Source organism: Glaciibacter sp. 2TAF33, assembly GCF_052114945.1.
Classification (GTDB): Bacteria; Actinomycetota; Actinomycetes; order Actinomycetales; family Microbacteriaceae; genus Cryobacterium.
On the sequence record NZ_JBFRFS010000007.1, the window covers coordinates 173,015 to 226,095 of the forward strand.

Genomic DNA, 53,081 nt, shown 5'->3' on the forward strand with positions numbered 1-53,081 from the left:
GGAGGCCCACCGTGACCGGCCGGTCCCAGCCCGGCGCTCCGCGTTCGCCGAACTGGCCAGGCTGCACGATCCCGCGTTGCAGCGGATGCTGCGCCGGCTGGGGTGGCTGCGGGCCCGTCGGCTGGCCCGTCGACGGGCTCGTCGGCTGTAGCCCGTTGTGGCGCGGGTCGGCCGGCGGCTTCCAATTCCAGCCCTCCGGGGCCAGCTCGCCGTATTTCGGGCGCGGGCGCCGGTCCTCCGGCGGGGTGCCCGCCGGAGGGGATCCGGTGCCATCAGTCATTGCGGTGCTCCGATTGGTGCGTGCGGGACAGCGGCACGCCTCAGCTTCCCGAGTGGCCGGCCGAGCCGAGCTGGCGGGTCGCTTCGACAACGCGGGCGGCCATCGCCGACTCGGCGATCTTGCCCCAGGCGCGCGGGTCGTAGAGCTTCTTGTTGCCGACCTCGCCGTCGACCTTGAGCACGCCGTCGTAGTTCTTCAGCATGTAGTCGGCGATCGAGCGGGTGAAGGCGTACTGGGTGTCGGTGTCGACGTTCATCTTCACGACGCCATTGGCGACGGCCTCGGCGATCTCGGCATCCGTTGAACCGGATCCGCCGTGGAAGACCAGGTCCAGCGGCTTCGCGCCGGTGCCGTACTTGGCCTGCAGGCCGTCCTGGATGTCCTTCAGCAGCTCGGGGCGAAGCTTCACGTTGCCCGGCTTGTAGACGCCGTGCACGTTGCCGAAGGTCAGCGCGGCCATGTAGCGGCCGTTCTCGCCGAGGCCCAGCGCGTCGACCAGGGCGATCGCGTCGTCGAGCGTGGTGTAGAGGTGCTCGTTGATGTCGTGGCTGACGCCGTCTTCCTCTCCGCCGACGACGCCGATCTCGACCTCGAGGATGGCGTTGATGGCCTGGGTGCGCTTGAGCATGTCGCGGGCGATCTCGATGTTCTCGGCCAGCGGCACCGACGAGCCGTCCCACATGTGGGACTGGAAGATCGGGTTGCGTCCAGCCTTGACCTCTTCTTCTGAGGCGATGATCAGGGGCATCACGAAGTCGTCGAGGGCGCCCTTGGGGCAGTGGTCGGTGTGCAGGGCGACGGTGACCGGGTAGTTGTCCGCGACGGAGTGCACGAAACGGGCGAACGCGAGGGCTCCCGAAGCGCGGTTCTTCACGGTGTGTCCGGCGAAGTAGTCGGCGCCGCCGGTGGTGACCTGGATGATGCCGTCAGAGCCGGCTTCGGTCAGTCCCTGCAGCACGGCGTTGATGGTCTGCGACGAGGACACGTTGAATGCCGGGTAGGCGAATCCCTTGTCCTTTGCCTTGTTCAGCATTTCCGCGTACTGGTCTGGGGTGGCGATGGGCATTGCGTCTCCTTGGAATCCGAACTAGCAGCTCTGACAGGCCGATTACTACCGACGGTTCGAGTCTATTGACTGTGCGAGCCTCGTGCCTGCCGTGCTCTGGCGTCATCCCGCTTGGCGCCGGCTGCCGCAGCCCCGCTAGGGTGGGAACGGCGGCCCTGGTTTCCAGCGCTGGTCCATTGTCGGGCCTCGCCACTGACACGTTTTCACGACACGTTTCGTCCGGGAAGGACCATCCTGTGAACAGCACAGAATCAGACAACGCCACGCTTTATTCGCACCCAGACCGCAACCTCGCGATGGAATTGGTGCGGGCCACCGAGGCCGCCGCGATCCGCGCCGTGCCGTTCATCGGCCGCGGTGACAAGAATGCAGCGGATGGCGCAGCGGTCGACGCCATGCGTGTGTTCCTCGGCACCGTCAACTTCGACGGCGTGATCGTCATCGGCGAGGGGGAGAAGGACAAGGCCCCGATGCTCTTCAACGGGGAGCACGTCGGGAACGGCCGGGGGCCCGCGTGCGACATCGCGGTCGACCCGATCGACGGCACCAGCCTCACCGCGGCCGGTCGTCAGAACGCACTGTCGGTGATTGCCGTCTCCGACCGCGGCACCATGCTCGACGCGTCATCCGTTTTCTACATGGACAAGATCGTGACCGGCGCGGCCGGCCGTGGTGTGGTGAGCCTCGACCAGTCGATCGGCGACAACATCCGCGAGTATTCCAAGGCGACGGGCAAGCCGGTCGGTGAGATCGTGGTCGCCGTGCTGGACCGCCCCCGCCACATCGGATTGATCGACGCGATCCGCACCGCCGGCGCCGGCACCCGGCTGATGCTCGATGGTGACGTGGCCGGCGGCATCAACGCCGCCCGGCACGAGACCAGGATCGACATGTGCGTCGGTATCGGCGGCAGTCCGGAGGGAATCACCACGGCGTGCGCCCTCAAGGCGATCGGCGGCTTCATGCAGGGCCGGCTCGCCCCGGGCACCGACGAGGAACGAGCCAATGCCAGTGCGGCCGGCCTCGATGTCGACAAGCTGCTCGAGATCGAGGACATGGTCCGTGGGGACAACACGTTCTTCGTGGCGACCGGTGTGACGGATGGCGGGCTGGTCGACGGTGTGCGCCGGGTGGGGCCGATGATCCGCACGGAGAGCATCGTGCTGCGGTCACGTTCAGGTACACAACGTCGGGTGATCGCGGAACACCTCGCCGAGAAGTGGTTGTGACCCGCGTCCTGCCGGCGGGGACCTGACTGACCCCTCAGCAGCGTGGGGCCGACAGGCCATCCATGCCACCGCAGCTTTGTCGGTGGCCGCTGTCACACTGAAGGCATGGATCCACTCGCACTCGTCATCGGCCTCGTCATCGGTGCGACGCTGGGCGCGCTCGCCGCCGCGGTCCTCGGCCAGCGCCGGCGCGCTACCGTGGCCACCGGGGCCGACCCGGTGGTCGAGGCCAGGCACCAGCTCGACCTGGCCGCCGCCCGCGCCCGGGACGTTGAAGTGCATGCCCTGCTCCGCGAAGAACTCGCCGCCGTGCAGGCGACCGCCGACGGACTGCGATCCCAGGTCGTCGACGCCGGACGGCAGTACCGGGAACTGGTCGACCGGCAGCGGGCTGACGAGGAGCTGCGGTTCGAGCGGGAGAAGCAGGAGAGCAAGCTGCTCCAGGCGCTTGCCCCGGTGAAGGAGAGCCTGCAGGAGATGCAGCAGAAAGTCACCGAGCTCGAATCCCAGCGCAGCCTCCAGCACGGTGAACTCAGCCAGCAGTTGCGAAGCGCAACCGAGTCGGAAGAGCGCCTGCGCAGCACAGCGGAGTCGCTGGCTTCGGCCCTTCGGGCGAACAGCACCCGCGGGGTGTGGGGCGAGACCCAGCTGCGCAGCGTGGTGGAGGCGGCCGGGCTGATCGAACGGGTGGACTTCGAGGTGCAGTCCAGCATCTCCTCGGACGCGGGCGCCGGCCGTCCCGATATGGTGGTGCACCTGCCGGGCGGCAAGAACATCGCCGTCGACGCGAAGGTCCCGTTCACCGCCTACCTCGAGGCGAGCCGGATCCCGGTGACCGCGACCGGCGCCGAGGGTGCACAGCGCGAGGCGTTCATGAAGGCGCACGTCAAAGCGGTGCGCGACCACATCTCCGCCCTCGGCAGCAAGGCCTACTGGCAGGGACTCGATGCGTCCCCGGAGATGGTGATCGCATTCATCCCGAGCGAATCGCTGGTGTCATCGGCGATGGAGGCCGACCCGTCGATCATGGAGTTCGCCTTCTCGCGCCGGGTCGCGCTGTCCTCTCCGGTGACCCTGTGGTCGGTGTTGAAGACCGTGGCGTTCAGCTGGCAGCAAGACGTTCTCACCGAGGATGCGAAGGTGCTGTTCGACCTGAGCAAGGAACTCTATTCGCGCCTGGCCACCACGGCGACGCACATTGAGAAGCTGGGCCGGTCGATCGAACGGACCGTGAAGGACTACAACGGATTCGTCGGGTCGATGGAGCGCCAGGTGCTGCCAACCGCGCGGAAGCTGAACGCCCTTGACGAATCCAAGGTGCTTGCCCCGCTGTTGGGCGTCGAGGAGACACCCCGGGAACTGGTGGCGTTCGAATTCGTCGCCGAACTCGAGCCGGGCCCGCGCGCCGTCAACGGCTGAGTCGTCAACGGCCGAGTCGTCCCGTCAACGGCGGAGTCGTCAACGACCGAGCCGCCCGGCAGGCACCGTCAGGCGCATGGCAGTCCGCCCGGCAGGCACATGGCAGGGCCGGGCGGGTCAGCTCAGCGCCATCGGACCGTGCGTCGACGCCAGCGCCTGCGTGGCCACCGGCCCGATCGCACCGACCTTCACCCGGGTGACATGGGCGAGCTGCTCGAGTGTCTCGACCTCGTGCCGGGCCGCCGCGTGGATCATGATGGCCGCGCACGCCTCCGAGTCGGCGAGTGCATCGTGGTGGGCGAAGTCCTCGAACCCCGCCGCCATGGCCGCCACCGGCAGCCGGTAGGAATCCAGGTGGTAGGTGCGCCGGGCCACCTGCAGGCTGCACACGTAGTTGAAGTCGGGCACCGTGAGGCCGGTCGCAATCGACGCGGCCTTGATCACGCCGAGGTCGAACCCGGCATTGTGGGCAACCAGGTGGTCGCCGCCGGCGAACGCGACCAGGTCGGGGAGTTGCCGGTCCCAGGTGGCGGCGCCGGCGACATCCGTCGGCCTGATGCCGTGGATGCGGATGTTCCACTCCATGAACTCGTCGTGGCCGGCCGGCGGCCGGATGAACCAGGCCGCCCTGTCCACGACGCGGCCGTCCCGCACCTTGACCATCCCGACGGAGCAGGCCGAGGCGCTGGAGGAATTGGCGGTCTCGAAGTCGATGGCGGTGAAATTCAGTGGCACATTTTCATGCTCTCACGGCCCTCGGACACTGCCGCTCAGGATCGCCGGGCGCGAGCCGGTACGCTTGAATATCGTGGCTCTCACTATTGCAATCGTCGGACTGCCCAATGTCGGCAAGTCCACCCTCTTCAACGCTCTCACCAAGAACCAGGTTCTCGCGGCGAACTACCCGTTCGCCACGATCGAGCCGAACGTCGGCGTGGTGAACCTGCCGGACCCGCGTCTGCAGGTGCTGGCCGGCATCTTCGGCAGCGAACGGGTCCTGCCCGCCCCGGTCTCGTTCGTCGACATCGCCGGCATTGTGCGCGGCGCCAGCGAGGGGGAGGGGCTCGGCAACAAGTTCCTCGCCAACATCCGTGAAGCGGATGCGATCGCGCAGGTCATCCGCGGATTCGACGACCCCGACGTTGTGCACGTCGAGGGCGCGGTGAACCCGGCCGGCGACATGGAGACCATCAACACCGAGCTCATCCTCGCCGACCTTCAGACGCTGGAGAAGGCCGAGGCGCGCTACGAGAAGGAGATCAAGGCACGCAAACTCGACCCCGCCGTGCTCGTCACCGCGAAGGCGGCGCAGGCATTCCTCGACTCCGGAAAGCCGCTCTCGGCCTCGAACATCGACCTGGAACCGATCCACGAACTCGGCTTGCTCACCGCGAAGCCATTCATCTACGTGTTCAACGTCGACGAGGCCGTCTTGCAGGACGCCGCGAAATTGAAGACCCTCGCCGACCTCGTTGCCCCGGCGAACGCGGTGTTCCTCGATGCGAAGCTCGAGTCGGAGCTGATCGAGCTCGACGCCGAGGACGCCGCTGAGATGCTCGCGTCGACCGGCCAGGAGGAGAGCGGCCTGGACCAGCTTGCCCACATCGGCTTCTCCACCCTCGGGCTCCAGACCTACCTGACCGCCGGCCCGAAAGAGACCCGCGCCTGGACCATCCACAAGGGCTGGACCGCGCCACAGGCTGCCGGCGTGATTCACACGGACTTCCAGAAGGGCTTCATCAAAGCCGAGGTGATCTCCTTCGACGACCTGGTCGCGACCGGTTCGATCGCGGAGGCCCGCGCCCACGGCAAGGCTCGCATCGAGGGCAAGGACTACGTGATGCAGGACGGCGACGTCGTTGAATTTAGATTCAATGTCTAGTTCCTGACCCTTGGGACTTATAATGGGCCGCTAAGAACACGTGTTCTCAGCGGCCCATCGCATTTTGCCACCCGTTCGGCTGCTAAGAAGCCAAGGAGATCCGTGCTGTATCAGTTGTTTGAGGATGCCGATGCAAGTATGTGAGCGAGGTCGGATGGGCGACTCCACATGGGCCAGTGGCCCGTGGGAAGGTCGACGTAGTCAACGCTCTTAAGATTGGCAACCTCGGCGAACATGGGATGACCGGCCCTGACCAGTTCCATTACCTGCGAACTCGGGATTGAGCAACAAACGAAGGTGGTGGGTACGTCGAAGCGTGCATCATTTGTGAGTTGCACAATCTGACGAAGGACAGTTCCGGGCTCGGACACTGCGCGTTCCCGGAACCGCTCAAGTACGTTGGCGCTCAGGCCCTCGATGCTGGCCTGCTCCCCGAGTATCTCGAAGGGTGGCAGCGAAAGTTCCTCCATATCCTCTGGGAAGTCGGGGGCAAAGGCGACCCCGGACGTTGCTGGGCCGCTGTCAACCCAGATCACACGGCTGACCAGCTCGGGGTGCCGATCGAGCACAAGACTCGCCGGAGCGTTGGCTCCGCTATGTGCCACGATCACCACTGGCCCTGAGCTGCCGGTGGCGGCCTGTTCGATTGCCGCCACCTGGTCGTCCAGCGTCCTGGTCACCCGGTCGGTATCTGTTTCGTCGAGGCCGGGCAGGGTCAGCGGGATCGCCCTGTGGCCCAAGGACGTTAGGTGCTCCAGGACTTCGTCCCATGCCCATGCTCCCAGCCAGTGGCCGGGAATCAGAACCATCGTCAGGTTGCTCGTGTCTGTTGTCATGCCACAATCCTCGCGCGCCTCTCGAACAGCGGTATGGCACTATTTATGGCATGGTTCCGTGATCGGTGGGAGAGATGAAACGAGTGGAGCGGCTCCACGCATTGTCGGAGATGCTGCGACGCAGCGGGTCTCGTGGATGCACGGCGGACCGTTTGGCCAACGAGTTTGGCGTGTCTGTGCGCACGATAAAGAGAGATATTGATGCGCTTGAAAACAGTGGGGCTCCGATCTGGTCCCGTCCGGGACCTCGCGGTGGATATGGTCTGACTTCCCAAGCTAACCTCCCACCTGTGAGCCTGACCCCCGCTCAGGCGGTGGCTCTTCTCGCAGCGGTTTCAGCTGCCCCTGATGCGCCCTACGCTGATCTTGCCTCGGTCGCCATCAGGAAGATCGTGGACGTACTTGATCCTCGGACCCGAGTAAAGGTCGATGAACTAGCACGCCGCATCTGGGTCAACACGGATCAGCCTGGAACACGGGCGGTCAGATCGGCCCTTGAGGAAGCGCTGTCTGAGCAACAAGTGGTTCGCATGCGCTACACCGCACAGGATGGCAAGAAGACCACCAGGGACGTCGAACCAGTAATCTTCGCCTCAACGAACGGCCACTGGCATCTTGTTGGTTGGTGCCAGCTGCGCGACGAAATGCGCTGGTTTCGCGTGAGCCGCATCGAGCACGCCACCGCAACAAAGACGCGCTGCGGCACCCATGACGTGGAGGAAATCGGTATCCCACCAGCAACATCCAGATCAGTACACGTTGAAGATTGATGCATGACTCAGGCGGTAGCCTCGGCGAAGGGCGCACAACCCTTTGACCACCTCCGCTGCGGAGCCGTTCCGACAAGAGCTTGGTCGGCTACGGAACGTGGTCCAGTTCCGCTTCAACAACTAAGGATCAACGATGACATCTCCTGCCACCATCTCCGCTCTCCGCAGTGTCGGGGGGCTCACCATCGTCGCTGGCACGCTGTTCATCGCTGCGGGTGCAGGTGCCTGGTACACCGTGACGAAGCAGTTACGCGACGAGAAGATCACGGTGCCCGGCAATGCACCGATTCTCGCGGGCAAGCCGGTTCAAGGCCCGGTGACTGCCTACGTCGAGGCGCTCGTCATCAAGAGCAACGCCGAGCGCGGCGCGGGCGGACGTACCTTCGCGGATATCAGTGATGCGCTGCGTGGTGTCGACGGAAGCAGCGACGAGGCGCGCGAACTGCGCAACCAGAGCTCGGCACTGTCGACCGCGGCATCGCTGCGCACCTCCCTGATGACCTCGGTACTTGCGTACGGAGTCAGCGCCTTCGCTGCCGGGCTTGGCGCCTTCTTCGTGGTCGTCGGGTCGCGACTGCGTCGAGCCGACGGGGGGTAGCGCCCGAGGCCCGTGACGCGGCGGCAGACTTCGAAGAGGCCTTGGCCTCCAAGGCCACGGACGTCACGAGCACGTGTTTCACCGGGCCACCGCTACTACCGCTACCGCCGTTCGGCCGGCGGAATACAGAGGCCGTTCCGGCAACAGGTCTTCACCGAGGTTGGGGCCACGTGGTCTCAGCTGCTCGATTGCGATGAGGTCGCTCGTATTGGTTCCGGATTCACCAGGGTTGACGGCTTCGTATCCATTCAGCCGGCCCGGCCGCTAAGGAGGTCCGCGAAGCGTGCCGCCGGATGCGTGCTCGCGGATCCGCTGCGGTACTCCCGTCGATCCGCGAAACGGTAGGCAGCGTACAGCGAGGCAGCCCCAATCCAGCGGATCGGCTCGAGCTCCCAGTTCTGTGACCGATGACCGACCCAGGGCAGCCGCGTGAGCGTGGTCTGCTCGCCGAGCAGGAGGTCACGGACGGTGCGTGCAGCGAGGTTCGTTCCGGTCAATCCGTGCCCCACGTATCCGCCCGCAACCGCGATCCCGCTCGCAGCATCGAAGGTAACCGCCGCCGACCAGTCGCGTGGCACCCCGAGCACACCAGACCAGCTGTGCTGCAGCCGGGTCTGCGACAGTCCGGGGAAGAGCTCGCGCAACCTTTCGCCCAGTTGCTTGAGCGCCTTCTCAGCCGTGCGACCGTCAGGGTCGAAGCTCGAACTGAAATTGTATGGCACGCCTCGACCGCCGAGCGCAATGCGGCCGTCGGCCGTGCGCTGCAGGTAGGCGAAGCTGTGCGCGACGTCCCCAAGCAGTTCTGCGCCCTCCCATCCGATGCTCGCCTGTTCGTCGGTCGTGAGCGGTTCGGTGATCACCATGCTGCTGTTCATGGGCAGCAGGCGTCGGCGCTGGCCCTGCAGACTGCCGGTGTATCCCTCGAGAGCCTGAACGATGTGCTTTGCACGCACCGTGCCTCGGTTCGTCCGCACGGTGTGGGGAGCAATGGAGATGGCTGCGGTGTTCTCGTAGATGGTGACACCGCGGCGTTCGACCGCGGCAGCCAGTCCAAACACATACTTGGCCGGATGCACGCGGGCACAGTGGCGGGTCCAGTACCCTCCCAGCGCGCCCTCCACCCGAATTCGATCCGCGAACTCAGCCGGGGTGAGCTCGAGAAGGTGGTCGCCATCCCAGCCCGTGTCGCGTAGCGCCGCCAGCGAAGTGCGCATTCGACTGAGTTGCGCCCTGTTGGTGGCAACATGGAGCAGACCATCCTGCACAACGTCTTGGCCGAAGCCTTCCGCACGGGCGACTCGCACAGACTCGTCGACCGCAGCGAACATTTCGTGCTGCAACGCGATCACCCCCTCCGTCCCTTCGCGCTTAGCGTATTGTCGGGACATCCCTGCCGGTTTTGCGCTCATCCAGCCACCATTTCGGCCGGATGCGCCGAACCCGGCGAACTCCTTCTCGATGATCGCGATCTCGAGTTCCGGCTCCGCCTCGGCGAGATAGTAAGCGGTCCACAATCCGGTGAGACCGCCGCCGACGATCGCGACGTCCGCCTCGATGTCACCGGGCAGGGGCGAACGGGCCGGCGGCCGACCTTCACTGGCCACCCAGTATGAGACGCTCCCGTTGCTGAAGCTGGTGGCGAGGGTGTTCCCCGTCATCGACTCACGTCCTCACCGCTCCGCCGTCGGAGCCACTCTCGGTCTGAATCGAGGTTATGAAGCGGAGCCACCCGCAGCATTAGTGCTGTTGTATGAACTGTCGTTGTCGATCATCCAGGCATAGGACTCAGCTGCGTGAGCACCCGAACCCACCACGGCCATCCGCTTTTGTCCCGAAGTCTGAAACCGGTCGTCGCGAGCACTACACTGCGCTCATGAGCGGAGCGAACACGGTCTTAACGGTCAACGACGTCGTCTCGACTGAAAGCCTTGACTTGCGGATGCTGGCCGGGTCGGACGGCCTCCATCGCGAGGTCTTGTGGGCGCACAGTTGCGAGATGGCCGACCCAGCCCGATGGCTCGGACCAGACGAGCTGCTCATGACAGTGGGCCTGTGCGTGCCCAGGAAGGCGAGCGAGCAGACCGCGTTCCTTGGGCGCCTCGACGACGCAGGTCTGGCCGGCATTGTGATCGGCGATCACGAGACAGCGCCTGAGTTGAGTGACGCGATGCTCGCAGAGGCCGACCGCCGCGGGTTCCCCGTCATTCTCGCCGGCGCCCAGACGCCCTACGCGATCGTCGCCCGCCACGTCGCCGCAGCGAACACCTCGTCGCAGACCCTTCAGGTGCTCAAACTCAGCAAGCTGTACCACTTGGCCGCCGAGTCTGGGCACGACCCGGAAACACTTCTGCGTGACCTCGCCGAATTCCTCCGTGTGGGCATCAAGGTGGAGGATCGGCACACCGGCCTGCCGGTACTCGAGGCGCGACTCCCACAACCTTCCACCGCGGCAAAGGAGTCTCGACGCTACCCGTTGCGAGGCGATCGGCTGGCCGACCTCACCATCACAGAACATCCGGGCGAAGAACTCGACGGTTTCATTCTGGTGCACCTCAGGAAGGTGCTCGAGGTTGCCGTCGACGGCGTTCTGAGGTCGGCCGAGCGCCGAGTCGAGCTCGGCGAAAACATCATGCTCGGCTTGCTCAACGGCACCGTTTCGCCAGAGCTTGATGCGGTGGTTTACCCGCACCTGCCATCGAACGGTTTTCAGGTGCTCGCCTTCGCCGAGCCGGATGCGCGAGTCGCCCGCGCGGTCGCGATACGCACGCTTCCCGTGATCGTCGGCGCCGACCGCACCAACCACCTGGCGATGGTGCCCGTCGCCGTCCTTCCCGCGATACGAGAACTGGTTACGTTCCTCGGGATACATGTCGGCGCATCCTCCATCTTCACCAACTACGCGGACGTTCACATGGCGAGCCAGGAGGCGACCAAGGTCTTCGAGGCCAGCAGGCGCAGCGACCGTGCGTGGAGCGACTTCGAAGGGACGACGATTTCGGTGTTGGCTCGATCGCTGCGCGAAGCCTCGGAGATCGTCGCGGGCGTGCTCGGGCCCCTCGCTCGGGATGAGGCACCCACCGTCAAGCTGCGCGAAACCCTCTTCGCGTACCTGCGCAACGACAGGCGCTGGCAGGAGACGGCCGACGAACTCGGCATCCACAGGCAAACGCTCTCCTACCGGTTGCGTCGCATCGAGGAAGAGACGGGGCTCCAACTCTCGCGGTCATCTGACCTTTCCGCGCTCTGGATCGCGTATCAGGCCTGGGAGGCCACCCGCGCGAGCTGAGGCAAGTGCGAGTGGCCACCAACGATCAGTCGGTTTCGGCCGACCAGGCCTCGTGGTCAGGGTATGGGAACCACCAGAAGTCCTGCACCGACACCGCGGGATCGATCATCACCAGCTTGGCGTGCCGGAAGGTGTCCAGGCCTTCCGCGCCGAGCTGCCTGCCGATCCCCGACAATTTGCGGCCGCCGAATGGCCCCGCGTCGTTGTCGAGGAGCGGGGCATTCACCCACACCATGCCGGTGACGATTTCGCGCTGGGCGCGATCGATCTCGAGGATGTCGGTCGAATACAGGGTGGCGCCCAGACCGAATGGCGAATTGTTGGTCAGCCGCACCGCCTCATCGAAACTTGCCACCTTGTACACCGGGGCGATCGGGCCGAACACCTCCTGCGTGTACAGCTCCATGCCGTCAGTGCAGTTATCGATGATGGTCGGCTGAAAGAAGAAGCCATCTGCGAGGTGCTCGGGCAGGTCGGGGCGGGAGCCCCCCGTCACCAGCCGGGCACCCTGCTCCAGGGCACGCGCCAGGAGGCCCTCGACCCGCTCACGTTCGCGCCCGTTCTCCATCGGCCCGATGTCGACCTTGTCGAGACCGTGCCCGATCCGCAGCCGTTCGACTTCGCGAACGAGAGCCGCCATGAACTCGTCGTAGACGTCTTCATGAACCAGAATCTTCTCGGCCGAGGTACACACCTGGCCGCAGTTGAGGAATGCGGCGAAGGCCGCACCACGGGCGGCCACCTGGACGGGCGCCGAGGGCATGACGATGAAGGAATCGCTTCCGGATGCCTCGATCAGATGCGGCTTGAAGGAATCTGCGCAGGTGCGGGCAACGGCCCGCCCGGTGGGCACACTTCCGGTGAAGGCGACCATGTGCGTGTCCGGATGCCCGACTAGCTGCTTGGCGACGTCGGCGCCGCCGGGGAGGCATTGCACGAGTCCTGAGCCGAGAGAGCCGAACAGTTCGACGAAGGCGAGAGTGGTGAGTGTCGCGTTTTCGGACGGCTTGACGATCACCGAGTTGCCTGCAGCGAGGGCTGCGGCCGCCGACCACACCAGAAGGAGGGCGGGAAAGTTGGCTGGGAGCACGATGACGACGGTGCCCATGGGCTCCTTCATCGTGTAATGCGTTTGTCCCGCGACAGAGGTGCCGTGGATGCTTCCGATCGAGTGGCGACCGAGCTCGGCGTAGTAGTCGACGGCCGACGCAGACCAACCGAGCTCGTCGGCACATTCCTTGAACGGCTTGCCGGTTTCCAGGGTCATCATCTCGGCGATCCTCGCCCTCTGCAGGCGCATCTCGTGGGCGAGCTCGTGCAGAAGTTCGGCGCGTCCCAAGGCGCTCACCGCATACCAAGTCTTCTGTGAGGCGTTCGCTCCCGCCACGGCCCCCTCCACCTGCTCAGTGGTCGGCTCCGTGAAGCTGCCGAGCAGTTCAGCGGTGGCGGGATCCGCGACATCCTGCCGCCTCGCACCCGAAGCCGGGCCCAAACCATCCGGTCCAACAAAGCAATCAGAAACCCTAGCGAAGTTTTCGATCACACCCCTCGAGGTGCGTGAACTCGGTGCTCCGACTGGTGACATCATCGTCTTGACTCCCTCACTCTCCACTGGCGCCAGCGGACTCCCATGCCACGGTAGGGAGCCGCTCGCGGTTCCAGAATTGTGGACTGGTACTAAGCCACCCCCTTTGACGTACTTCTGAATAAGCCGAGCGCAGGATTCGCGGCAGTCAAGGGCCTCATACTCCTGGACAAGGTGCACCCGGTGATTCGGATGAGAGAACAGTTCCCCTTCTCCACCCCCGATGCCACCGTGAGCGTCAGGACCGCGCACGCGGCCTGTTCGCAGACGCGGCAATGGAGACGCGAGAGACAACGATGTCAGCACAGGCACTGTGCGATCGCCGGCGACGCGCCCGCACCAGCCCGATCCATCCTCCCAACTGGCCTACCCACGGAGATCTGCAATGACGACCACCACGCGAGAAGAAACCGGCCTCCTTGGTCGGGTCGAGACCCGATCCATCGACTACGTTCCACTTCGAGAACGAAAAGGCCGGATGTTTGACCAGTCGACGGTCTGGTTCGCCGGGAGCGCCCAGTTGCTCACCATCGCAACTGGTGCAATCGGTATCGCACTCGGACTCAACCTGGCCTGGACGCTCATCGGCCTGGCGCTGGGCACGATTCTTGGCACCATCCCGGTGTCGGCGCACGCCACCCAGGGACCCCACCTGGGCCTCCCGCAGATGGTGCAGTCCCGTCCGCAGTTCGGACGTTTCGGTGCGCTATTCATCTGGGCCATGGCCATCGCCGTGTACTGGGGCTACGTCGTGCTCGGCGGCAACTTGATCGGCGTGACCGCTGAAGGGATGGGCTGGGGCGGAGCAGCGCCATGGGCGATCATCGTCTGCCTGGTCGCTCTCGTGCTCGCGATCTTCGGCTACCACTGGTTGCACGCTGCGCAGCGTTACATCAGCTACGGCCTCATCGTCGTGATTCTTGTCTACGTGATCGGCCTCGGCGCATTGGGTCAGGTCCCGGGCGAGTTCTTCAACCTGGCAGGAACCTTCCAGGTTGGCCCATTCCTGGCCGTGGTCACTGCGGCCGCCGCCTACCAGCTCACCTGGGCGTTCTTCGTCTCGGACTACTCGCGCTACATGCCGGCCAACACGAAGCGAAGCACGATTGTCGCAACAACGTCCGGTGGGCTGTTCTTAGGGCTCTTCTCGTTCATGGCGATCGGAGCGGTTGCAGCGTCGCTGATGCCCTTGCTGCTTGAGCGCACACCCGGGCTGAGCGAGCGTCTCGAAGGCGACGCGACGGGCTTCGCCGTGAGCCTCGTGGAGACGGGCAAGCTGGTCTTCCCCGGGCTCGGTGAGCTCGTGCTCATCTTCGGCGGACTCGGCCTCATCGGCCTCATGGCGATGTGCGTCTACGGTGGCTCGCTCACGCTCATCACCGCGCTCGACAGCATCCGTCCTGTTCGCCCCACGCGTCGCATCCGGGTCATCACGATCTTGATAGTCGGTCTGACCGGTGCGGTGGCTGCCGCGCTCGTGCCGACCGACTTCCTCTACAACAACCTGTACACCGTGCTGATCGTGCTCGCGTACCTCATGGGGCCGTGGACCGCGGTCAACCTCACGGACTTCTTCTTCGTGCGTCGCGGCCACTACTCGGTGACCGAGATGTTCCGGCGAGATGGCATGTACGGCTTGTGGAGCTGGCGGGGCATCGTCTCCTACGTTGCAGCCGTCATCGCGATGTTGCCATTCATGTCCATTCCTGGAGTGTTCGAGGGGTCCATCTTCACCGCGCTCGGCGGAGTGGACCTCGCCTTCTTCATCGGGATCCCGGTCGGCGGCGTGATCTACTGGCTGCTCTGCCGCAACCTTGATCTCGTAAAGGAGCGCGCGACGATCGCTGAAGCAGATCAGGACATCGACGCAATCGGAAAGCCGATCGACTAGGGATGAGGAACTGAACCTCTCGAGATGTAGCGGGGGATGGTGCAGTCGCCTCAGCTGCACAAGACGACAGAAGTAGGCGGGGACCTCCGCGACGACGTGGCTGCTCAGGCTCGTTTGAGCTCCACGGAGGTCCTCGCATTTCACCCAGACCACTTCGTCAGATGGAACGGCGGCGTGTTGGAATTCCGTTTCAACGTATAGGGCTCCCGACGGCCTGCGTTGAATGCTCGCAGTTGTCTAGTCCGCTCGCAGACGTTCCAGGCGAGTCGGGATCTCCGTGACGGTGACGATGATCGACAGGATGATTGCCGCGCCGATCACCGTTGCCGTTGCGTCCCAGACCACGCCCACCCCAGCCAGAACAACGCCGAGCCCGACGGCAGGGCCGGCCCACGCGTACGCGCGCCGGGATGCCCGGCCGAACCGAAGGGCAATGAGTGCGTTGGTCAGGTAGAACAGCGAAATGCCGCCACCGAGGGACAGCGACGAGGCAACGGGCAGTGGTTCATCGGGGTGAGCGATCGCCACCGCGAGAGCGCCCGAGATCACAGTCACCCCCGCCACCAGGAGGAAGGGCAGGAATCCGACGGTGTCTCGGATCCCACCGGAGTCCCCGGCTCGCTGAAGCTTCTCCAGCCCCTGTTGCATGGCATTCGCGCTATACATGAAGAACGTCCAGGCGAGGAGCGAGGCGATGACCAGCCCGAACACGGCGGTCAGGCCCGATTCCCACGTCCAATCCTCGTTGAGCGCAGAGACCGTCGACAGCACCGACTCGCCCAGCACGATGATGACGAGCAGCCCGAACCGCTCCGTGAGGTGTTCCACGTTGATGCGTTGGACAACGTCTCCTGCCCAACTTGCCATGCTCGAGATCAGCATTGTGACCTCGAGCACGATGGCGATCGCCCAGATGACGAAGTTGGTTGGTGCCGGGACGAAAACCGACGCAAACCACAGTACGGCTGTCGCGCCGTTGTAGACGAGGATGCGCCAGCGACTTGCGGTCCGGTTCCACCGTTGCCAGATCCAGAGCACGAGCAAGACGAGTCGCAGCAGGACGTTGCCGGCAGCAAAGAGCCAGGCCCGATTGTCTGTAGCTTCGGGTGCCGCGACAGCGATGGCCCCGACGGCGAACATGGCGGACAGCATAATGACGGTGAGTTGCCGGCGAGTCAGCTCGGGCATGATATTCACCGCGAACGTGAGGTTCACCCACGACCACCAGATGGACGCGAACAGGGCGAAGAAGATGCCGAGCGCTGCGATGCTGGGATGTGTGTGGAGTCCGTGGGCGATCTGTCCCACGAGCGCAACAAAGATCAGGTCGAAGAACAGCTCCATCCAGAACACACGTGAGGGATCTCGGTCGTGCACACTGGGCAACCCCGCTGGCACTGGGCTTCGCTTGTGTGCCATCTGAAACCTCCTGTGGGGCCCCGGCTGGCTGCGGAACGTCGTGGCATTCCGTTTCAATGTCCAACTGCCGTCAGCGATCGATGCGCACCACCGAGTACATGGTGTCGGGCGTCGGGGGAGTGTCGAAGCGCGCGTTCGGCAGGTAGAGCCCGTTGCCGAACCGCGCGATCGTCGTCGGCACCTGGAAGTCGGGGTCGGTCAGCCGGTCGACGAGTTGACCGCCGGTGCCTGCTGCGTTGAGGTGGATGACGGCGACCGTGTTCGACAGATTCTGTGCGACGTACAGCGTGCGTCCGACGACGAGCAGTCCGTCGCCGTTCGTGAGCACGGCACCGCCCAGGTCGACGGCCGTCGCAACGCCGGTTTCGGGATCGACACGGAACAGGATGCCGGTGGACGACTGGATCACGAGGAGCGCCTGGTGGTTCGGAGTCTCGGCGATGCCGTTGGCGTTGAAGCCCGGCTGCTGCACCCAGTCGCCAGACAGCGGGACGACCTTCACCGCGTCCGGCTCCGGAAGCGCGCCGCCCGGTCCGAGGGGGAGCTTGTAGAGCTGCGCCTGCGAGCTGTCGGTGAACCACGCGGCGTCGTGAGTCAGGACGACGTCGTTCACGAACGACGGCGCGGTGGTGAGGGTGTAGTTCCGAAGGACGTCGCCGGTGGCCGCATCCACGGCCCGCGCCTCACCGGCACTCCCGCCCGCGATGAACAGCCGACCCCGGTTGTCGATCTTCAGGCCGACTGACTGCGTGCCGGGACCCTGAAGGGTCGTGATTCCCTGGCCGGTGCGCACATCGAAGACGTAGACGTCGCCGTCGACGAGTGAGCCGACATATCCCCTGGCGCGAGGGCCGATCGCGATCCCCTCGGGCTGGAACCCGTCGGGCAGCGTGATCACATCCTCGACGTGACCGGGCGGTGCCTGGGGTGCGGCGAGGGCTGAGGGTGTCCCGAAGGCGATGAGGAGCGCACCCAATGCGGCGACGGACAGTGTACGTGCGACGAAGCGACCGGACATGGGGTCATCGTACTCCGGCCCCGGCGCCCATCGAAAGGCCATCGACGGGCTCGAGCGCGGTCGGCCCACAGCCACGCGTGCACGCCCACGGTCACGGGCATGCCGGGCCGTTGCGCTAGCGTTGTTGCACCGTCACAGATCAAGGGGACCGCATGTCGCACATCGTCGATTTCGAGAACGTCTCGTCGGCCGGTCTCGAATCGTCTCCAGTGGCTCCGGCACTCGCCGGGTTGCGTGCGAACGAGGCCCGCTACTTCAGGAACAAGTACGACCACGTCTTCACGGTGAGCCCTGCGGACGAGGCTCCTGAGGTGGTCGAGTGGGTGAGTCGCATCCTCAGGGACGAGCGCGACATCGTCATCGACTCCCGCCCGCTCGAGGCGACCGCCTTCGAAGTCGACGGTATTCGCATGGCGTACGTGTTCTATGAGTCCGGGCTCTCGATCAACGTGATGTACACGATCGAGGACGGGCAGAAACGAGCGGTCGGGTTCAAACTCGCCGAAGGCATGGAGGTTCCCGAGGAGCTGGCGACGCGCTTCAAATTCGCGCGCCAGAAATCGAAGCTGGCCGGCGTCATCCGCGGTTCCTACTTCGTGATCAAGGGCGAGCACTAGGCCCGTCGGTACCGACCTGCCCTATTGTCAGTGGTTGCCGGGGGCACGCTTCCAGGGGTCGTAGTCGACTTCGAGCTCTGCCTGATCCGGCCGCTCGTCCTCGGGCACGTGCTGGAGGTTCACCCGGATCCGGTACCAGAGCGAACTGGATCCGCGCATCCCATCGACCATCACATCTGCGGGCCCCAGCAGCTTCACGACCTGCGGATGCTTCGACTTCCACCGTTCGAGACCCTCGAGTGCCTCTGGCTTGGTCTTCGCGCGCGCGATCTCGATCAGCGGCATCGTCGGCGCGCGTCTTCCTGACCCGTCGCGGGACGTGGGCGCCTTCTCGGCCGGGCCGAGCTCGTCGGCGAGGGCGAGCAGTCCGTCCAGGCCGCCGACGGCATCGTCGATTCCGGATGCCGCGTCGCCGCGGTCCGCGAACCGGGCCAGAACCGCGTGCACGGTGAATTCCTCGGGCCGGCAGGTCGGCACCTCGTCCCAGTCGAGCGGAGTCGATACGCGGGCATCCGGCAGCGGACGCACCGAGTACGCCGAGGCGACCGTGCGGTCCTTGGCGTTCTGGTTGAAATCGACGAACACGCTCTCGCCGCGTTCTTCCTTCCACCACCGCGCGGTGGCCAGGCCCGGCGCCCGCCGCTCGACCTCCCGGGCGAGCGCCTCGGCGGCAAGCCGCAACTGGCGGTAGTCCCAGCGTTGTTCGATCCGGGCGTAGATGTGGATGCCGCGGGAGCCGGACGTCTTCGGCCAGCCGACGAGGCCGTGGTCAGCGAGGACATCCCGGGCGATCATCGCGACGTCCACGATCTGCCGCCAGTCGACCCCGGGCATCGGATCGAGGTCGACCCGCAGCTCGTCCGGGTGGTCAAGGTCTTCGGCGCGCACCGGGTGCGGGTTGAGATCGAGGCACCCGAGGTTGACCACCCATGCCAGCGCCGCCGCATCCCGCACGACGACCTCCTCGGCCGAGTTGCCAGACGCATAGTGCAGCGTCGCCGTCTCGATCCACTCCGGCCGCTTCTCCGGCGCCCGCTTTTGGAAGAACGCTTCCTGCTCGATGCCCTTCACAAAACGCTTCAACACCATGGGTCGACCCGCGACACCGCGCAGCGCACCGTCGGCAACAGCGAGGTAATACCTGACCAGGTCGAGCTTCGTGATGCCCGGCGCGGGGAAGACCACTTTGTCCGGGTTCGAGATGTGTACCTCGCGGCCGGTGATGTCCAGCACCTCGGCCTTGCTCGTCGGGCTCACGAGGCCACCATAGCCCCGTGCGGCCGCCGGCGGCAGTCCCCGGCGACGGCGCCCTACCTGGAAGATTGACATACCTAGAAGATCGATGTACCTAGAGCATCTAGGTATACGATGGGTGCACAAGGAGGCCACATGAACATCGACAAGGACCTGGTCGCCGCGATGTCGACCCCGCTCGTACTCGCAATCCTCATCGAGGACACGAGCTACGGTTATGCGATCCTCAAGCGCGTGCGCGAACTCTCCGCCGGCGAGATGGAATGGACCGACGGGATGCTGTATCCGCTCTTGCACCGCCTGGAGCGACTCGGGTATATCAGCGCCGAGTGGGGTGTCTCGCCGGAGGGCAGGCGGCGCAAGTACTACCAGGCCACCGAATCCGGTCGCGCCCAACTGGCCGAACAGCGCAGGCAGTGGGTCGCAGCCACCCGTACCCTGGGCGGATTGTGGGACCTGGCTGTGCCGGCGGCGCTCGCATGAGCACCCGCGACGTGAACGGCGCCCGTCAGGACGCGGGCGGCGTGAGCGACGACGCTCTGGAGAGCCAGATCGGGCGGTGGCGTGCCGCCATCCTGCACGATCGCGCGGTCGACGACTCCGACGCCGACGAACTGGAGGGCCACCTCCGTGAGCAGGTCACCGAGCTGGAAGCGGCCGGCCTGACCACCGACGAGGCATTCCTGGTCGCGGTCAGGCGACTCGGCCAGGTGAACCTGATCACGGCCGAGTTCGCCCGCGAACACAGCGATCGGCTGTGGAAGCAGCTCACCCTCTCGCGCCCCGACGGCGAGCGGCGCCACCCCGTGTCGCTCATGCTTGGCTTCGCCGTGATCACGGCCGTGCTGGTCCAGGTCGCCCGGATCCTCGGTGGCGTGCCCGGCACCAGCGGGTCGTGGTTCCTGCGGGACGTCAGCCTGTTCGTGCTGCCCGTTCTCGGGGCCTACTTCGCGGTGCTGAGACGGATGCCGTGGCCCCGGGTGGTCACGCTCGGCGCGGTCGGGGCGGTTGTCGCGCTCGCCGTGAACCTGTTCCCCTTCGGCCCCGGCGCGACTACCGAGCTGCTCGTGGCGATCCACCTCCCGGTCGTGCTCTGGTTCGGTGTCGGAATCGCCTACGTCGGCGGCGACGTCGGCTCGTCTTCGAAGCGGATGGACTTTATCCGCTTCACCGGCGAATGGGCGATCTACTGCGCCATCATCGCGCTGGGCGGTGCTGTGCTCATCGGCCTCACCGTCCTGGTGCTCACCCCGATCGCTCCCGGCGTCGTCGATGACGTGTTCCTCTGGGTGCTGCCGTCGGGGGCCGCCGGTGCCGTCGTCGTCGCGGCGTGGCTCGTCGAGGCGAAGAAGAGCGTGATCGAGAACATCGCCCCTGTGCTCACCGCCATCTTCACGCCGCTGTTCGCGGTGATGCTGCTGGTCTCGGCGATTGCTTACACGCTCGCCGGAGTGGGGCGCGACTTCGACCGTGACCTGCTGATCGTGTTCGACGTGCTCCTGCTGGTGGTGCTCAGCCTCGTCGTGTACGGGATCTCGGTGCGAGACACGACCAGGGGAGCGCGAGCGATGGCCGCAATCAGGCTGGTGGCCGTCGGTGCGGCGTTGATCCTCGACGCTCTCGTGCTGGTCTCGATGTTCGCGCGGGTAGGCGAATTCGGGTTCACCGCCAATCGGCTGGCGGCGCTCGGCCTCAATATCATCCTGCTCGTGAACCTGGCCGTCACGGCCTGGCTCACCGTGCGCGTGCTCGCGGGGCGAACACGGGCGATCCGCCTCGAACGGTGGCAGACCGGATACCTGCCGGTGTTCGCGGCGTGGGTGGTGCTGGTGGTGCTCGTCGTGCCCCCGCTGTTCGGCTTCGCCTGACCTGTCGGCCGAGGGGACGGCGCCCGGTCATGTCGGCGGTGGGCTCTCGTCCTGCGGCGGATAGTCACCGTGCCGGTGGACGATCTTCCACTCGCCGTCTTCGCGGCGGTACACGTGGGTGACCCTCACCTCGACGGGCTCGACGCTGCCGTCGGCTTCGACCGAGTCGAACCGTTCGAAGCCGACGCTGTAGGCCATATCACCGATGGCCTCGGCCACCTCGATGTCGTACCGGTAGTTGCGATACGTCCCGGTGCCCAGCCGTTCGGCGACCCAGAGGAAGGTGCGACTCACATCCTCCCAGCCGAACCTGTTGGGACCCCACGCCCCCAGGAGGGAAACCGGATCCCTCCTCGAATAGATCGCCAGGCGCGGGGCAGCGTCCCCGGCGACGATTGCCATCTCAGCTTCCGTCTGGCGAGCGAGGAACTCACGGAAATCACTGTCGTCACTCATGACTGGCCTCCTGGCGTGTCGTGTCGACACCAATCCTGCGCCCGCCGGCCGGGGCGAAGCAACGGTTGGAGTCCGATCCGCTCGCTGATCGGGTGAAACATGCGCGGTCGATCGCCTAGCGAAAGCGGGGCTCGACCTCCGTCGGAACGCGTGCCCCGCTCAATAGACTGTGCCGCATGTACGTGCTGCTCTCCGTCGCGCTCCTCGTCCTCGTCGTCGGCGCCCTGGTCGACATCATCACCAGGCCGGACGGCCAGGTGAAGCACCTGCCGAAGATGGTCTGGATTCTGCTGGTCATCTTTCTCCCGGTCATCGGCAGCATCGTGTGGTTCGGGATCGGACGCGAGTACAGCGCTGCAGCGGGCTACCTCAGGCCCGGCGGCCGGCGGCGAAGCGGAGGCCAGACGGCCCGCCGCGCCGAGCCTCCCGCTCCGCGCGCGTCGACCACGGAGGAAGAGCTGGCCGCACTCGAGCGGGAGATCGAATTCCACGAGCAACACGCTCGCCTGAGGCGACTCGAAGCGGAACTGGACAAGCGGCGCGTGGAGCAGAACGACCCATCGTCCGATCCGGCCTGAACCGGCGCCACCCATCACAACACGGAAAGAATGAACCCGAGCACGGACTCGGTGACCAAGGACGACACCCCGTGCGGCCCGAGCGGCGACGACTTCAGCACCGCCATGCCGTGGTCGGCTCCCGGCACGGCCACCACACGGATGCCGGCTCGCCCGCCGGCCTCCGAGGCCACCAGCGCGGCGCTCCCGAACGTGTCGCGGTCGCCCTGCACGACCAGCACCGGCACTGCGGGGAGCAGCAGCTCATCCAGCCGCGAGTTCTCGGGCTTACCGGGCGGGTGGAGCGGGAAGGCGAGGCAGACGACGGCGGCCGCCCGCACGGCATCCGCTGTTCTGCACGCCACGCGGGCGCCCGCGCTGCGGCCGCCGACGAACAGGGGGAGTCCCCGGGCGAGCCCAGCCACCAGTGGCGCGGTTTCACGCCACGCGATGTCGAGCGCGGCCGGGCGCGACGCCACCTTCTTGCCGGCCACCCGCCAGGGTTGCTCGTGCCGCACCACGGTGATGCCGTGGGCGGGCAGCGACGCCGAGAGGGCGGCCAGGTCCCGCGCCCCGATTCCGCCCCCGGCGCCATGCCCGAGCCAGAGCACGGCCGTGGCGGCGGATGCCTGGTCCACGGTCAGGCGCCCTGGTCCGAGTGACGTGGGAGCAATGATTTCCATGAGGAGACGCTACCAACGCCGGGCGCTGGTCGCGCGCGAACTGGTTGCCCTCGAGCGCGCCTGCCGTGAAACTGGGCACTGTGGAGCAGATCAGGCGATTCCGCGCGGCGGCGATCGAATGGGCGGCCGGCGGCGCCGGCGCTCATCAGGCCGGGCTCGTCGCGCACGGGGTCGCCGGTGGTGTCGACCTGAAATCCGTGGTGCTGGTGGAGGGCGCCAGCGACCAGGCCGCGCTCGAAACGCTCGCGGCTCGCCGGGGCCGGCACCTGGCGGAGGAGGGCGTCGCCGTGGTTCCCCTGGGCGGCGCCACCAGCATCGGACGGTTCCTCGAATTGCTCGGCCCGCTCGGGCTTGACCTTCCACTCTCCGGCCTCTGCGACGTCGCGGAGCAGGGCTTCTTCCGACGCAGTCTCGAGCGCACCGGCGTGCTGTCCAACGCTGCATCCGCTGACCTGGAGGCGGCTGGCTTCTTTGTGTGCGTCGACGATCTCGAGGACGAGTTGATCCGCACCCTCGGTACGGATGCCGTGCAACGGGTGATCCAGGCCCAGGGCGAGATGCGGGCTTTCCGCACCTTCCAGAACCAGCCCGCGCAACGCCTGCGGCCCGTCGAGCGCCAGCTGCGACGATTCATGGGCAGCCAGGGCGGGCGTAAGTTCCAGTACGCGCGGGCGCTCGTGGGCGAGCTGGACCTGGACGCCGCGCCCCGCCCCCTCGACCGGCTCCTGGCGCATATCTAGAGCACTCACAGGAAGCGGGCAGCGGATGCCTTACGGACACGAAATGCAGTTCGGAACCTTCATCACGCCGGCCGGCGCCTCGCCGGAGGCAACGGTCTCACTCGCACTGCTCAGCGAGGAGCTCGGCTTCGACCTGGTCACCTTCCAGGACCACCCCTACCAGCCGCGGTTCCTCGACACCTGGACGCTGCTGGCCTGGGTGGCCGCGCGCACCCAGCGGGTGCAGCTCGCCCCGAACGTGTTGAACCTGCCGCTTCGGCCACCCGCGGTCGTCGCTCGCGCCGCCGCCAGCCTCGACCTGCTCTCGCACGGCCGCGTCAACCTGGCGCTCGGGGCCGGTGCCTTCTGGGATGCGATCGCGGCGATGGGCGGACGACGGCTCAGCCCGGGCCAGGCGGTCGACGCTCTCGGTGAGGCGATCGAGGTCATCCGCTCGGTGTGGAACGTCGAGGACACCGCGGTCCTGCGAGCCGGCGGCGAGTACTACCGTGTGGACGGCGCCAAGCGCGGCCCGGCGCCGGCGCACCCCATCCCGATCTGGATCGGTGCGCTGAAGCCACGGATGCTCCGACTGACCGGCCGGGCCGCCGACGGCTGGCTCCCCTCGATCGGCCGCATGCAGCCCGGGGAGTTCCAGGCCTCGAACCGGGTCATCGATGCCGCGGCACGGGACGCCGGTCGCGACCCGGCGGAGATCCGGCGGCTGGTGAACGTCGGCGGCCGGTTCCAGGCGACGACCGGTGGGTTCCTTGTCGGCCCGCCCGGCCATTGGCTCGACGGGCTGCTGCCGCTGGTCCTGGACGACGGTGTGGGCACGATCATCCTCGCCAGCGACGACCCCGACACTCTGCGCCGATTCGCGGACGAGGTCGCACCGGCACTGCGGGACGCCGTCGCGGGCCGTTGATCCGTTGACCCGCCAGAGACTCTGGGAGTACCCTGAGCGCCAAGCCCGGATCGGGGGCGATCCGGGTTCCGGCTTGATCGGAAGGAGTCCGGCCATGCGTCGGGTTTACCAGGTTATCTGCCACATCATCGCCGCCTGCGTGGTCATTCAAGCGGCCGCCATCGCGTGGGCCACATTCACGATCGCCCAGTCCGTCAACCAGGGTTCCGGCGTCCCGGAGGATGCGGACATCGTCGGATTCGTGGTGCACAGCATCGTCGGGCAGCTCGTCGTTCCACTGTTGGCCATCGCCCTGCTGGTGATCGCCTTGATCGGCAGGGCCGGCATCAAATGGTCGGCCTGGCTGCTCCTGGCCGTTTTCGTCCAACTGGTGCTCGGATACGCGTCGTTCGAACTGCCCGGCCTCGGTCTGCTCCACGGCATCAACGCGTTCGTGGTGCTCGGCCTGGCAGAAACCGCAGCGCGGTTGATCGGAACGCGCGCGGCCCGAGACGTCTCTCCGGAGCGCGCCTCGGCCACGTAGGGTGTGCCGCAGACCGCTGCGCTCACTCCGCCCGATTGGAGTGCTGGCCCCCCTGCTCGAATGGGCTTGTGACGCCACGGTAGGCCAGAGCCATCATCATTCCTCCTGCCGCGTGCTCGAGGTTGTGGCAGTGGTCCATCCAGATGCCGGGGTTGTCGGCCACGAACTCGACGATCCACACCTCGCCCGGCTGCACGTCGAACGTGTCCAGCCAGAGCGGTGAGCCGGTCGAACGGATGCCGTCCCTCGAGACCACGCGCACGTGGTGCCCGTGGATGTGCATCGGGTGCGTCTCCCCTCCACGGTTTGCCACCGTGAGCCGCACCAGGTTCCCCTCGCTCACCTCGATGCTCGGGATGTGCGGGAATACCGCGCCGTTCACGGTGTAGCCGTAGGCGGGCACCCCGCGGAGGAACCGGGGGTCGCGGTCGAGGACCATGGTCGCGTCGACCCGGCCGACGCCGCGGGGAATCGCCGTGCCGCCGGCTGTGCCGTAGCTCTGCAGGTCGAGGTCGAGGTCGGGCGCAGCCGTCGTCGACGCCGGAATCATCGCGCCGCCGGGGGCGAGCGACAACGATGCGCGTGTCGAGGCGTTCGTGCTCAGCCTGACACCGGAGCCTGGCAGCTCGAACGACACGTCGAGCCGCCCGCCCGCCGGGATCCGGAGCGCTTTTCCGATCACCGGCGTCGGACCGGTCAGGTCGCGTCCGTCCGCCGCGACGACCAGGAACGCCACCCCGTCGAGGCGGAAGCGGTGTGGGACCTGGTCGGTGTTCACCAGCCGCAGGCGCACCCGCTGCCCGGCTGCCACGTCCCGCGCCGCCGCGGTGTCGGAATCGCCCAGGATCACGCTGCCGCCCACGGTGTGCAACGGAACGGTCAGGTCGACCGACGCCCGCACCCCGCCCGGCGGCAGCACCACAAGTGTGCCGAACAGCCCGCGCCGCACGCCATCGGCCGAGACCTGGTGGGTGTGGTACCAGTACGTGCCCGGATCCGTCGCCGCAAAACGGTAGGTGAAGGATTCGCCGGGCATCACCGCGTCCTGAGTCACCCCGGCTACCCCGTCCTCGCCCGACGGGACGTCGTAGCCGTGCCAGTGGATGGTCACGCCCGCCACGATATCGGTGTTGCGCAGCGTCACCTCGACCAGGTCGCCCTGGTTGACCCGCAACTCGGGGCCGGGCAGCGAACCGTAGGTCCAGGCCGAGATGCTCTTTCCCGACGCCAGCGTCACCTGCTGCCGCCGTGCGGTGAGCTCGAACGCCCGCACGGTCCCCGCCGTTTCGGCGGGGGTGCGCAGGCTGGTCACCGAGACGCTCCCCGACAGTGGTGCCGGGGAAGCAGCGGCACCGTGCACGTGCGCTGCCGCCAGCGCCCCCGGCAGCGCAGCGCTTGCCAGCCACGACACTCCGACGGACGCCACCAGCACCAGGACGCTCGCCGCCGCCAGTGCGGTGACCACCCGTTTCGGCCGCCCCGAGAATACCGAGTAGGCAAGCGCCGTCACCAGCAGCACCACGGCGAGGAGTACCAGCGCGGGGAGGAGCTCCAACGGGTAGCCGATCACCTCCCTGGCCACCACCCCGGCCACACCCGCCGCAGCAGCAGCGACCAGGGCCGCCGTGCCGCGCGCGCCGAGGGCGGTGCTGTTTCCCCTGGCCACGGAGAGCAGGCCCGGCCCGGCTAGAGCGACCCCCGCCACCCCGGCGACAACAGCCAGCGGCACGGCGAAGACGACCTTCTCCTCCACGAACCACCAGCCGTGCGCGAAGAGCAGCGCCGTGAACAGGACCTGGGCCGCCGCGCCGAGGACGCCGACCCCGTACGCGGCGACAGTGAACCAGGCGCCACGCCGGGGGATCCTCGGCGGGTGGGACATGGCGGGCGCGCTCGCCGCAGGCGCCACCCGCGCCCGCAGTCCCGCCGCCAGCACCGCCGCGGCGATCCATGACCCCGCGGTGACGATCGCGGCGACCAGGTCGAGCGCAAGCAGTTGCGACCAGGTCATGACGAATACCGGGGCATGAGCTATTCCTTCGGCGGCGTGTCGGGCACGCCCATCCCGTCCGAATGGGCCAATTGCCCACACGCTACTCCCCGCGCAATTCGAACGCGAGCTTTTCTCAGCGCAGCAACGCCAGCAGGGCGCCGAACCGACCGTAGCCGGCGGGACCTGGTTTCGTCTGCCGCGCCTCGATGCCGAGGGCGTCGGCCAGGCGCTGCCGGCTGAACTCTGAGAGGCTCCAGCCGAGCGGTGCGTCCACCGCCGGGCGGGTGTACGGGGCGGCAACGACCACCGCGCCGGTCGTGCTGCGAAGCGACCGCACTGCGTCGTCGCACGCCGATCCGGCCGCCCGTGGGCAGACGTCGCTGAAGTTGTCATCGAGGCGCTGGAGCCAGGTGCTGGCATCCGTTTGCAGCGGCGTGCCGGCGATCCCGGCCAAGGGCACGAACACCTCAGCCGACAACCCCGAGACGTTGGTCGCGATGTCGGAGCCGAACTTGTTCTGCAGGTACAGTACTATCGGCACCACGAAGGCGCCACCGCCGCCCCCGGCGCTGGCAACGGATGCATTGTGTTCGGCCACGAGGTCCGCGATCGTGGGTGAGAGGTCGGCCAGGGTGCCGAGCCCTGAACCCTCGGCATAGCCCCCGTCGACCAGCTGCACGGCCGGCGCCCGGGCGCAGGCTGAGGCTGAGCCGGGCCCGGAGCCGTTTACCGAGACCGGCGCGGGATGCGGCATCCGCCCACCGGGGGTGATGAAGGGGAAGCGGGCCGAGAGCATGGCGGCCGTCGCCCAGCTGAGCTGTTGCGGGCAGGTCTGCTGGTAGATCGACAGCAGGTCGAGCGTGGCGGGGAGGCCGCGTGAGAGCAATCGGCAGTTCTGGCTGGAACCCGGTTGCTTCTCGGCGGTGTCGGTGGGGAGGGTGACCTGGCTGGCGACGGCGCGGCATCCGGTCGCCGCCACAGTCGAGTTGAGCACCAGCGCGCCAGTGGGGCCTTCGACCGCGCCGTCGAACCGGGTGCGGAGGCTGGGGGCCGCAGCCTCCCATTGGGTTTCCATCAGGCCGGCCCGGTCACGCCAGCGCCCCGTTCCTTCGCCGAGGGCCGGGACCCGGACGCCGGTACTGCCGGCGATCATATCGCCGACGAACAAGCCGGCCAGTGCGGCGGACAGCGCGTCGGGCCCCGACACGGCATCTGCCGCCCGCGGTGCTCCGCTCCCGGTGAGGCGGGCGAGCGCCAGGCCCACCGAGCCCCCGCTCACCCCGCTGGAAACGAACGCGGCGGCGTCACCGCAGCGTCCGGTCTTGCCGAGTTCGGCGAGGGCGCCGGCGGTCCACGCTGCGGCCCGGATTCCACCGCCCTCGGCCGCGATCAACAGCAGCGGCCGGACCGTGGCGCTGCCCGCGGCCGTCGGCACTTTCGTGTCGCACACGGCGCTGCGGTCGAGCCAGTTCCCGAATGCGCCGGTGAGGTCGCCGCGAAGGGCGGGCACGGCCTGGCTGCCCGGGAGCCGCAGCGCGTGCAGGTCGGGGTCGCCGCCGCCCTGGGCGGCGACGAGCGGTACCAGCAACAGCAGGGTGAGCACGGGCGATGCGCGAAGGTGCAGCAGGCGGAACACCTCCAGCGGTCGCCTGCGCTGCAGTTCGACGATGATGGTGCCGATGATCAGCGTCCAGCTGCCGATGCTGAGGATCACCGTGGCCACCACCCCCAGCAGCTGGGAGGTCCGCAGCGGAAACAGCAGCAGGGCCAGGATGGCGGCCGCGCCGATTCCCACCAGCACCCACGCCACCCAGCGCAACCCGGGTTCGGCCAGCGGCGATGTTCGCCGCGGATCGAGCAGCCGGCTCCCGGCCGATGCGGCCCTGGAGGCGGTAGACCTGGACGCGGTGGGCCGGGGCGCTGTGGACCTGGACGCGGTGGACCCAGACGCTGTGGACCCGGACGCGGTGGACCGGGGCGCGGACGGGGCCGCCGAAGCGCGGGCGGCCTGGTCGTCAAGCGCGCGGTCGAGCCGCACCAGGACCCGCTCGCCGCCCCAGATCGCCAGGGCGGCGAAGACCGCACCAGCGATGGCCAGCACCAGGGACTGGGCGCCGGCCGCCGGCGTCACACCGGGATCGGAGACCAGCCAGAGCATCGCCGGGGCGGTGAATGACCGCACCAGGCCGAGCCCTGCGACGGCCAGGAGGAGCAGCGCAAGCGCGTCACCCATCCGCCACACGTATACCGCCAGGCGGACGTTGCGCCGGGCCGGCGGATGTCGCACCCAGAGCGGCACACGCAGTGCGCGCAGCAGCAGCGAACCGGCGACCAGTGCCACCGGCACGGCGACGAAGATCACCAGCACCTGCCCGTCGACGAAGCCGGCACCCCATCCCAGCAGGGTCGCGCCGACGATCGCGGCGGCGGGCCCGATCAGCCACCAGGTGACCGCCGCGGGTGCGCTGGGCACCGTGCGCTGCACCTGCAGTTGCCAGGCGAGTTCGGTCCGGGCCCGGCCCAGGATCAACAATCCCGCCGCGACCAGGAACGATGAGCCGACGGCGGTCCAGAAATGCCCGTCGGCGATCACCAACCGGTCGGTCCACGAGCGTTCGACGTCGGGCAGCTGGTCCCAGATGTTGGCCAGCGGAACCAGCGAGAGCACGCCGAGGAACAGCACGATCACCGCTGACAGCCGCTGGGTGTACAGGGCTCGCGCCATGAGCACCGTGGCGCGCCAGATTCGCTGCCGCACGGTGGGGCTGGCGACAGTGAGAACCACCACCAGCAGCACGAGCACCCACTTGACGGACGCCACACCTCCCTCGACTCCGGCTACCCACGGTGGCCCAGCGTCGCCCGGTGCGTCGCCGAGGGCTCCGCCGACGAGCCAGGCAGCCCCAATGGACAAGGCAATGGCCTCCGCGACTTCCGCCGTCACCAGGAGCAGCACCGCGAACCGGACCCGGTTCACTCCCGCGAACAGCCGCCACAGCAGGAGGGCGTAGCAGGCCACGAACCCCGCGTCCAGCACAACCTGGCCGAGGATCCACCAGCCCACCTTCGCCCCGCCCAGCCCGGGCACGCTCGCCCACACCTGCCAGGCATCGGTGTAGCGCAGGGCCAGCGGCCCGATCGTCTGGGCCAGGGTGCGGCTGCGGCCGCCGTCCCCGAGGGAACCGGCGACCAGCCGGTCGGTCTCGGCCATCGCGATGACCGCCGCGAGCAGGAGCACGCAGAGCGCGCCGATCCGGCCGCGATCTGACAGCATCCGTGCCACGACAGCCCCTTCACTGGGTTCGACTGCTCAGCTCGAGTTTCCCGCGCGGGCGCGACATTGTCGACTGAAATCGCTGATCTCGGCAGAATCGGACCCATCAGCGCTGAATGGAGCCAGCGCTGAATGGAGCCAGCGCTGAATGGAGCCGGCGCGAATTGGGGCCGGCGCGAGTTGAGGCCGGCGTGAATCGAGGTCAGCGCGAATCGAGGTCAGCGGGACGTGTCGTCTGTTCGCCTGCCCTCAACCGGAGCCTGTACGTCCGGGTCCAGCTCGTCCGCCCGCCGGAACTGCTCAGCAGACTCACTTCGAATGCCGTCGGCGTCGGCCCGGTGCGTGGCGCTCTCCCGGCTCAACCGCTCAGCGTCAACCTGCGCCTGTTTGGCCGCAGCCTCGGCGCGCAAGGCCTCTGCCTCCCGCTCCCGCGCCGCGAGATCCGCCTCTTGGGCCTTGGTGCGCAGTTCGCCGGCCTCGTGCCGTTGTGCCGCCACGCGCGCTTCCTGGCGTCGTCGTGAGGCGAAGACCACGACGGCAATGATCGCGATGACAACGATGATGCCGACAATGATCCAGATGAGTACGCTCATGTCCATGGTGCGACCGCCTTCTGCTGAGGCACCCTGGCTGGATCTCAACTCGGGTCCACAGCTGCTACTCCTTACTAAACCCTTGATCCGCCGAACTTCCTAGGATTCCGGCTGGGATGCCCCGCTCGCGAGGCAGTAAGCTGTTACCGCACAGCAGGCACAAGTGAATATCGGGCCACAAAGGTCGATGCGGGAGAGCCGGACGTCACGACGAACCGGCACCGAAGGAGCAATCCTCCCCGACAATCTCTCAGGTACGCGTACCGCATCGAACTGGCCGCTCTGAAAAGTGGACCTCGCCAAGCGAGATCCGGATCGAGCCTGTCGAGAACTTTCGGCTTGCAGATCCGGATGAACGAGGTCCCGCCCATGGTGAAAGTCGCCCCACACCGCGACGAAGCTCTCAGGCCTGACGACAGAGGGGGAGTTCCCAGGGGCTCGAACGAGCCCCGACGACTCTCGTCCGGCATCCGCTCGGCGACGAACCGGAGAACTCATGACCTCGGCTACCGACAGTTCCGCCAGCACCACCGAACGCTTCTCGCCGTTGCACCAGGCACACGTTGACGCCGGCGCCAGCTTCACCGACTTCGCCGGGTGGCAGATGCCGGTGCGCTACTCGAGCGACCTGGCCGAGCATCACGCGGTGCGTACCACCGCCGGCTTGTTCGACCTCTCGCACATGGCCGAGATCAAGGTGTCGGGCCCCGACTCCGCGACCTACCTCGACTTCGCGCTGGCGGGCAAGATCTCGGTGATCGACCTGTGGCAGGCCAAGTACAGCCTGCTCCTGAACGAGGCCGGCGGGATCATCGACGACGTCGTGGTGTACCGCCTGGGCGATGAGAGCTTCCTCGTGGTCGCCAATGCCGGCAACCGTCACCCCGCCTACGAGGCGTTCGCCGCCCGTGCCGCCCGGTTCGACGTCACTGTCGAAGACCGGAGCGACGACTACGCGCTGATTGCCGTGCAAGGTCCGGTGGCGCGCTCGATCGTCGAGGCCACCGCCGGCATCACCGACCTCCGCACCCCGCTTGAGCACCTGAAGTACTACCGCGCCACGGACGCCTCCTTCGAGGGCCTGCCGCTGCTCATCGCGCGCACCGGGTACACCGGGGAAGACGGCTTCGAGCTCTACCTGCACACGGATGCCGCGGTGCGGCTGTGGAACGCGCTCGCGACAGCGGGCGCCGCGTTCGGCCTGGTTCCGGCCGGCCTCGCCAGTCGCGACACCCTGCGCCTGGAGGCGGGCATGCCGCTGTACGGGCACGAGCTCACGACCGGCACATTCCCGGCCCAGGCCGGCCTCGGCCGGGTGGTCAACCTCGCCAAGGACACCGATTTCATCGGCCGCGCCGCCAGCGAGGAAGGCCCGAGCGCCGAGGCGCGCGTGCTGGTCGGCCTTGTCGGCGCCGGAAAGCGCGCCGGCCGGGCGGGTTACGCGATCTTCGACAGCGCCGACGCCACGGAGGCAGCGGGGGAGATCACCAGCGGCGCCCTGTCCCCGACGCTCGGCTACCCGATCGCGATGGCCTACGTCGCACCCCGCCTGGCCCGTCCGGACACGGAGGTTTACATCGACGTCCGCGGCACCCGGATCCCGGCGACCGTCACGCCGCTTCCGTTCTACAAACGACCCAAGTAAGGCCCGGCCGGTCCCACCAGGCAGACACACCGCATCCGTTCTCGCACTCACCCGATTCGCCGATTTCCTGAGAGGAAACCCCATGGCAGACAAGACCGAACTCCAGTACACCGCAGAGCACGAATGGCTGCTCATCGACCCTTCGACAGGCCCAGGACACGGGGGCACGGCGACCGTCGGCATCACCGCGTATGCCGCGGAGAAGCTCGGCGACGTGGTCTTCGTCGAGCTTCCGGCGGTCGGCTCCACTGTCGCGGGCGGAACCGTCGTCGGTGAGATCGAGTCCACCAAGTCGGTCGGCGAACTGTTCGCGCCCGTTGACGGCACCGTGACGGCGACCAACGACGCCGTGGTCGCGAGCCCGGAACTGGTCAACAGTGATCCCTTCGGCGAGGGCTGGCTGATCCAGGTTTCCTTCACCGAACTGCCCACCCTCCTCAGCTACGCCGAGTACTCCGCCCTCGTCGGCGAGTAACCGCACTACAGAAACCGGTTCACCCGCACATGTCAGTACCCTTCACCCAGCGCCACATCGGAACGGATGCGAGCGCGCAATCCCGCATGCTCGGCACCGTCGGCTACGACTCACTCGACGAGCTCGTGAACGCCGCCATTCCGCCATCGATCCACGTCGACCGGTTCCGGGCCCCTGACGACAGCGTGTTGCCGCCGGCCGCCACCGAACCTGAGGCGATCAGCGAGCTGCGCGCCCTGGCCTCGCGGAACACGGTGAAACGGTCGATGATCGGGCTCGGCTACTACGACACCGTCACGCCGGCCGTGATCAAGCGGAACGTGCTCGAGAACCCGAGCTGGTACACCGCGTACACGCCGTACCAGCCCGAAATCTCGCAGGGCCGGCTCGAAGCCCTGATCAACTTCCAGACCATGGTCGCCGACCTCACCGGGCTCACCACGGCGAACGCGTCGATGCTGGACGAGTCCACCGCGGTGGTCGAAGGAATGCTGCTGGCCCGGCGCGCCTCGAAGGTGGCGTCACGCCGGTTCATCGTCGACGCCGACACGATGCCGCAGACGAAGGCGTTGCTGGCCAGCCGTGCCGCCGCAGTCGGGATCGAACTCGTCGAGGTCGCGTTGGTCGAGCTCGTCGAGACCACCGGACTCGGCGAGCACTTCGGCGTCTTCATCCAGTACCCCGGCGCCTCCGGGCGGGTCTGGAACCCGGCGCCCGTCATCGCGGCCTCCAAGGCGCAGGGCGCGCTCGCCGTCGTCGCCGCGGACCTCCTTGCCCTCACCCTGATCACCTCGCCGGGCGAACTCGGTGCCGACGTCGCCGTCGGCACCAGCCAGCGGTTCGGCGTGCCGATGGGGTTCGGCGGCCCGCACGCCGGCTACATGGCCGTGCGCGCCGGCCTCGAACGCCAGCTTCCCGGCCGCCTGGTCGGGGTCAGCGTGGATGCCGCCGGCCACCCCGCCTACCGGTTGTCGCTGCAAGTGCGTGAGCAGCACATCCGCCGCGACAAGGCCACGTCGAACATCTGCACGGCGCAGGTGCTGCTCGCGGTGATGGCCGGCATGTACGCCGTCTACCACGGGCCGGACGGGCTGGCGGCGATCGCCAGGCAGGTGCACGAACGGGCCGGCCAGCTCGTTGCCGCCCTCCGCGTCGCGGGCGTCGACGTCGATGCCCAGACCTACTTCGACACCGTCCGGGTGTCAGTGCCCGGTCGCGCGGCCGCGGTCACCGCTGCGGCCGCCGACGCCGGAGTCAACCTGTACCAGGTGGACGCCGACACGATCGGCCTCTCCGTGGACGAGACCACTACCGTCGCGGACCTCACCCGGGTGCTCGGCGCCTTCGGCGCGCGCGACTCGTTCGGCCACGTCGACCTCCCGACCATCCCGTCCGGACTCCCCGACGAGCTGGCCCGCACCACCGAGTACCTCACCCACGCGGTGTTCAACACCCACCGGTCGGAGACCAGCATGATGCGCTACCTCAAGCGCCTCGCCGACTACGACTACGCGCTCGACCGCGGCATGATCCCGCTCGGCTCCTGCACCATGAAGCTGAACGCCGCCACCGAGATGGAATCCATCACCTGGCCGGAGTTCGCCGGAATCCACCCGTTCGCGCCGCGCGCCGACGTGGAGGGATACCTCGACCTGATCGGCCAGCTGGAGACCTGGCTGACGGATGTCACCGGCTACGACTCCGTGTCCCTGCAGCCGAACGCCGGGAGCCAGGGCGAGCTCGCCGGGCTGCTCGCCATCCGCGGCTACCACCTGTCGCGTGGCGACGTCGACCGCACCATTTGCCTGATCCCATCGAGTGCGCACGGGACCAATGCGGCATCCGCTGTGCTGGCCGGCATGAAGGTGGTGGTGGTTGCCTGCGACGAACTCGGCAACGTCGACCTCGACGACCTCCGCGCGAAGATCACCCAGCACGCCGCCGCCATCGCGGCGCTGATGATCACCTACCCGTCGACGCACGGCGTCTACGAGCACGAGGTCAGCGCGATCTGTGCCGCAGTGCACGACGCCGGGGGACAGGTCTACGTCGACGGCGCCAACCTCAACGCACTGCTCGGGTTCGCGCGCTTCGGCGACTTCGGCGGCGATGTCTCGCACCTCAACCTGCACAAGACGTTCTGCATCCCGCACGGCGGCGGGGGACCGGGCGTCGGCCCGGTCGCGGCCAAGGCGCACCTCGCGCCGTTCCTGCCGGGGCATCCGCTCGCACAGGGCGCCGAGCACTACCTGCGCTCCTCCGACCGGGCCGGGGTCGATTCCGATGACGTGGCCGGCACGATCGTGCACGCCGGCGGCCCTGTCTCCGCCGCCCCGTACGGCAGCCCGAGCATCCTCCCGATCTCCTGGGCGTATGTGCGGATGATGGGCGCCGACGGCCTCAAGCAGGCCACCGGTGCGGCGGTGCTCGCCGCGAACTACGTGGCCGCCCGGCTGCGGGACTCGTTCCCGGTGCTGTACGCCGGCGACAACGGCCTGGTCGCACACGAGTGCATCCTCGACCTCCGCCCGCTCACCGAGGCCACCGGTGTGACCGTCGACGACGTCGCGAAGCGCCTGATCGACTACGGCTTCCACGCCCCGACGATGAGCTTCCCGGTGGCAGGCACCCTGATGGTGGAGCCCACCGAGAGCGAGGACCTCGCCGAGATCGACCGTTTCGTCGACGCCATGATCGCGATCAAGGGCGAAGCGGATGCCGTGGCCGGCGGAACCTGGCCGGCGGACGACAACCCGCTGCGGAACGCCCCGCACACGGCGCAGTCCGTGATCGAAGGCGAGTGGGAGCATCCGTACGACCGTCCGACCGCGGTCTACCCGGTGCACACCCTGGTGCGGAACAAGTACTGGCCGCCGGTGCGCCGGATCGACCAGGCCTACGGCGACCGCAACCTGGTCTGCGCCTGCCCGCCGCCCGAGGCCTTCGAGTGAACCCGGCCCCCGACCCATCTCCCTCGCGCGCCTGAACTCAGGATGCGGGCGCGACGAGGTCCGGCCACCAGGCCAGCGCCAGCGGGTACCCGACGAACGAGACGATGTCGAGCACCCAGTGCGCGACGACGAGGGGCGCGGTGCGTCCCCAGCGGGCGTAGCACCAGCCGAACAGCACCCCCATCAGCACATTCCCGACGAACGGCCCGACGCCCTGGTACAGGTGGTAGCTGCCGCGGAGCACGGCCGAGGCGAGGATGATCCGCCACTTCGACCAGCCCAGCTCGGCCAGCCGGGTGAACAGGTAACCGACCACGATGATCTCCTCGCTGAGCGCCGACCGGAGCGCCGAGAGGATCAGGATCGGGATGGTCCACCAGTAGGCGGAGTCGGGCTGGGTCGTCACGGCCACCGTGATGCCCAGTGCCCGCCCGGCGAGGTAGAGGCCGATGCCCGGAATGCCGATCACGAGGAGCAGGGCCACGCCGCCGAGGAGGTCCCGCCGGGGCCGGGTGAAATCGAACCCGATCCGCCGGAATGCGCTTCGCCCGGGCTGCCAGAGCAGGTAGAGCACCAGCGCCACGGCGAACAGTTCGAAGAAGATGCCGAGGAACTGGTAGGTGAAGTCCAGCCACTCCCGCTGCGACTGCGAGCGGTTCAGCGCCGTCGACTGCTCGGCCAGGGGCTTGCCCGCCGTCAGCATGGCGATGATGGCGACGATCGAATAGACAGCGGATGCCCCGAGCGACAACCCGAGGACGATCACGACCTCCCAGCGGCGGCGCATCCGCTCGCTCCGGGACACTCCGGCCTCGGTGAGCGCCGTCGGCGTCACCGATTGCCCGGAACACGGCAGGCGGGCGTCCCACCCGGAAGGCGATAACGGTACCGGGCGACCAGCCGGTAGGCGGCGTCGGCCCCCAACGACCACGGTGGAACGGTGGCCAGCCAGCCCAGGAAACGTAGCGCGGCCGACGGCTGGTGCCGGAGCAAGGCGGCAACGGCTGTCGCGCCCCCGTACTGCCGTCCCTCGGTGACCAGCCAGACCATCGATGCGCCGTCAGCCTCGGTGAGGCCGTGCGGTTCAAGGTCGATCCACTGGTACGGAGCTGCGGCCGGCATCGCCGGAAGACTGCGGGCCAGCCGGTCGACAGCGGTGGTGCAGAAACCGCAGTCTCCATCGAATATCAGGAGGGGAGGGGTGCCGTGCAGTCCAGCGATCGCCATACGTCAATACTGGCACCGCCGGGTCGGCGCCGCGGTCGACTCGGGACCGCATCTGCTTACATGGAATTCGGAGAAAAGTGAAGAATTTCTGCAGAGTTGTGAGAATGACGCAATAATCATCCGTGAATTGTTACTCATGGGTAACGTTTCCGGCCTCGCTTTGGTGGGAACGTCCCGATGGATTTAGGGTCGACTTCAACTGGCGTTTCAGCGGTATCCAAACCATGCGGCCACAAACCGTGCTGCACGCCCACTTTGCACAGGAGGAAAATTGAAAATCAAGAGAATTGGCATTGCTGCCATTGCTCTGGCAGCGGCGGGGGCCCTGACGCTCTCCGGGTGCGCCAGCGGCGGCTCAACAGCCCCCGCGTCGAGCAGCGGTGACGCCAGCGCCATCGTCACGACGAACGGCTCTGAACCGCAGAACCCGTTGATCCCGACCAACACCAACGAAACCGGTGGCGGCAAGATCCTCGACGCGATGTTCGCCGGCCTGGTCTACTACGACGAGAAGGGCGCGCCGCACAACGACGTTGCCGACTCGATCAAGACCGACGACAACACCACATTCACGATCAAGATCAAGTCCGGCCTGAAGTTCACCAACGGTGAGCCGATCACGTCGAACAGCTTCGTTGACGCGTGGAACTACGGTGCCCTGCTTAGCAACGCGCAGCTCTCCAGCTACTTCTTCGAGGACATCGAAGGCTTCAGCTACGACGCCGACAGCCCCCTCACCGGTCTGAAGGTCGTCGATGACAACACGTTCACCGTGACGCTGACCAGTGCGCTGGCCGACTTCCCGCTGCGCCTCGGCTACTCGGCGTTCTACCCGCTGCCCGCGTCCGCGTTCAAGGACATGGCCGCATTCGGGGCGAACCCGGTCGGCAACGGCCCGTACAAGCTGGCCAGCGCCAGCGCGTGGAAGCACAACGAGCAGATCGACCTGGTCAAGAACGACGACTACACCGGTGGTCGCAAGGCACAGAACGGCGGTCTCACGATCAAGTTCTACGCTGACCAGGGCGCAGCGTACGCTGACCTGCTCGCGAACAACCTGGACGTTCTGGACGCTCTTCCGGACAGCGCGTACGGCACCTACAAGACCGACCTCGGCGACCGTGCCATCAACCAGCCGGCAGCGATCTTCCAGTCGTTCACCATCCCGGACCGCCTCGCGCACTTCGGTGGCGAAGAGGGAAAGCTCCGCCGTCAGGCGCTCTCGATGGCCATCAACCGCCCCGAGATCACCAAGGTGATCTTCCAGGGCACCCGCACCCCGGCCTCCGACTTCACGTCGCCGGTCATCAACGGGTGGTCTGACAAGCTCAATGGCGCCGACGTGCTGAAGTTCAACGAGAAGAAGGCGAAGGACCTCTGGGCCCAGGCCGACAAGATCTCCCCGTGGTCGGGATCCTTCCAGATCGCGTACAACGCGGATGGTGGACACCAGGGCTGGGTCGACGCTGTGACCAACAGCATCAAGAACGTGCTCGGTATTGACGCCTCCGGCGCACCGTACCCGACGTTCAAGGAAGCTCGCACCCTGATCACGAACCGCACCATCGAGACTGCCTTCCGCACCGGATGGCAGGCCGACTACCCGGGTCTGTTCAACTTCCTCGGCCCGCTGTACGCGACCAACGCCGGCTCCAACGACGGTGACTACTCGAACCCCAAGTTCGACGCGCTGCTGAAGAAGGGGTCGACCGAAAGCGACCTGGATGCCGCTAACAAGGACTTCCAGGCAGCACAGGAGATCCTCCTGCAGGACCTCCCGGCCATCCCGCTGTGGTACTCGAACGTGACCGGTGGCTACGGCGAGAGTGTGCAGAACGTGCACTTCGGCTGGAACTCCGTGCCGCTGTACTACGAAATCACCAAGAGCAAGTAACCGCTCTAAACACAATGGGGGTGATGACTGAGTCATCGCCCCCATTGCATGTGCGGGCTACCACGGAAAAACGCATCCACCGATGCTCCAACTCCACGCGACAAGAACTAACATGGTTTGCGCGCAGGTAGCCTGAACGGATGCTGGTCGCCCGATAACAGTTAGGTTCCGATTCCCGTATGACTACTTACCCCGCTCCGGAGGCATAGGCGCCTCATGACCGGCTACATTCTCAGACGCGTTCTCCAGGCGATCCCGGTTTTCCTCGGGACCACCTTCCTCATCTACTTCATGGTCTTCGCCATGCCGGGTGACCCGATCCTCGCCCTCTTCGGCGACAAGACGCCCAACCCGGCCGTGGTCGCCCAGCTGCGTGCGCAGTACCACCTCGACCAGCCGTTCATCGTGCAGTACTTCATCTACCTCGGCGGCATCTTCCGCGGAGACTTCGGGCTCTCCTTCTCCGGTGAGCCGATCAACCAGGTGTTGGCCCGCACATTCCCCGTCACCGGGCGACTGGCAATAATGTCGATCATCTTCCTGGCGATCTCAGGCATCTTCGTCGGCCTGGTCTCCGGTCTTCGCAAGGGCAAACTGTTCGACGGAAGCTCACTCGCGGTCAGCCTGATCCTGATCTCCCTGCCGATCTTCGTGATCGCCTTCGTCGCACAGTACGTCTTCGGCGTCTGGCTCGGCTGGGCGCGAACAACGGTGGGCAGCGGTGCTCCGCTCCAGGACCTGATACTGCCGGCGCTGGTGCTGGCCAGTGCCAGCTTCGCCCAGGTGATGCGCCTGACCCGGTCGTCCGTGATCGAGACCTCCGGCCTCGATTTCGTGCGCACCGCCTACAGCAAGGGACTCAGCCGGGGGCGCGTCATCCCGGTGCACATCCTGCGTAACTCACTCATCCCGGTGGTGACCTACCTGGCAACGGACTTCGGTGTGCTCCTCGTCGGTGCGACGATCACGGAGGGCATCTTCAACGTCCCCGGCGTCGGAAACACCCTCTTCCAGGCCATCAGACGTGGCGAAGGCCCCACAGTCGTGTCCTTCGTGACCGTCATGGTGTTGCTGTACCTCGTCGTCAACCTCGTCGTTGACCTGCTCTACGGTCTGCTCGACCCAAGGATCCGCTATGTCAAATAACACGCATTACGTCGCGCCGCTGGAGGAGACCCCTCTACTCAGCATCGACGCCGTCAAAGTCGCCGAGAAGCGCAGCAACCTGTGGCTCGACGCATGGCAGGACCTCCGCGGGCGGCCGATGTTCTGGATCTCGTTCGCACTGATCGTGCTCGTCGTCCTGGTCGCATTGCTGCCCGGCCTGTTCACGCAGACGCCGCCCAACAACCAGTGCTTCCTGGCCAACAGCAACGCCGGCCCCACCGCGGGCCACCCGCTCGGGTTCACCAAACAGGGCTGTGACATCTACTCGCGGATCATCCACGGCACGTCGACCTCACTGACCGTCGGCATCATTGTGATCATCCTGACCACATTCCTCGGCCTGGTCTTCGGCGCCTTCGCCGGCTTCTACGGCGGCTGGGTCGACTCGGTGCTCTCCCGTGTGGGCGACATCTTCTTCTCGATCCCGTACATCCTGGCCGCAGTGGTCATCATGTCGGTGCTGTCGCAGTATCGGAGCGTGTGGAGCATCTCGCTCGCCATCGGTATCTTCGCGTGGCCGGCAACGGCGCGCGTACTCCGAAGTGAGATCCTCAGGGTGAAGAACGCGGACTTCGTGATGGCGTCGACGGCCCTGGGGCTCTCGCGCTTCAAGATCCTCCTCAAGCACGTGCTGCCGAACTCCATCGCCCCGGTCATCGTCATCACGACGATCTCGCTGGCCGGCGCGATCGTCGCCGAAGCCAGCCTCTCCTTCCTCGGCGTCGGCCTGGGAAGCGACATCATGTCCTGGGGCAATGACATCAACCAGGCGCAGAACGATCTCCGGGTCGCACCGCAAACCCTGATCTACCCGTCCATTGCGCTGTCCATCACCGTGTTCGCGTTCATCTCGCTCGGCGAGGTTGTGCGGGATGCGCTCGACCCGAAGGCGAGGGCACTCCGTTGAGCCAGTCACAGACCATTGCCGAAAGCGCCGAAGCCTACCCGGTCGGCCAGCCACTGCTGCAGATCAAGAACCTTCAGGTGGGTTTCCAGACCCAGAACGGGCTGGTCCCCGCCGTCAACGGCGTTGACATCACGCTGAACGCCGGTCAGACCCTCGCCATCGTCGGCGAGTCCGGCTCCGGCAAGTCGACAACGGCCCACGCGATCATCAACCTGTTGCCCGGCTCCGGCCGGATCTCGGGTGGTGAAGTGCTCTTCCAGGGCCGCGACCTCACCAAGCTCGATGAAAAAGAGATGGAAGAGGTGCGTGGTCGTGAGATCGGCTTCGTGCCGCAGGACCCGATGTCCAACCTCAACCCGGTGTGGAGCATCGGCTTCCAGGTGGAGGAGGCGATCCGTGCGAACGGCATCGCCAGCGGCAAGGAGGTCAAGAAGCACGCCATCCAGGTGCTGAAGGAAGCCGGCCTCGCCGACGCCGACAAGCGGATGCGCCAGTTCCCGCACCAGTTCTCCGGCGGTATGCGCCAGCGGGTGCTGATCGGAATGGGGCTGTCGTCGCGGCCGAAGCTGCTCATCGCCGATGAGCCCACTTCTGCGCTCGACGTCACCGTGCAGCGGATCATCCTGGACCACCTCGAGACGCTCACCCGCGACCTCGGCACGGCCGTGCTGTTCATCACGCACGACCTCGGCCTGGCCGCGGAACGCGCCGAGCAACTTGTGGTCATGTACAAGGGCAAGGTCGTCGAGTCCGGGCCGTCCCGGGAGATCCTCGAGAACCCGATCCACCCGTACACGCAGCGACTCGTGGCCGCGGCCCCGAGCCTGGCGTCGCGCCGGATCCAGTCCGCCAGTGCGAGCCTCGGCGCCATCAGCTACCGGCCGACGGATGCCGGTGCCAGCGTCGACCTGATCGAGGCCGCCGAGCTGCGAGCCGAGAAGCAGGCCGAAACCCACACCGCGGAGTCCGCCATCGTGGTCGACTCGCTCACCAAGGTCTTCAAGATCCGCGGCGAGCGGGGAGAGGGCAAGCACTTCAAGGCCGTCGACGATGTCTCGTTCTCGGTTGAGCGCGGCACGACGATGGCACTGGTGGGGGAGTCCGGTTCGGGCAAGTCGACCGTGGCCAAGCTCCTGCTGCGCTTGGAAGACGCAACCAGCGGGCAGATCGAGATCGGCGGCAACGACATCGCGCCGCTCAAGGGACGCAAGCTCCTTGAGCTGCGCCGCAAGATGCAGCCGGTGTTCCAGGACCCGTACGGCTCCCTCGACCCGCTGCGCAACATCGGGAACACCATCTCCGAACCGTTGCTGGTGCACAAGGTCGGGGACCGCGCCTCCCGCAGGAAGCGCGTGGACGAGTTGCTCGACCAGGTCGCCCTGCCGTCAGCATTGGCCACCCGGTACCCGAACGAGCTTTCCGGCGGGCAGCGCCAGCGCGTCGCCATCGCCAGGGCCCTGGCGCTGAAGCCGGAGATCGTCATCCTCGACGAGGCAGTCTCGGCGCTCGACGTCCTGGTACAGGCGCAGATCCTGAGCCTGTTGGCTGAGCTGCAGTCTGAGCTCGGCCTCACCTACCTGTTCATCACCCACGACCTGGCGGTCGTGCGTGTGATCGCCGACCAGGTGTGCGTGATGAAGAAGGGCAAGATCGTGGAGTCCTCCTCGGTCGACCAGGTCTTCGACAACCCGCAGGAGCAGTACACCCGCGACCTGCTGGACGCCATCCCCGGGGCGAACCTCACGCTCGGGGTCTGATTCATCGGTGGTCGAGCTCGTCCAGATCCAGGTCTCGGCGAACTCGACCACCGACGCACAGGGTGGTCAGGCCAGCGCGCTCACAATGGACGCGACAAGGAGCAGGGCCAGGGCAGCGAGCGTGATCCAGTGGGTCCGGACCGTGACGCCGGTTTCAGGGTCAGATTCGGTCAGCGCCCCGCCGTCGCGGAGGGCGTCCCACTGTTCGGTCACCACGTTGGCGATTCGGAGCGATGCGGGGCCTGCCGTGCTGCTGTCTCCGCCCACACCACGCTCGCTGGCCGTGCTGCGGCGGGCGGTTGGCCCGGGGGCGGCCCAGACGGGCACTTTGCGCGTCGGCGTGTAAAGCGTGAGCGTGTAACGGGTATCGATGCGTTCCAGCGCCGCCCACGGGAGGAAGACCGTGCGGAGCACGTTCACCACGGTGATCCCGCGCTCGTCGATCGAGATGACCGGGCGCCAGAACAAGGCGTAAACGAGCACCGCAAAGAAGAGGAGCGGCCAGAGCGTCGGCCAGAGGCTCGCCCAGTCGCCGAGTACGACCAGGCCGACGATGCCGACGACGCAGATCACGGCCACGGCGGCGGTGAGGACGCGTCCGAACAGTGGGCGGTAACGGTAGGGCAGAGGCGTCATGAGACCAGCTTCGCAGATGAGCGTGAGCCGGCGTGAAGCGACGACCGCAAGCCCGGGTTGCAAGAGTGCGGTAGGATAGTCCGTCGGGTCCCATTGTGACCATTTATTCATTTTCTTTGCCGCACGTGACATCCTGCGGCTCCCATCCCTTGTGAGGATTTCTTTTATGGCGATTGCCACGCGCAATAACCTTCGAAACGTAGCGATCGTGGCCCACGTCGACCACGGAAAGACCACCCTGGTCGACGCGATGCTCAACCAGACCAACTCGTTCGCCGAGCACTCACACGTGGACGAGCGCGCCATGGACTCCAACGAGCTCGAGCGCGAAAAGGGCATCACCATCCTCGCCAAGAACACGGCGATCTCGTACAAGGGCATCCACGCCACCGACGGCCCGATCACGATCAACGTGATCGACACCCCCGGCCACGCCGACTTCGGTGGCGAGGTCGAGCGCGGCCTGTCCATGGTCGACGGCGTCGTGCTGCTGGTGGACGCCAGTGAGGGCCCGCTTCCGCAGACCCGCTTCGTGCTGCGCAAGGCCCTTGAGGCCAAGCATCCCGTGATCCTGCTGGTCAACAAGACCGACCGCCCCGACGCACGCATCGACGAGGTCGTCGCCGAGAGCCAGGACCTCCTCCTCGGCCTCGCCAGCGACATGGCAGACGAGCACCCCGACCTCGACCTCGACGCCATCCTCGACGTTCCCGTCGTCTACGCGTCGGGCCGTAACGGCGCCGCGAGCTGGAACAAGCCGGAGAACGGCGTGCTGCCAGACAACGACGACCTCGAGCCGCTGTTCGACGCGATCCTCAAGCACATCCCGGCCCCGACCTATGATGACGAGCACCCGCTGCAGGCGCACGTCACCAACCTCGACGCCAGCCCGTTCCTCGGCCGCCTCGCACTCCTCCGTGTCTTCAACGGCACGATCCGGAAGGGCCAGACGGTGGCCTGGGTCAAGCACGACGGATCCGTGCACAACGTGCGCGTGACCGAATTGCTGATCACCAAGGCGCTGGACCGCTACCCGACCGACAGCGCGGGCCCTGGCGACATCGTCGCCGTCGCCGGTTTCGAGGACATCACCATCGGTGAGACCCTCGCCGACCCCGATGACGTGCGCCCGCTGCCGACCATCACGGTCGACCAGCCCGCCATCTCGATGACGATCGGCACCAACACCTCGCCACTGATGGGAAAGGTCAAGGGCCACAAGCTCACCGCCCGCATGGTGAAGGACCGCCTCGACCGCGAACTGGTCGGTAACGTCTCGCTCAAGGTCGTCGACATCGGACGCCCGGACGCCTGGGAAGTGCAGGGCCGTGGCGAACTCGCCCTCGCCATCCTGGTCGAGCAGATGCGCCGTGAAGGCTTCGAGCTCACGGTCGGCAAGCCGCAGGTGGTCGTGAAGAAGGTCGACGGCAAGGTCCACGAGCCGTATGAGCACCTCACCATCGACTCGCCCGAAGAATACCTCGGCGCGATCACGCAGCTTCTGGCCGCCCGCAAGGGACGCATGGAGAACATGGCGAACCACGGCACCGGCTGGGTTCGCATGGAGTTCATCGTTCCCTCCCGCGGCTTGATCGGCTTCCGCACCCAGTTCCTCACGGACACCCGCGGAACCGGCATCGCCAACGCCATCTTCCACGGCTACGAGGCCTGGGCCGGCACCATCACCACCCGGAACAACGGTTCGATCGTCGCCGACCGGTCCGGTGTGGTCACCCCGTTCGCCATCATCGCCCTCCAGGAGCGGATGACGTTCTTCGTCAACCCGACCGAAGAGGTCTACGAGGGCATGGTGATCGGCGAGAACTCGCGCGCCGACGACATGGACGTGAACATCACCAAGGAGAAGAAGCTGACCAACATGCGTCAGTCCACCTCCGACACCTTCGAGTCGATGACGCCGTCGCGCCAGCTGACCCTGGAGGAGTGCCTCGAGTTCGCCCGTGAAGACGAGTGCGTCGAGGTGACGCCGGCCATGGTGCGAATTCGCAAGGTCGAGCTGGCGGCATCCGCTCGCGCTCGCAACACCAGCCGTCTGAAGAAGCAGGACGCCGTCTAACCCCTCCCTCTTCTCGCCGAAAACGCAGTTGTTGGGTCTATTACCTATGGTTTAGACCCAACAACTGCGTTTTCGCGTGGGGGGTGCGGCGGGGCAGCCGGCGCGTAAACTTGCGCCATGTACAGGGTGAGAAGAGCGGTCAGTGTTCCGCTCGCGATCGTGTTCGCCTGCGTGAGTGTTCCATTGCTGAGCGGATGCTTCGGCTCCGTTGAGAGCGCCATCAACGGTGCGGTGCAGGGCGCCACCGGCGGCGAGGTCAGCCTCGGCGGCAAGCTGCCGAAGGGCTGGCCGAGCGAGGTCCCCGTCATCGACGGGAAGATCCTGTTCGGGGCCGGCGGCTCCTCCGACGGGGAGAAGGGCTGGGTGGTCACCATCAAGTCCGAAGCAGCCGACCCGCTGGCGGATGCCAGGAAACAGCTGGAGGACGCCGGTTTCGTCGTCGACACGGACGCCGCGACATCGGGCGGCGAGGTCGGCGTGGTGGCCGTGAAGAACGATCACTACGGCGTGCTGGTCGCCGGCAGCGCCGACGGGGTGCTCTACACGGTGACGCCGGTCGAAGCAGGGGTGACGACCGGTTAGCTTGCGGTCGCGCCGCGCTCGCGCCGCTCTGAGCAGCGAGTGCGGTCAAATTGCCGCCATGACGGCGTCCAAGGCGACCATTTGGCCGCACTCGCGGTCGTCAGAGCAGTGTGGGTCAGGAGAACAGCGTCTCGCCGACGTAACCGCCGGACCGCGCACCGGGCGGCACCACGAACAACGCCGAGCCGACGTGACGGATGTATTCGTTCATCATGTCGTGGCGCGCCAGATTCAGCTGCACAGTGGTGAACTGTTCGGGGGAACGCTGGAAGCTGATGAAGAACAGCCCGGCATCGAGCCGGCCGAGGGCGTCGTTGCCGTCCACGAAGTTGTAACCGCGGCGCAGCAGCCTGGCTCCTTTGTTCTCCGTCGGGTGCGCGAGCCGCACGTGTGACGCCGGGTCGATCAGCGGCTTGTCCTCGCGGCCGGCGACCGTGAAGTCGGGCTCGCTGAACTCGGTCCCACCCGACAGGGGTGCGCCCTCGCCCTTGGTGCGCCCGATCACCGTCTCCTGCTCGCTGAGGATGCTGCGGTCCCAGGTTTCGATGGTCATGCGGATGCGCCGGGCGACCAGGTAGGACCCGCCGGCCAGCCAGGCGGGGCCGTCGGAACTCGGCACCCAGACCTGCTCGTCGGCGGCGCCGGGTTCCTCAGCCTTGATGTTCGCGGTGCCGTCCTTGAAACCGAAGAGGTTCCGCGGGGTGGCCTGCGCCGTGCTCGTGGATGACGTACGACCGAACCCGAGCTGCGACCAGCGGATGGCGGCGCGGCCGAATGCGATGCGGGAGAGGTTGCGGATGGCGTGAACGGCCACCTGCGGGTCGTTGGCGCAGGCCTGGATGCACAGGTCGCCGTCGCTCCGACCCTCCTCGAGCATGTCGCCGGGGAAATGCGGGAGTTTCGTGAGCGCCGCTGGACGCGACCCGGCGATCCCGAACCGGTCGACGCCATCCGCTGTCGCGAACAGCGTCGGGCCGAACCCGAACGTGATGGTGAGCCCGGATGCAGGGAGGCCCAGGGCTTCGCCGGTGTCTTCCGGTGGGGCGTCGTAGGGGCCGCTCACGGCGCCGAAGTCGCCGATGTCCTTGCCGGCGGTCATCATGGCTGCCGCGGCGCTCCACTCGCGGAGTAGCTCCATCAGGTCGACCCTGGTAGCACCGGCGGCCATGTCGAACGCGGCGAAGTGCAAGCGGTCCTGCGCCGGGGTGACGATTCCAGCCTGGTGCGCACCGTAGAACGGGTAGAGCGCCGAGTCAGACGCGGCACCGACGCCGCCGGTCACGGCGATAGCCGCGCGGTCGCCGGCGATACCGAGGCCGAGGCCGGCCACGCCGGCGCCGGCCAGGCCGAGCAACCCGCGGCGGGAGAGGCCGCGCTCACTGGTCTCTCCCGTGCCGGCCGGGACGCCGGAGCGCTGTGGGTCGTTCGGCGTTGCGGGGTCGGTCATCGGGGCATCCGTCGCTCAGTCACCAGTTCTAGCTCAGTCACCAGTTCTAGCTCAGTCACCAGTTCTAAAGGACGAGTTTCGCTGTGAGCTGGTTCAGCGGTTCGGCGAGGGCGTTCACCTGGTCGGAGAGACCCTTGATCTCGCCGGTGCTGAGCTCGGTGTAGAGCTTGAAGCCGTCGCCGACGCGCTGGGCGTCGAGCAGGCTTTGGAGGGCGGCGAATTCGCGGTCAAGGGTGCGGGCCAGCGTCGAGTCCTTCTCCTTGACAATGTCGCGCACGCCGGCGTAAAGCACCTTCGCGCCGTCGATGTTGGCCTGGAAGTCCCAGAGGTCGGTGTGGGACCAGAACTCCTCTTCGCCGGTGACCTTGCCGCTGGCAACCTCGTCGAGCAGTCCGATTGCGCCGTTGGTCTGCTGGGCCAGCGTGAACGTGAGCCCGTGCACCTTGCTGTCCAGGGTTTCGGTGTCGGACACGAGAAGGTCGGCCAGGTGCTTTCGCTGCTCCGGGGCGTACGGCTGGAAGCCCGGTTCCGCGTTGGCGGGCCAGAGGTCCTTCTCAATGGCGTGCCAGCCGGTCCACTCCTGGCCCTCTTCGAGGTCGGCTTCGCGCAGGTCCAGTTTCGGGTCGAGGTCGCCGAAGGATTCGGCGATCGTCTCAACGCGCTCCCAGTGCGCGCGAGTGGGCGCGTAGAGGGCGCGTGCGTCGTCGTCGTCAGCGGCCGTGTATGCCGCGGCGAAGTCGCGCGTGCCGGCCAGCAACTGGTCCACCTGGTCCTGGACGTAGGAGGCGTAGTTCGTGTTGGCGGTGGCGATCTGCGCCGCCAGGTCGACGTTCAGGCCGCCGGCCGCATCGGACTTGGTGACGGTGAATTTCGTCTTGCCGATGCCGTCACCGGTCATGCCCGGCTTGCAGGCGGTGAAGTATGAGCCTTCGGCGAGCTGCACGACCAGGTCACGGCTGAGGCCAGGGCCGATGTTCTCCACTTCGCCGACGATCCGCAGGCCGTCATCCCCGAGCAGGTAGAACTCGGTGACCTGGTCTCCGGAGTTCGTAACGGTGAACCGCACGCTTCCGGCCGGAGCCTCTGAATCCGAGACGATACAGGCGCTGGATGTGCTCTCCACGGTGAGGGCCTTGTGGGTCGCGGCGCTGCTGCCGCCGTTGGCTACGCAGCCGGTCAGGGCGAGCAGGCCACTGAGCGACGCCGCGGCGAGGAGGGGGAGACGAGCGCGCATAGGTGTCCTTCTGGTGGGGTGATGGTGAGTGCTGAGGGTGGGTCGTCGTGTCTAGACGGCGCCGACGGATGCCGGAGTGGCGACGCGTGGTGACGCGGGAGCCGGTCGCTTGCCCTGTCGGCTCTTCACGATGAAGAGGGTCAGGGTTGGCGCGACGTAGGCGATCCAGACCGCCAGTTCAAGCCAGGTGGTCGCCGGCGAGAAGTTGAGGGTGCCCTTGAGGATGGTGCCGTACCAGCTGTCCGGTGGGATCGCGGCGCTCACGTCGAAGGCGAGGCTGTGGAGTCCGGGGAGGATGCCGGCTTCCTGGAGGTCGTGCACGCCATACGCGAGCACGCCGGCCGCGACGATGATGAGGATGCCGCCGGTCCAGGTGAAGAATTTCGCCAGGTTGATGCGTAGCATTCCTTTGTAGATCAGCCAGCCGAGGCCGACCGCTGTGATGATGCCGAGGGCGGCGCCCAGAAGCGGGAATGTGGTCTCGCCGCTTGCCTGCACTGCGGCCCAAATAAAGAGCGCTGTTTCGATGCCCTCACGTCCGACGGCGAGGAAAGCGACTAGGACCAGCCCCACTCCCGCGCCGACCAGGTGCTGGTCGATGTTCGACTGCAGGTGGCCCTTGAGGTCGCGTGCGGTGCGCAGCATCCAGAACACCATCCAGGTGACAAAGCCCGTTGCGACGATGGACAGTGTTCCGCCGATGGCCTCCTGGGCCGTGAATGACAGGCCGTAGGTGCCGAATGTGAGGATCGCGCCGACGCCGAGGGCGAGGAGCACGGCAAGCCCGACTCCCACCCAGATGCGCCCGAGCACGTCTTTCCGCCCGATCTTCACGAGGTACGCGATGAGGATGGTGACGATGAGTGCGGCTTCGAGACCTTCGCGCAGGCCGATCAGATAGTTTGCGAGCACGAGTCTTTCCTGGTCAAGGTCGGGGATGGTAAGGCTAACCTTACAACTCGACTGTAACCCGGGATATACGGCGCTGTCCAGCTAGGATTCCTTCGGCGGGACGGTTGCCCGCGATTTAGCAGGTGCAATAGGACGAATAGGGCTCCAGCATGGTGATGTCCGGAAGCGACGAACGCGTCGTCTTCATCTGCGACCGTCCGGGAGACGAATCACTGTTCGCCGGCGGGACCATCGCTCGGCTGCGGTCGGAGGATGCCCGCGTCGTCCTGGTGTTCGGGGGCGTAGCGCCCGGGGTGTCCGCGACGGTGTCAGGGTCCGTGACGGCGACAGGGACAGGGTCAGCGTCAGACGCCGACTCAGCCGAGCTGGACGCAGAGCGGGAGGCGGAGCTGGAGGCGGCGTGCGCCGAGCTCGACGTGAGTGATCGACGGATGCTGTCCGCGGCATCCGTTGACGGCACCACGCGACGCGGCCAGGTGGTGGCCACGGTGACCGAGTTGCTCGCGGACGTGCAGCCGACCGCACTCGTGGTCGTCACGGCAGCAGAGCCCCTGCTTGATGCTGCGACGGCAGCGGCGAATAGCCTGGGCGTGCCGGTCTTCCTCAGCCGGCGGATGTCTGATGACGTGGGGAAACGGCTCACGGCGATTGATGTGAGCGATGAGGTGGGACAGAAGACGAGGGCAGTCGCTGCCTACCGGAGCCGCTGGAGCATCAAGGACGGTGCGGTGCTGCGGCCGGACGGGGTGTTGCAGGCCATCACCGGAACCGAAACCTACCTGCGGCTGGAGCCAGCGGCCGGTCCGGCGCCGGAGGCACGCGCGACCGCGGTTGGCCGACTGGTCACGGCGGTTTTCGCGCTGTTCGCCGGCGCGTTGTACGGAGTGCTCGGCACGGTGGCGCACCAGGCGACGATCACGGTGGCGGCAACTGCGATCCCTGTCGGTCTGGCGCTCGCGCTCATCGGAGCCGCCGCGCTCCTGGTGGGATTGCGATTGCTATTGCATGATCGGATGGCGGTGCTGCTGGCGGCCCTGGGCCTGCTCGGTACTGTGTTTGTCCTCTCCCTGCGAAGCACGGGCGGTTCGGTGTTGGTGCCGGCTGGTTTGACCGGCACGCTGTGGACGGTTGTGCCGGCACTCGTGGCAGCCCTGGTTGTGGCGTGGCCAAAGCTGCCAGCGAAGCGCTGAGACCCACGCGAAGGCATAGACTGGGTTTCCACCTCGGGAAGGGAAATCGACCACTGTGACTTACGTCATCGCTCTTCCTTGTGTCGATGTCAAAGACCGCGCCTGCATCGATGAATGCCCCGTCGACTGCATCTACGAGGGCGAACGCTCTTTGTACATCCACCCTGACGAGTGCGTCGACTGCGGAGCCTGTGAGCCGGTCTGTCCTGTGGAGGCCATCTACTACGAGGATGACCTGCCCGAGCAATGGGCCGACTACTACAAGGCGAACGTGGAGTTCTTCGACGACATCGGTTCGCCCGGTGGCGCAGCCAAGATCGGCGTCATCCCGAAGGACCACCCGGTCATCTCGGTGTTGCCGCCCCAGGTTCAGCACTAACTGCCGGCTCGCGCTTGAAGCCGCTGCCCGACTACCCGTGGGACCAGATGGTCCCGTACGCCGAACGCGCCCGCGCCCATGACGGCGGCATCGTCGACCTGTCGATCGGTTCGCCGGTGGATGCCACCCCCGAGATCATCCGGCAGTCGCTGGCCGCTGCGACCGACGCGCACTCTTACCCTCAGACGGCGGGTACTCCGGCGCTGCAGCAGGCGATCGTCGAATGGTACGAGCGCCGCCGCGGCGTGACCGGCCTCACTCCGGCGCACGTGCTACCGACCATCGGGTCGAAAGAGCTTGTGGCGCTGCTGCCGTTCATGCTCGGGATCGGCGAGGGTGACACGATCGTGCACCCCCGGGCCGCCTACCCGACGTATGCGATCGGTGCGGCCATGGCAGGTGCCGAAGCCCTCGCGTCCGACGATCCGGCACAGTGGCCGTCGACGACCAAGCTGATCTGGCTGAACAGCCCCGGCAATCCGGATGGCCGGGTTCTCGGGGTGGCCGAGCTGCGGGCAGCCGTCGCGCGGGCACGCGAGTTGGACGCCGTGATCGTCAGCGACGAGTGTTACGCCGAACTCGGCTGGGACGGTGCCTGGTCCGAAGACCGGATTCCCAGCATCCTTGACCCCCGGGTCATCGAGGGCAACCGGCACAATGTGCTGGCCATCTATTCGCTGAGCAAGCAGTCGAACATGGCGGGTTACCGGGCGGCGTTCGCTGCTGGCTGCAGCACCGTGCTCGGTCGGCTCCTCACCGTGCGGAAGCACGCCGGGCTGATGCTGCCGGCTCCACTCCAGGCTGCGATGGTCGTGGCGCTCGGAGACGACGAGCACGTCTCGGTGCAGCGCTCGCTGTACCGCTCGCGACGGGCCGTGTTGAAGCCCGCCCTGGAGGCGGCAGGATTCCGGATAGACCACAGCGAAGCAGGGCTGTACCTGTGGGCGACGGAGGGCGTCGACGGATGGGAGTCGATCGGCCGGTTGGCCGATCTCGGTATCCTCGCCGGACCTGGCCATTTTTATGGGGACCTCTTCCCGCAGCATGTGCGCTTCTCGCTGACCGCGACGGATGAGCGGATCGCGGCGGCGGCGGAGCGTCTGCGGGCGTAGCGGCTGATCCGCTGTTCTGGTGGGTCGCTGGCCCGGTGCGTCGTTGATCTGGTGAGCGGCTGGTCTGGCGAGCGGCTGGTCTGGCGAGTCGGTGACTTCCGCTGGCGTGACCGCTGGTCCCCGGGGATAGGCTGGCGTCGAGATGAGGAGCAGCCAATGAGTGAGCCACACGTTCCGCCTCGCCGGGTACCGGACCTGTCAGGCCGGCCGCATGAACTCACCATCGAACGTGACATGGTGTCGCAGCCCTCGGAGCTTTTCGACGCGTGGACGCAGTGGTTCGAGCTGTGGTTCGCTGCGCCGGGCTCGGTATCGATGCACGCTGAGGTCAATGCCGCCTTCTTCTTCGAGACCGAGCACGCGAACTCCCGCCACCCGCACTACGGGAGGTTCCTGCAGTTGGAGCCGGACAGGTTGGTGCAACTCACATGGGTGACGTCTGGCACCCTTGGTGCAGAGACGCTTGTGACCGTCGAATTCGTGCCCAAGGGCGACGGAACACGGCTGTTCCTGCGGCACGCTGGCTTTCCCACCGCTGAACTCGCTGAGCAGCACGCCGAGGCCTGGCCGACCATTCTGGCGCATCTCGACGAGCAGCTGATCGCGCATGCCCAGCCCTCGCCCGGCTGGTAGCACCGACAGGTCCGGTGGCCCTCGACCGTCGGCTGGGCCGTTGCCGCTTCGCATCGTATAACTCGCCGACAGCCATCAGCCGGCCTGTTGCCCCATCCAGTCAGTGCGCCAG

The 53,081-nt window shown here is 66.9% G+C and carries 47 protein-coding genes and 1 riboswitch (1 of these 48 cut by a window edge); of the genes, 27 read left to right on the forward strand and 20 right to left on the reverse strand.

Translation table 11 applies throughout. The features are described 5' to 3' along the window. A protein-coding gene (locus AB4Y94_RS09010) for a DUF6264 family protein (RefSeq protein WP_441727393.1) crosses the window boundary here: on the reverse strand, positions 1 to 280 show its 5' portion. The gene continues 326 nt to the left of window position 1, outside the view; 280 of the gene's 606 nt are visible here — the first part of the coding sequence; the start codon lies at positions 278 to 280; its stop codon lies off the left edge, out of view. 40 nt (positions 281 to 320) lie between these two features. Further along, positions 321 to 1,346, reverse strand: coding sequence for a class II fructose-bisphosphate aldolase (gene fbaA / locus AB4Y94_RS09015; RefSeq protein WP_441727394.1), 1,026 nt, complete (start codon positions 1,344 to 1,346; stop codon positions 321 to 323). Between the two features lie 296 nt (positions 1,347 to 1,642). Between fbaA and glpX the strand changes: the two genes are divergently transcribed. Both glpX and rmuC read left to right on the forward strand, forming a co-directional pair. Further along, positions 1,643 to 2,575 carry a class II fructose-bisphosphatase gene (gene glpX / locus AB4Y94_RS09020; RefSeq protein ID WP_441727457.1) on the forward strand — a complete coding sequence of 311 codons (933 nt, stop codon included), beginning with the start codon at positions 1,643 to 1,645 and terminating at the stop codon, positions 2,573 to 2,575. A 105-nt stretch (positions 2,576 to 2,680) separates the two neighbouring features. After that, on the forward strand, positions 2,681 to 3,994 hold the full coding sequence (gene rmuC, locus AB4Y94_RS09025; protein ID WP_441727395.1) for a DNA recombination protein RmuC: 1,314 nt from the start codon (positions 2,681 to 2,683) through the stop codon (positions 3,992 to 3,994). Positions 3,995 to 4,111: 117 nt separating this feature from the next. Here the strand turns inward: rmuC and AB4Y94_RS09030 are convergent, their stop codons facing one another. Next, a complete protein-coding gene (locus AB4Y94_RS09030) occupies positions 4,112 to 4,729 on the reverse strand; it encodes an exonuclease domain-containing protein (RefSeq protein WP_441727396.1) in 618 nt (205 codons plus the stop codon). A gap of 73 nt (positions 4,730 to 4,802) precedes the next feature. On the opposite strand from AB4Y94_RS09030, the gene ychF reads away from it, so the two are divergent. Next, positions 4,803 to 5,876 carry a redox-regulated ATPase YchF gene (gene ychF / locus AB4Y94_RS09035; RefSeq protein WP_441727397.1) on the forward strand — a complete coding sequence of 358 codons (1,074 nt, stop codon included), beginning with the start codon at positions 4,803 to 4,805 and terminating at the stop codon, positions 5,874 to 5,876. Between the two features lie 110 nt (positions 5,877 to 5,986). Here ychF and AB4Y94_RS09040 read toward each other — a convergent pair whose 3' ends face one another. After that, a complete protein-coding gene (locus AB4Y94_RS09040) occupies positions 5,987 to 6,712 on the reverse strand; it encodes an alpha/beta fold hydrolase (RefSeq protein WP_441727398.1) in 726 nt (241 codons plus the stop codon). A 74-nt stretch (positions 6,713 to 6,786) separates the two neighbouring features. Here AB4Y94_RS09040 and AB4Y94_RS09045 point away from each other — a divergent pair, with 74 nt between their 5' ends. Continuing rightward, complete coding sequence (locus AB4Y94_RS09045; RefSeq protein ID WP_441727399.1) at positions 6,787 to 7,482, forward strand: helix-turn-helix transcriptional regulator; 696 nt, start codon at positions 6,787 to 6,789, stop codon at positions 7,480 to 7,482. A 133-nt stretch (positions 7,483 to 7,615) separates the two neighbouring features. Further along, positions 7,616 to 8,080, forward strand: coding sequence for an aromatic ring-opening dioxygenase LigA (locus AB4Y94_RS09050; RefSeq protein WP_441727400.1), 465 nt, complete (start codon positions 7,616 to 7,618; stop codon positions 8,078 to 8,080). Positions 8,081 to 8,328: 248 nt separating this feature from the next. Here AB4Y94_RS09050 and AB4Y94_RS09055 read toward each other — a convergent pair whose 3' ends face one another. Then, on the reverse strand, positions 8,329 to 9,738 hold the full coding sequence (locus tag AB4Y94_RS09055) for an NAD(P)/FAD-dependent oxidoreductase (RefSeq protein WP_441727401.1): 1,410 nt from the start codon (positions 9,736 to 9,738) through the stop codon (positions 8,329 to 8,331). 215 nt (positions 9,739 to 9,953) lie between these two features. On the opposite strand from AB4Y94_RS09055, the gene AB4Y94_RS09060 reads away from it, so the two are divergent. Beyond that, entirely contained in the window at positions 9,954 to 11,366 is a 1,413-nt protein-coding gene (locus tag AB4Y94_RS09060; protein ID WP_441727402.1) for a PucR family transcriptional regulator, read from the forward strand. Positions 11,367 to 11,391: 25 nt separating this feature from the next. On the opposite strand, the gene AB4Y94_RS09065 is transcribed toward AB4Y94_RS09060, so the two are convergent. Then, positions 11,392 to 12,954, reverse strand: a complete 1,563-nt coding sequence (locus AB4Y94_RS09065) for an aldehyde dehydrogenase family protein (RefSeq protein WP_441727403.1) — start codon at positions 12,952 to 12,954, stop codon at positions 11,392 to 11,394. Positions 12,955 to 13,336: 382 nt separating this feature from the next. On the opposite strand from AB4Y94_RS09065, the gene AB4Y94_RS09070 reads away from it, so the two are divergent. Then, positions 13,337 to 14,842 carry a purine-cytosine permease family protein gene (locus tag AB4Y94_RS09070; protein WP_441727404.1) on the forward strand — a complete coding sequence of 502 codons (1,506 nt, stop codon included), beginning with the start codon at positions 13,337 to 13,339 and terminating at the stop codon, positions 14,840 to 14,842. Between the two features lie 237 nt (positions 14,843 to 15,079). On the opposite strand, the gene AB4Y94_RS09075 is transcribed toward AB4Y94_RS09070, so the two are convergent. Continuing rightward, positions 15,080 to 16,186: a low temperature requirement protein A gene (locus AB4Y94_RS09075; RefSeq protein ID WP_441727459.1), complete on the reverse strand. Its 1,107-nt coding sequence runs from the start codon at positions 16,184 to 16,186 to the stop codon at positions 15,080 to 15,082. Positions 16,187 to 16,331: 145 nt separating this feature from the next. Beyond that, complete coding sequence (locus tag AB4Y94_RS09080) at positions 16,332 to 17,279, reverse strand: SMP-30/gluconolactonase/LRE family protein (RefSeq protein ID WP_441727405.1); 948 nt, start codon at positions 17,277 to 17,279, stop codon at positions 16,332 to 16,334. A gap of 152 nt (positions 17,280 to 17,431) precedes the next feature. On the opposite strand from AB4Y94_RS09080, the gene AB4Y94_RS09085 reads away from it, so the two are divergent. Beyond that, positions 17,432 to 17,896: a phage tail protein gene (locus AB4Y94_RS09085; protein WP_441727406.1), complete on the forward strand. Its 465-nt coding sequence runs from the start codon at positions 17,432 to 17,434 to the stop codon at positions 17,894 to 17,896. Positions 17,897 to 17,923: 27 nt separating this feature from the next. On the opposite strand, the gene ligD is transcribed toward AB4Y94_RS09085, so the two are convergent. Further along, positions 17,924 to 19,153, reverse strand: coding sequence for a non-homologous end-joining DNA ligase (gene ligD, locus AB4Y94_RS09090; RefSeq protein ID WP_441727407.1), 1,230 nt, complete (start codon positions 19,151 to 19,153; stop codon positions 17,924 to 17,926). A 132-nt stretch (positions 19,154 to 19,285) separates the two neighbouring features. Here ligD and AB4Y94_RS09095 point away from each other — a divergent pair, with 132 nt between their 5' ends. Then, positions 19,286 to 19,633 (forward strand): PadR family transcriptional regulator, encoded by a 348-nt coding sequence (locus tag AB4Y94_RS09095; RefSeq protein ID WP_441727408.1) that lies wholly within the window; start codon positions 19,286 to 19,288, stop codon positions 19,631 to 19,633. Then, entirely contained in the window at positions 19,630 to 21,018 is a 1,389-nt protein-coding gene (locus AB4Y94_RS09100; protein ID WP_441727409.1) for a permease prefix domain 1-containing protein, read from the forward strand. The genes AB4Y94_RS09095 and AB4Y94_RS09100 overlap by 4 nt, the downstream gene beginning before the upstream one ends. A 27-nt stretch (positions 21,019 to 21,045) precedes the next feature. Here the strand turns inward: AB4Y94_RS09100 and AB4Y94_RS09105 are convergent, their stop codons facing one another. Further along, positions 21,046 to 21,474 carry a YybH family protein gene (locus AB4Y94_RS09105; protein ID WP_441727410.1) on the reverse strand — a complete coding sequence of 143 codons (429 nt, stop codon included), beginning with the start codon at positions 21,472 to 21,474 and terminating at the stop codon, positions 21,046 to 21,048. Between the two features lie 176 nt (positions 21,475 to 21,650). Here AB4Y94_RS09105 and AB4Y94_RS09110 point away from each other — a divergent pair, with 176 nt between their 5' ends. Further along, positions 21,651 to 22,052: a PLD nuclease N-terminal domain-containing protein gene (locus AB4Y94_RS09110; RefSeq protein WP_441727411.1), complete on the forward strand. Its 402-nt coding sequence runs from the start codon at positions 21,651 to 21,653 to the stop codon at positions 22,050 to 22,052. A gap of 14 nt (positions 22,053 to 22,066) precedes the next feature. Here AB4Y94_RS09110 and AB4Y94_RS09115 read toward each other — a convergent pair whose 3' ends face one another. Continuing rightward, on the reverse strand, positions 22,067 to 22,714 hold the full coding sequence (locus tag AB4Y94_RS09115) for an alpha/beta hydrolase family protein (RefSeq protein ID WP_441727412.1): 648 nt from the start codon (positions 22,712 to 22,714) through the stop codon (positions 22,067 to 22,069). 65 nt (positions 22,715 to 22,779) lie between these two features. Here AB4Y94_RS09115 and AB4Y94_RS09120 point away from each other — a divergent pair, with 65 nt between their 5' ends. The 3 genes from AB4Y94_RS09120 to AB4Y94_RS09130 all read left to right on the forward strand — a co-directional run bounded on the left by AB4Y94_RS09120 (position 22,780) and on the right by AB4Y94_RS09130 (position 24,884). Next, entirely contained in the window at positions 22,780 to 23,454 is a 675-nt protein-coding gene (locus tag AB4Y94_RS09120; protein ID WP_441727413.1) for a TOPRIM nucleotidyl transferase/hydrolase domain-containing protein, read from the forward strand. Between the two features lie 43 nt (positions 23,455 to 23,497). Next, positions 23,498 to 24,361: an LLM class flavin-dependent oxidoreductase gene (locus AB4Y94_RS09125; RefSeq protein WP_441727414.1), complete on the forward strand. Its 864-nt coding sequence runs from the start codon at positions 23,498 to 23,500 to the stop codon at positions 24,359 to 24,361. Positions 24,362 to 24,455: 94 nt separating this feature from the next. Then, positions 24,456 to 24,884: a hypothetical protein gene (locus tag AB4Y94_RS09130; protein WP_441727415.1), complete on the forward strand. Its 429-nt coding sequence runs from the start codon at positions 24,456 to 24,458 to the stop codon at positions 24,882 to 24,884. Between the two features lie 22 nt (positions 24,885 to 24,906). On the opposite strand, the gene AB4Y94_RS09135 is transcribed toward AB4Y94_RS09130, so the two are convergent. From AB4Y94_RS09135 to AB4Y94_RS09145, 3 genes are all read right to left on the reverse strand, one after another. Further along, positions 24,907 to 26,895, reverse strand: coding sequence for a multicopper oxidase family protein (locus tag AB4Y94_RS09135; RefSeq protein WP_441727416.1), 1,989 nt, complete (start codon positions 26,893 to 26,895; stop codon positions 24,907 to 24,909). Between the two features lie 115 nt (positions 26,896 to 27,010). After that, on the reverse strand, positions 27,011 to 30,160 hold the full coding sequence (locus tag AB4Y94_RS09140) for a hypothetical protein (RefSeq protein WP_441727417.1): 3,150 nt from the start codon (positions 30,158 to 30,160) through the stop codon (positions 27,011 to 27,013). Between the two features lie 209 nt (positions 30,161 to 30,369). Beyond that, positions 30,370 to 30,750 (reverse strand): hypothetical protein, encoded by a 381-nt coding sequence (locus AB4Y94_RS09145; RefSeq protein ID WP_441727418.1) that lies wholly within the window; start codon positions 30,748 to 30,750, stop codon positions 30,370 to 30,372. 174 nt (positions 30,751 to 30,924) lie between these two features. Beyond that, positions 30,925 to 31,020, forward strand: a riboswitch (glycine riboswitch). Between the two features lie 220 nt (positions 31,021 to 31,240). Between AB4Y94_RS09145 and gcvT the strand changes: the two genes are divergently transcribed. From gcvT to gcvP, 3 genes are all read left to right on the forward strand, one after another. After that, positions 31,241 to 32,389, forward strand: a complete 1,149-nt coding sequence (gene gcvT, locus AB4Y94_RS09150; protein ID WP_441727419.1) for a glycine cleavage system aminomethyltransferase GcvT — start codon at positions 31,241 to 31,243, stop codon at positions 32,387 to 32,389. Positions 32,390 to 32,471: 82 nt separating this feature from the next. Continuing rightward, positions 32,472 to 32,864 carry a glycine cleavage system protein GcvH gene (gene gcvH, locus AB4Y94_RS09155; RefSeq protein ID WP_441727420.1) on the forward strand — a complete coding sequence of 131 codons (393 nt, stop codon included), beginning with the start codon at positions 32,472 to 32,474 and terminating at the stop codon, positions 32,862 to 32,864. A gap of 29 nt (positions 32,865 to 32,893) precedes the next feature. Further along, positions 32,894 to 35,815, forward strand: coding sequence for an aminomethyl-transferring glycine dehydrogenase (gene gcvP, locus AB4Y94_RS09160; protein WP_441727421.1), 2,922 nt, complete (start codon positions 32,894 to 32,896; stop codon positions 35,813 to 35,815). Positions 35,816 to 35,852: 37 nt separating this feature from the next. Here the strand turns inward: gcvP and AB4Y94_RS09165 are convergent, their stop codons facing one another. Both AB4Y94_RS09165 and AB4Y94_RS09170 read right to left on the reverse strand, forming a co-directional pair. Beyond that, on the reverse strand, positions 35,853 to 36,650 hold the full coding sequence (locus AB4Y94_RS09165; RefSeq protein WP_441727422.1) for a CPBP family intramembrane glutamic endopeptidase: 798 nt from the start codon (positions 36,648 to 36,650) through the stop codon (positions 35,853 to 35,855). Continuing rightward, entirely contained in the window at positions 36,647 to 37,042 is a 396-nt protein-coding gene (locus tag AB4Y94_RS09170) for a thiol-disulfide oxidoreductase DCC family protein (RefSeq protein WP_441727423.1), read from the reverse strand. The genes AB4Y94_RS09165 and AB4Y94_RS09170 overlap by 4 nt, the downstream gene beginning before the upstream one ends. Positions 37,043 to 37,313: 271 nt before the next feature. Between AB4Y94_RS09170 and AB4Y94_RS09175 the strand changes: the two genes are divergently transcribed. The 4 genes from AB4Y94_RS09175 to AB4Y94_RS09190 all read left to right on the forward strand — a co-directional run bounded on the left by AB4Y94_RS09175 (position 37,314) and on the right by AB4Y94_RS09190 (position 42,767). Next, entirely contained in the window at positions 37,314 to 38,936 is a 1,623-nt protein-coding gene (locus tag AB4Y94_RS09175; protein ID WP_441727424.1) for a peptide ABC transporter substrate-binding protein, read from the forward strand. Positions 38,937 to 39,152: 216 nt separating this feature from the next. Continuing rightward, the gene (locus AB4Y94_RS09180; RefSeq protein WP_441727425.1) at positions 39,153 to 40,082 is read left to right on the forward strand and encodes an ABC transporter permease; all 930 of its coding nucleotides are present in this window, start codon (positions 39,153 to 39,155) and stop codon (positions 40,080 to 40,082) included. Continuing rightward, positions 40,072 to 41,010, forward strand: a complete 939-nt coding sequence (locus AB4Y94_RS09185) for an ABC transporter permease (protein ID WP_441727426.1) — start codon at positions 40,072 to 40,074, stop codon at positions 41,008 to 41,010. Before AB4Y94_RS09180 ends, AB4Y94_RS09185 begins: the two co-directional genes overlap by 11 nt. After that, entirely contained in the window at positions 41,007 to 42,767 is a 1,761-nt protein-coding gene (locus AB4Y94_RS09190) for a dipeptide ABC transporter ATP-binding protein (protein ID WP_441727427.1), read from the forward strand. Before AB4Y94_RS09185 ends, AB4Y94_RS09190 begins: the two co-directional genes overlap by 4 nt. A gap of 66 nt (positions 42,768 to 42,833) precedes the next feature. Here AB4Y94_RS09190 and AB4Y94_RS09195 read toward each other — a convergent pair whose 3' ends face one another. Beyond that, complete coding sequence (locus tag AB4Y94_RS09195; RefSeq protein WP_441727428.1) at positions 42,834 to 43,403, reverse strand: PH domain-containing protein; 570 nt, start codon at positions 43,401 to 43,403, stop codon at positions 42,834 to 42,836. A gap of 166 nt (positions 43,404 to 43,569) precedes the next feature. Here AB4Y94_RS09195 and typA point away from each other — a divergent pair, with 166 nt between their 5' ends. Then, positions 43,570 to 45,480: a translational GTPase TypA gene (gene typA, locus AB4Y94_RS09200; protein WP_441727429.1), complete on the forward strand. Its 1,911-nt coding sequence runs from the start codon at positions 43,570 to 43,572 to the stop codon at positions 45,478 to 45,480. A gap of 117 nt (positions 45,481 to 45,597) precedes the next feature. Then, entirely contained in the window at positions 45,598 to 46,062 is a 465-nt protein-coding gene (locus AB4Y94_RS09205; RefSeq protein ID WP_441727431.1) for a hypothetical protein, read from the forward strand. Between the two features lie 115 nt (positions 46,063 to 46,177). On the opposite strand, the gene efeB is transcribed toward AB4Y94_RS09205, so the two are convergent. The 3 genes from efeB to efeU all read right to left on the reverse strand — a co-directional run bounded on the left by efeB (position 46,178) and on the right by efeU (position 49,655). Further along, a complete protein-coding gene (gene efeB / locus AB4Y94_RS09210; RefSeq protein ID WP_441727433.1) occupies positions 46,178 to 47,509 on the reverse strand; it encodes an iron uptake transporter deferrochelatase/peroxidase subunit in 1,332 nt (443 codons plus the stop codon). Between the two features lie 64 nt (positions 47,510 to 47,573). Then, entirely contained in the window at positions 47,574 to 48,743 is a 1,170-nt protein-coding gene (gene efeO, locus AB4Y94_RS09215; RefSeq protein ID WP_441727435.1) for an iron uptake system protein EfeO, read from the reverse strand. A gap of 51 nt (positions 48,744 to 48,794) precedes the next feature. Then, a complete protein-coding gene (efeU, locus tag AB4Y94_RS09220) occupies positions 48,795 to 49,655 on the reverse strand; it encodes an iron uptake transporter permease EfeU (RefSeq protein ID WP_441727436.1) in 861 nt (286 codons plus the stop codon). A 149-nt stretch (positions 49,656 to 49,804) separates the two neighbouring features. On the opposite strand from efeU, the gene AB4Y94_RS09225 reads away from it, so the two are divergent. The 4 genes from AB4Y94_RS09225 (at position 49,805) to AB4Y94_RS09240 (ending at position 52,969) form a co-directional block, all read left to right on the forward strand. Then, positions 49,805 to 50,845, forward strand: a complete 1,041-nt coding sequence (locus AB4Y94_RS09225; RefSeq protein ID WP_441727438.1) for a PIG-L deacetylase family protein — start codon at positions 49,805 to 49,807, stop codon at positions 50,843 to 50,845. A 55-nt stretch (positions 50,846 to 50,900) separates the two neighbouring features. Continuing rightward, positions 50,901 to 51,224 carry a ferredoxin gene (gene fdxA, locus AB4Y94_RS09230; RefSeq protein WP_441727439.1) on the forward strand — a complete coding sequence of 108 codons (324 nt, stop codon included), beginning with the start codon at positions 50,901 to 50,903 and terminating at the stop codon, positions 51,222 to 51,224. Positions 51,225 to 51,238: 14 nt separating this feature from the next. Then, a complete protein-coding gene (gene dapC, locus AB4Y94_RS09235; RefSeq protein ID WP_441727440.1) occupies positions 51,239 to 52,336 on the forward strand; it encodes a succinyldiaminopimelate transaminase in 1,098 nt (365 codons plus the stop codon). A gap of 156 nt (positions 52,337 to 52,492) precedes the next feature. Continuing rightward, the gene (locus AB4Y94_RS09240) at positions 52,493 to 52,969 is read left to right on the forward strand and encodes an SRPBCC family protein (RefSeq protein WP_441727442.1); all 477 of its coding nucleotides are present in this window, start codon (positions 52,493 to 52,495) and stop codon (positions 52,967 to 52,969) included. Positions 52,970 to 53,081 lie beyond the last annotated feature (112 nt).

Excerpts from the sequence above, each read along its gene's own strand:
- fbaA (WP_441727394.1), bottom strand. The coding sequence starts at position 1,346 with ATGCCCATCGCCACCCCAGACCAGTACGCGGAAATGCTGAACAAGGCA.
- glpX (WP_441727457.1), top strand. The coding sequence starts at position 1,643 with ATGGAATTGGTGCGGGCCACCGAGGCCGCCGCGATCCGCGCCGTGCCG.
- rmuC (WP_441727395.1), top strand. The coding sequence starts at position 2,681 with ATGGATCCACTCGCACTCGTCATCGGCCTCGTCATCGGTGCGACGCTG.
- AB4Y94_RS09040 (WP_441727398.1), bottom strand. The coding sequence starts at position 6,712 with ATGACAACAGACACGAGCAACCTGACGATGGTTCTGATTCCCGGCCAC.
- AB4Y94_RS09045 (WP_441727399.1), top strand. The coding sequence starts at position 6,787 with ATGAAACGAGTGGAGCGGCTCCACGCATTGTCGGAGATGCTGCGACGC.
- AB4Y94_RS09050 (WP_441727400.1), top strand. The coding sequence starts at position 7,616 with ATGACATCTCCTGCCACCATCTCCGCTCTCCGCAGTGTCGGGGGGCTC.
- AB4Y94_RS09055 (WP_441727401.1), bottom strand. The coding sequence starts at position 9,738 with ATGACGGGGAACACCCTCGCCACCAGCTTCAGCAACGGGAGCGTCTCA.
- AB4Y94_RS09060 (WP_441727402.1), top strand. The coding sequence starts at position 9,954 with ATGAGCGGAGCGAACACGGTCTTAACGGTCAACGACGTCGTCTCGACT.
- AB4Y94_RS09065 (WP_441727403.1), bottom strand. The coding sequence starts at position 12,954 with ATGATGTCACCAGTCGGAGCACCGAGTTCACGCACCTCGAGGGGTGTG.
- AB4Y94_RS09070 (WP_441727404.1), top strand. The coding sequence starts at position 13,337 with ATGACGACCACCACGCGAGAAGAAACCGGCCTCCTTGGTCGGGTCGAG.
- AB4Y94_RS09075 (WP_441727459.1), bottom strand. The coding sequence starts at position 16,186 with ATGGAGCTGTTCTTCGACCTGATCTTTGTTGCGCTCGTGGGACAGATC.
- AB4Y94_RS09080 (WP_441727405.1), bottom strand. The coding sequence starts at position 17,279 with ATGTCCGGTCGCTTCGTCGCACGTACACTGTCCGTCGCCGCATTGGGT.
- AB4Y94_RS09085 (WP_441727406.1), top strand. The coding sequence starts at position 17,432 with ATGTCGCACATCGTCGATTTCGAGAACGTCTCGTCGGCCGGTCTCGAA.
- AB4Y94_RS09095 (WP_441727408.1), top strand. The coding sequence starts at position 19,286 with ATGAACATCGACAAGGACCTGGTCGCCGCGATGTCGACCCCGCTCGTA.
- AB4Y94_RS09100 (WP_441727409.1), top strand. The coding sequence starts at position 19,630 with ATGAGCACCCGCGACGTGAACGGCGCCCGTCAGGACGCGGGCGGCGTG.
- AB4Y94_RS09105 (WP_441727410.1), bottom strand. The coding sequence starts at position 21,474 with ATGAGTGACGACAGTGATTTCCGTGAGTTCCTCGCTCGCCAGACGGAA.
- AB4Y94_RS09110 (WP_441727411.1), top strand. The coding sequence starts at position 21,651 with ATGTACGTGCTGCTCTCCGTCGCGCTCCTCGTCCTCGTCGTCGGCGCC.
- AB4Y94_RS09115 (WP_441727412.1), bottom strand. The coding sequence starts at position 22,714 with ATGGAAATCATTGCTCCCACGTCACTCGGACCAGGGCGCCTGACCGTG.
- AB4Y94_RS09125 (WP_441727414.1), top strand. The coding sequence starts at position 23,498 with ATGCAGTTCGGAACCTTCATCACGCCGGCCGGCGCCTCGCCGGAGGCA.
- AB4Y94_RS09130 (WP_441727415.1), top strand. The coding sequence starts at position 24,456 with ATGCGTCGGGTTTACCAGGTTATCTGCCACATCATCGCCGCCTGCGTG.
- AB4Y94_RS09135 (WP_441727416.1), bottom strand. The coding sequence starts at position 26,895 with ATGACCTGGTCGCAACTGCTTGCGCTCGACCTGGTCGCCGCGATCGTC.
- AB4Y94_RS09145 (WP_441727418.1), bottom strand. The coding sequence starts at position 30,750 with ATGGACATGAGCGTACTCATCTGGATCATTGTCGGCATCATCGTTGTC.
- gcvT (WP_441727419.1), top strand. The coding sequence starts at position 31,241 with ATGACCTCGGCTACCGACAGTTCCGCCAGCACCACCGAACGCTTCTCG.
- gcvH (WP_441727420.1), top strand. The coding sequence starts at position 32,472 with ATGGCAGACAAGACCGAACTCCAGTACACCGCAGAGCACGAATGGCTG.
- gcvP (WP_441727421.1), top strand. The coding sequence starts at position 32,894 with ATGTCAGTACCCTTCACCCAGCGCCACATCGGAACGGATGCGAGCGCG.
- AB4Y94_RS09170 (WP_441727423.1), bottom strand. The coding sequence starts at position 37,042 with ATGGCGATCGCTGGACTGCACGGCACCCCTCCCCTCCTGATATTCGAT.
- AB4Y94_RS09180 (WP_441727425.1), top strand. The coding sequence starts at position 39,153 with ATGACCGGCTACATTCTCAGACGCGTTCTCCAGGCGATCCCGGTTTTC.
- AB4Y94_RS09185 (WP_441727426.1), top strand. The coding sequence starts at position 40,072 with ATGTCAAATAACACGCATTACGTCGCGCCGCTGGAGGAGACCCCTCTA.
- AB4Y94_RS09195 (WP_441727428.1), bottom strand. The coding sequence starts at position 43,403 with ATGACGCCTCTGCCCTACCGTTACCGCCCACTGTTCGGACGCGTCCTC.
- typA (WP_441727429.1), top strand. The coding sequence starts at position 43,570 with ATGGCGATTGCCACGCGCAATAACCTTCGAAACGTAGCGATCGTGGCC.
- AB4Y94_RS09205 (WP_441727431.1), top strand. The coding sequence starts at position 45,598 with ATGTACAGGGTGAGAAGAGCGGTCAGTGTTCCGCTCGCGATCGTGTTC.
- efeB (WP_441727433.1), bottom strand. The coding sequence starts at position 47,509 with ATGACCGACCCCGCAACGCCGAACGACCCACAGCGCTCCGGCGTCCCG.
- efeO (WP_441727435.1), bottom strand. The coding sequence starts at position 48,743 with ATGCGCGCTCGTCTCCCCCTCCTCGCCGCGGCGTCGCTCAGTGGCCTG.
- AB4Y94_RS09225 (WP_441727438.1), top strand. The coding sequence starts at position 49,805 with ATGGTGATGTCCGGAAGCGACGAACGCGTCGTCTTCATCTGCGACCGT.
- AB4Y94_RS09240 (WP_441727442.1), top strand. The coding sequence starts at position 52,493 with ATGAGTGAGCCACACGTTCCGCCTCGCCGGGTACCGGACCTGTCAGGC.